This window comes from Candidatus Darwinibacter acetoxidans, from assembly GCF_041936445.1.
Taxonomy (GTDB): domain Bacteria; phylum Bacillota; class Limnochordia; order Darwinibacteriales; family Darwinibacteriaceae; genus DTU010.
Genome location: NZ_JBHGXH010000323.1, coordinates 1 through 55093 on the forward strand (window position 1 = coordinate 1; position 55093 = coordinate 55093).

At 59.8% G+C, this 55093-nt stretch carries 68 protein-coding genes (1 of these 68 cut by a window edge); 65 read left to right on the forward strand and 3 right to left on the reverse strand.

Annotation, left to right across the window (positions count from 1 at the left end):
- Positions 1–253 precede the first annotated feature (253 nt).
- Together acpP and rnc are read left to right on the forward strand one after the other, a co-directional pair.
- The gene (gene acpP / locus ACE4YL_RS13635) at positions 254–499 is read left to right on the forward strand and encodes an acyl carrier protein (protein WP_461358537.1); all 246 of its coding nucleotides are present in this window, start codon (positions 254–256) and stop codon (positions 497–499) included.
- A 57-nt stretch (positions 500–556) separates the two neighbouring features.
- Positions 557–1240, forward strand: coding sequence for a ribonuclease III (rnc, locus tag ACE4YL_RS13640; protein ID WP_461358538.1), 684 nt, complete (start codon positions 557–559; stop codon positions 1238–1240).
- Here the strand turns inward: rnc and ACE4YL_RS13645 are convergent.
- Positions 1234–1797 carry a hypothetical protein gene (locus ACE4YL_RS13645; protein ID WP_461358539.1) on the reverse strand — a complete coding sequence of 188 codons (564 nt, stop codon included), beginning with the start codon at positions 1795–1797 and terminating at the stop codon, positions 1234–1236. The two genes, rnc and ACE4YL_RS13645, sit on opposite strands and share 7 nt — an antisense overlap.
- A 228-nt stretch (positions 1798–2025) precedes the next feature.
- Between ACE4YL_RS13645 and ACE4YL_RS13650 the strand changes: the two genes are divergently transcribed.
- The 17 genes from ACE4YL_RS13650 to ACE4YL_RS13730 all read left to right on the forward strand — a co-directional run bounded on the left by ACE4YL_RS13650 (position 2026) and on the right by ACE4YL_RS13730 (position 15962).
- Positions 2026–2718: a sigma-70 family RNA polymerase sigma factor gene (locus tag ACE4YL_RS13650; RefSeq protein WP_461358540.1), complete on the forward strand. Its 693-nt coding sequence runs from the start codon at positions 2026–2028 to the stop codon at positions 2716–2718.
- Positions 2719–2791: 73 nt separating this feature from the next.
- Entirely contained in the window at positions 2792–6340 is a 3549-nt protein-coding gene (gene smc / locus ACE4YL_RS13655; protein ID WP_461359858.1) for a chromosome segregation protein SMC, read from the forward strand.
- An 18-nt stretch (positions 6341–6358) separates the two neighbouring features.
- Positions 6359–7336: a signal recognition particle-docking protein FtsY gene (gene ftsY / locus ACE4YL_RS13660; RefSeq protein WP_461357900.1), complete on the forward strand. Its 978-nt coding sequence runs from the start codon at positions 6359–6361 to the stop codon at positions 7334–7336.
- An 88-nt stretch (positions 7337–7424) separates the two neighbouring features.
- Complete coding sequence (ylxM, locus tag ACE4YL_RS13665) at positions 7425–7778, forward strand: YlxM family DNA-binding protein (protein WP_461357877.1); 354 nt, start codon at positions 7425–7427, stop codon at positions 7776–7778.
- 11 nt (positions 7779–7789) lie between these two features.
- Positions 7790–9121: a signal recognition particle protein gene (gene ffh / locus ACE4YL_RS13670; protein WP_461357878.1), complete on the forward strand. Its 1332-nt coding sequence runs from the start codon at positions 7790–7792 to the stop codon at positions 9119–9121.
- Between the two features lie 31 nt (positions 9122–9152).
- Positions 9153–9425, forward strand: a complete 273-nt coding sequence (gene rpsP, locus ACE4YL_RS13675) for a 30S ribosomal protein S16 (RefSeq protein ID WP_461357879.1) — start codon at positions 9153–9155, stop codon at positions 9423–9425.
- 9 nt (positions 9426–9434) lie between these two features.
- A complete protein-coding gene (locus ACE4YL_RS13680; protein ID WP_461357880.1) occupies positions 9435–9674 on the forward strand; it encodes a KH domain-containing protein in 240 nt (79 codons plus the stop codon).
- On the forward strand, positions 9646–10197 hold the full coding sequence (gene rimM / locus ACE4YL_RS13685) for a ribosome maturation factor RimM (RefSeq protein ID WP_461359859.1): 552 nt from the start codon (positions 9646–9648) through the stop codon (positions 10195–10197). The genes ACE4YL_RS13680 and rimM overlap by 29 nt, the downstream gene beginning before the upstream one ends.
- Before the next feature lie 15 nt (positions 10198–10212).
- A complete protein-coding gene (trmD, locus tag ACE4YL_RS13690) occupies positions 10213–10986 on the forward strand; it encodes a tRNA (guanosine(37)-N1)-methyltransferase TrmD (protein ID WP_461357882.1) in 774 nt (257 codons plus the stop codon).
- A complete protein-coding gene (gene rplS, locus ACE4YL_RS13695; RefSeq protein WP_461357883.1) occupies positions 10958–11308 on the forward strand; it encodes a 50S ribosomal protein L19 in 351 nt (116 codons plus the stop codon). The genes trmD and rplS overlap by 29 nt, the downstream gene beginning before the upstream one ends.
- Positions 11309–11392: 84 nt before the next feature.
- Positions 11393–11956: a signal peptidase I gene (gene lepB / locus ACE4YL_RS13700; protein ID WP_461357884.1), complete on the forward strand. Its 564-nt coding sequence runs from the start codon at positions 11393–11395 to the stop codon at positions 11954–11956.
- Positions 11956–12789 (forward strand): ribosome biogenesis GTPase YlqF, encoded by an 834-nt coding sequence (ylqF, locus tag ACE4YL_RS13705; RefSeq protein ID WP_461357885.1) that lies wholly within the window; start codon positions 11956–11958, stop codon positions 12787–12789. The genes lepB and ylqF overlap by 1 nt, the downstream gene beginning before the upstream one ends.
- The gene (locus ACE4YL_RS13710) at positions 12765–13355 is read left to right on the forward strand and encodes a ribonuclease HII (protein WP_461357886.1); all 591 of its coding nucleotides are present in this window, start codon (positions 12765–12767) and stop codon (positions 13353–13355) included. Before ylqF ends, ACE4YL_RS13710 begins: the two co-directional genes overlap by 25 nt.
- Positions 13352–13696 (forward strand): YraN family protein, encoded by a 345-nt coding sequence (locus tag ACE4YL_RS13715; protein WP_461357887.1) that lies wholly within the window; start codon positions 13352–13354, stop codon positions 13694–13696. The genes ACE4YL_RS13710 and ACE4YL_RS13715 overlap by 4 nt, the downstream gene beginning before the upstream one ends.
- On the forward strand, positions 13693–14856 hold the full coding sequence (locus tag ACE4YL_RS13720; RefSeq protein ID WP_461359860.1) for a D-alanyl-D-alanine carboxypeptidase family protein: 1164 nt from the start codon (positions 13693–13695) through the stop codon (positions 14854–14856). Before ACE4YL_RS13715 ends, ACE4YL_RS13720 begins: the two co-directional genes overlap by 4 nt.
- Positions 14857–15009: 153 nt before the next feature.
- The gene (locus tag ACE4YL_RS13725) at positions 15010–15510 is read left to right on the forward strand and encodes an Lrp/AsnC family transcriptional regulator (protein ID WP_461359861.1); all 501 of its coding nucleotides are present in this window, start codon (positions 15010–15012) and stop codon (positions 15508–15510) included.
- Positions 15507–15962, forward strand: a complete 456-nt coding sequence (locus tag ACE4YL_RS13730; protein WP_461359862.1) for an Lrp/AsnC family transcriptional regulator — start codon at positions 15507–15509, stop codon at positions 15960–15962. Before ACE4YL_RS13725 ends, ACE4YL_RS13730 begins: the two co-directional genes overlap by 4 nt.
- A 1-nt stretch (position 15963) precedes the next feature.
- Here the strand turns inward: ACE4YL_RS13730 and ACE4YL_RS13735 are convergent, their stop codons facing one another.
- Positions 15964–17397, reverse strand: a complete 1434-nt coding sequence (locus ACE4YL_RS13735) for a YifB family Mg chelatase-like AAA ATPase (RefSeq protein ID WP_461359863.1) — start codon at positions 17395–17397, stop codon at positions 15964–15966.
- A 127-nt stretch (positions 17398–17524) separates the two neighbouring features.
- Between ACE4YL_RS13735 and ACE4YL_RS13740 the strand changes: the two genes are divergently transcribed.
- The 17 genes from ACE4YL_RS13740 to ACE4YL_RS13820 all read left to right on the forward strand — a co-directional run bounded on the left by ACE4YL_RS13740 (position 17525) and on the right by ACE4YL_RS13820 (position 32509).
- On the forward strand, positions 17525–17758 hold the full coding sequence (locus ACE4YL_RS13740) for a hypothetical protein (RefSeq protein WP_461357892.1): 234 nt from the start codon (positions 17525–17527) through the stop codon (positions 17756–17758).
- A gap of 14 nt (positions 17759–17772) precedes the next feature.
- Positions 17773–18783, forward strand: coding sequence for a DNA-processing protein DprA (gene dprA, locus ACE4YL_RS13745; protein ID WP_461357893.1), 1011 nt, complete (start codon positions 17773–17775; stop codon positions 18781–18783).
- A 55-nt stretch (positions 18784–18838) separates the two neighbouring features.
- Positions 18839–19237, forward strand: coding sequence for a DUF494 family protein (locus ACE4YL_RS13750; protein WP_461357894.1), 399 nt, complete (start codon positions 18839–18841; stop codon positions 19235–19237).
- 27 nt (positions 19238–19264) lie between these two features.
- Positions 19265–21352, forward strand: a complete 2088-nt coding sequence (gene topA / locus ACE4YL_RS13755; protein ID WP_461357895.1) for a type I DNA topoisomerase — start codon at positions 19265–19267, stop codon at positions 21350–21352.
- Complete coding sequence (gene trmFO, locus ACE4YL_RS13760) at positions 21352–22686, forward strand: FADH(2)-oxidizing methylenetetrahydrofolate--tRNA-(uracil(54)-C(5))-methyltransferase TrmFO (protein WP_461357896.1); 1335 nt, start codon at positions 21352–21354, stop codon at positions 22684–22686. Before topA ends, trmFO begins: the two co-directional genes overlap by 1 nt.
- Positions 22674–23579, forward strand: a complete 906-nt coding sequence (xerC, locus tag ACE4YL_RS13765; protein ID WP_461357897.1) for a tyrosine recombinase XerC — start codon at positions 22674–22676, stop codon at positions 23577–23579. Before trmFO ends, xerC begins: the two co-directional genes overlap by 13 nt.
- A gap of 24 nt (positions 23580–23603) precedes the next feature.
- A complete protein-coding gene (gene hslV / locus ACE4YL_RS13770) occupies positions 23604–24149 on the forward strand; it encodes an ATP-dependent protease subunit HslV (RefSeq protein ID WP_461357898.1) in 546 nt (181 codons plus the stop codon).
- 20 nt (positions 24150–24169) lie between these two features.
- Positions 24170–25543: an ATP-dependent protease ATPase subunit HslU gene (gene hslU / locus ACE4YL_RS13775; protein WP_461359864.1), complete on the forward strand. Its 1374-nt coding sequence runs from the start codon at positions 24170–24172 to the stop codon at positions 25541–25543.
- A 209-nt stretch (positions 25544–25752) separates the two neighbouring features.
- Positions 25753–26151: a flagellar basal body rod protein FlgB gene (gene flgB / locus ACE4YL_RS13780; protein WP_461366934.1), complete on the forward strand. Its 399-nt coding sequence runs from the start codon at positions 25753–25755 to the stop codon at positions 26149–26151.
- Between the two features lie 3 nt (positions 26152–26154).
- Complete coding sequence (gene flgC, locus ACE4YL_RS13785; protein WP_461360135.1) at positions 26155–26589, forward strand: flagellar basal body rod protein FlgC; 435 nt, start codon at positions 26155–26157, stop codon at positions 26587–26589.
- Positions 26590–26603: 14 nt separating this feature from the next.
- On the forward strand, positions 26604–26891 hold the full coding sequence (fliE, locus tag ACE4YL_RS13790) for a flagellar hook-basal body complex protein FliE (RefSeq protein ID WP_461360136.1): 288 nt from the start codon (positions 26604–26606) through the stop codon (positions 26889–26891).
- A 16-nt stretch (positions 26892–26907) separates the two neighbouring features.
- On the forward strand, positions 26908–28425 hold the full coding sequence (gene fliF, locus ACE4YL_RS13795) for a flagellar basal-body MS-ring/collar protein FliF (protein ID WP_461360137.1): 1518 nt from the start codon (positions 26908–26910) through the stop codon (positions 28423–28425).
- Between the two features lie 11 nt (positions 28426–28436).
- A complete protein-coding gene (gene fliG / locus ACE4YL_RS13800) occupies positions 28437–29444 on the forward strand; it encodes a flagellar motor switch protein FliG (protein ID WP_461359150.1) in 1008 nt (335 codons plus the stop codon).
- Complete coding sequence (locus ACE4YL_RS13805) at positions 29437–30192, forward strand: FliH/SctL family protein (RefSeq protein WP_461359151.1); 756 nt, start codon at positions 29437–29439, stop codon at positions 30190–30192. Before fliG ends, ACE4YL_RS13805 begins: the two co-directional genes overlap by 8 nt.
- Positions 30176–31510, forward strand: a complete 1335-nt coding sequence (fliI, locus tag ACE4YL_RS13810) for a flagellar protein export ATPase FliI (protein WP_461359152.1) — start codon at positions 30176–30178, stop codon at positions 31508–31510. Before ACE4YL_RS13805 ends, fliI begins: the two co-directional genes overlap by 17 nt.
- 10 nt (positions 31511–31520) lie before the next feature.
- Positions 31521–31943: a flagellar export protein FliJ gene (locus tag ACE4YL_RS13815; RefSeq protein WP_461359153.1), complete on the forward strand. Its 423-nt coding sequence runs from the start codon at positions 31521–31523 to the stop codon at positions 31941–31943.
- A 14-nt stretch (positions 31944–31957) separates the two neighbouring features.
- Positions 31958–32509 carry a MotE family protein gene (locus ACE4YL_RS13820; RefSeq protein ID WP_461359154.1) on the forward strand — a complete coding sequence of 184 codons (552 nt, stop codon included), beginning with the start codon at positions 31958–31960 and terminating at the stop codon, positions 32507–32509.
- Positions 32510–32547: 38 nt separating this feature from the next.
- On the opposite strand, the gene ACE4YL_RS13825 is transcribed toward ACE4YL_RS13820, so the two are convergent.
- On the reverse strand, positions 32548–32889 hold the full coding sequence (locus tag ACE4YL_RS13825; protein WP_461359155.1) for a hypothetical protein: 342 nt from the start codon (positions 32887–32889) through the stop codon (positions 32548–32550).
- 333 nt (positions 32890–33222) lie between these two features.
- Here ACE4YL_RS13825 and ACE4YL_RS13830 point away from each other — a divergent pair, with 333 nt between their 5' ends.
- From ACE4YL_RS13830 to dxr, 29 genes are all read left to right on the forward strand, one after another.
- On the forward strand, positions 33223–34155 hold the full coding sequence (locus ACE4YL_RS13830; protein ID WP_461359156.1) for a flagellar hook-length control protein FliK: 933 nt from the start codon (positions 33223–33225) through the stop codon (positions 34153–34155).
- 19 nt (positions 34156–34174) lie between these two features.
- Positions 34175–34615 (forward strand): flagellar hook assembly protein FlgD, encoded by a 441-nt coding sequence (gene flgD, locus ACE4YL_RS13835; protein ID WP_461359159.1) that lies wholly within the window; start codon positions 34175–34177, stop codon positions 34613–34615.
- Positions 34599–34985: a TIGR02530 family flagellar biosynthesis protein gene (locus ACE4YL_RS13840; protein WP_461359157.1), complete on the forward strand. Its 387-nt coding sequence runs from the start codon at positions 34599–34601 to the stop codon at positions 34983–34985. Before flgD ends, ACE4YL_RS13840 begins: the two co-directional genes overlap by 17 nt.
- A gap of 87 nt (positions 34986–35072) precedes the next feature.
- On the forward strand, positions 35073–36596 hold the full coding sequence (locus ACE4YL_RS13845; RefSeq protein ID WP_461369722.1) for a flagellar hook protein FlgE: 1524 nt from the start codon (positions 35073–35075) through the stop codon (positions 36594–36596).
- Positions 36597–36656: 60 nt separating this feature from the next.
- Entirely contained in the window at positions 36657–37469 is an 813-nt protein-coding gene (locus ACE4YL_RS13850; RefSeq protein ID WP_461360296.1) for a motility protein A, read from the forward strand.
- Positions 37462–38172 carry an OmpA/MotB family protein gene (locus ACE4YL_RS13855; protein ID WP_461358227.1) on the forward strand — a complete coding sequence of 237 codons (711 nt, stop codon included), beginning with the start codon at positions 37462–37464 and terminating at the stop codon, positions 38170–38172. The genes ACE4YL_RS13850 and ACE4YL_RS13855 overlap by 8 nt, the downstream gene beginning before the upstream one ends.
- A gap of 14 nt (positions 38173–38186) precedes the next feature.
- Complete coding sequence (locus tag ACE4YL_RS13860; RefSeq protein ID WP_461358226.1) at positions 38187–38651, forward strand: flagellar basal body-associated FliL family protein; 465 nt, start codon at positions 38187–38189, stop codon at positions 38649–38651.
- An 18-nt stretch (positions 38652–38669) separates the two neighbouring features.
- Positions 38670–39557: a flagellar motor switch protein FliN gene (gene fliN, locus ACE4YL_RS13865; protein WP_461360297.1), complete on the forward strand. Its 888-nt coding sequence runs from the start codon at positions 38670–38672 to the stop codon at positions 39555–39557.
- Positions 39558–39564: 7 nt separating this feature from the next.
- Positions 39565–39840: a FliO/MopB family protein gene (locus tag ACE4YL_RS13870; protein ID WP_461358224.1), complete on the forward strand. Its 276-nt coding sequence runs from the start codon at positions 39565–39567 to the stop codon at positions 39838–39840.
- The gene (gene fliP, locus ACE4YL_RS13875; protein ID WP_461358223.1) at positions 39841–40539 is read left to right on the forward strand and encodes a flagellar type III secretion system pore protein FliP; all 699 of its coding nucleotides are present in this window, start codon (positions 39841–39843) and stop codon (positions 40537–40539) included. It begins immediately after the preceding gene.
- Positions 40540–40550: 11 nt separating this feature from the next.
- A complete protein-coding gene (gene fliQ / locus ACE4YL_RS13880) occupies positions 40551–40820 on the forward strand; it encodes a flagellar biosynthesis protein FliQ (RefSeq protein WP_461358222.1) in 270 nt (89 codons plus the stop codon).
- Between the two features lie 15 nt (positions 40821–40835).
- Positions 40836–41609, forward strand: a complete 774-nt coding sequence (fliR, locus tag ACE4YL_RS13885) for a flagellar biosynthetic protein FliR (protein ID WP_461358221.1) — start codon at positions 40836–40838, stop codon at positions 41607–41609.
- A complete protein-coding gene (flhB, locus tag ACE4YL_RS13890; RefSeq protein ID WP_461358220.1) occupies positions 41610–42695 on the forward strand; it encodes a flagellar biosynthesis protein FlhB in 1086 nt (361 codons plus the stop codon).
- A gap of 25 nt (positions 42696–42720) precedes the next feature.
- Positions 42721–44778: a flagellar biosynthesis protein FlhA gene (flhA, locus tag ACE4YL_RS13895; protein WP_461369723.1), complete on the forward strand. Its 2058-nt coding sequence runs from the start codon at positions 42721–42723 to the stop codon at positions 44776–44778.
- A 4-nt stretch (positions 44779–44782) separates the two neighbouring features.
- Positions 44783–45826: a flagellar biosynthesis protein FlhF gene (flhF, locus tag ACE4YL_RS13900; RefSeq protein ID WP_461359395.1), complete on the forward strand. Its 1044-nt coding sequence runs from the start codon at positions 44783–44785 to the stop codon at positions 45824–45826.
- 2 nt (positions 45827–45828) lie between these two features.
- Positions 45829–46683, forward strand: a complete 855-nt coding sequence (locus ACE4YL_RS13905) for a MinD/ParA family protein (protein ID WP_461359396.1) — start codon at positions 45829–45831, stop codon at positions 46681–46683.
- A gap of 12 nt (positions 46684–46695) precedes the next feature.
- The gene (locus ACE4YL_RS13910) at positions 46696–47346 is read left to right on the forward strand and encodes a flagellar brake protein (RefSeq protein WP_461359397.1); all 651 of its coding nucleotides are present in this window, start codon (positions 46696–46698) and stop codon (positions 47344–47346) included.
- Positions 47347–47370: 24 nt separating this feature from the next.
- Positions 47371–48132, forward strand: coding sequence for a FliA/WhiG family RNA polymerase sigma factor (locus tag ACE4YL_RS13915; RefSeq protein ID WP_461365204.1), 762 nt, complete (start codon positions 47371–47373; stop codon positions 48130–48132).
- Between the two features lie 17 nt (positions 48133–48149).
- Entirely contained in the window at positions 48150–48413 is a 264-nt protein-coding gene (locus tag ACE4YL_RS13920; RefSeq protein WP_461359399.1) for a hypothetical protein, read from the forward strand.
- A gap of 12 nt (positions 48414–48425) precedes the next feature.
- Positions 48426–48818: a DUF6115 domain-containing protein gene (locus ACE4YL_RS13925; protein WP_461359400.1), complete on the forward strand. Its 393-nt coding sequence runs from the start codon at positions 48426–48428 to the stop codon at positions 48816–48818.
- Between the two features lie 121 nt (positions 48819–48939).
- Positions 48940–49719, forward strand: coding sequence for a 30S ribosomal protein S2 (gene rpsB / locus ACE4YL_RS13930; RefSeq protein ID WP_461359401.1), 780 nt, complete (start codon positions 48940–48942; stop codon positions 49717–49719).
- A gap of 66 nt (positions 49720–49785) precedes the next feature.
- Entirely contained in the window at positions 49786–50445 is a 660-nt protein-coding gene (tsf, locus tag ACE4YL_RS13935) for a translation elongation factor Ts (protein ID WP_461359402.1), read from the forward strand.
- A 76-nt stretch (positions 50446–50521) separates the two neighbouring features.
- Positions 50522–51241: a UMP kinase gene (gene pyrH / locus ACE4YL_RS13940; RefSeq protein ID WP_461360299.1), complete on the forward strand. Its 720-nt coding sequence runs from the start codon at positions 50522–50524 to the stop codon at positions 51239–51241.
- A 1-nt stretch (position 51242) separates the two neighbouring features.
- Positions 51243–51800 carry a ribosome recycling factor gene (frr, locus tag ACE4YL_RS13945; RefSeq protein ID WP_461359404.1) on the forward strand — a complete coding sequence of 186 codons (558 nt, stop codon included), beginning with the start codon at positions 51243–51245 and terminating at the stop codon, positions 51798–51800.
- Positions 51797–52018: a hypothetical protein gene (locus tag ACE4YL_RS13950; protein WP_461360300.1), complete on the forward strand. Its 222-nt coding sequence runs from the start codon at positions 51797–51799 to the stop codon at positions 52016–52018. The genes frr and ACE4YL_RS13950 overlap by 4 nt, the downstream gene beginning before the upstream one ends.
- Positions 52019–52029: 11 nt before the next feature.
- Entirely contained in the window at positions 52030–52761 is a 732-nt protein-coding gene (locus tag ACE4YL_RS13955; RefSeq protein ID WP_461359406.1) for an isoprenyl transferase, read from the forward strand.
- Positions 52761–53528, forward strand: a complete 768-nt coding sequence (locus ACE4YL_RS13960; protein ID WP_461359407.1) for a phosphatidate cytidylyltransferase — start codon at positions 52761–52763, stop codon at positions 53526–53528. The genes ACE4YL_RS13955 and ACE4YL_RS13960 overlap by 1 nt, the downstream gene beginning before the upstream one ends.
- Before the next feature lie 30 nt (positions 53529–53558).
- Positions 53559–54527 carry an AI-2E family transporter gene (locus ACE4YL_RS13965; protein WP_461359408.1) on the forward strand — a complete coding sequence of 323 codons (969 nt, stop codon included), beginning with the start codon at positions 53559–53561 and terminating at the stop codon, positions 54525–54527.
- A gap of 20 nt (positions 54528–54547) precedes the next feature.
- Positions 54548–55093, forward strand: partial view of a 1-deoxy-D-xylulose-5-phosphate reductoisomerase gene (gene dxr, locus ACE4YL_RS13970; protein WP_461359409.1) — the beginning only. Its footprint extends 585 nt past the window's final position; only the first 546 of its 1131 coding nucleotides appear in the window; its start codon is at positions 54548–54550; its stop codon lies beyond the right edge, outside the window.

Sequence of the window (55093 nt, forward strand, 5' to 3'; positions counted from 1 at the left end):
GCGGCGAGATGTGGTATTCTTATGTTCAGGAACCATAGCTAAACCCTCCGTATCGTGTTAGTTTGGTTACCAACATCATACAGGGTTTCTGGCTGTGGTTCCATTCATTTCTTCGTGTTGCATTTCATTCTACAATGAGCCCCACCTAGGAATTGCAACTTAGTACTTGCCAGGGTTTGAGGTATGTAGTAGCATGAATATGCCGCTGTGCAGTAATATTAACTGGAGAACGTGGAGAAGGAGGTGACCTAACATGGGAGATTTTGACGAGAGGATTTTTGAAAAGGTCAAGACAATCATCGTGGAACAGTTGGGGATCAACGAGGCGGAGGTAACGCCAGATGCCTCCTTTGTGGAAGATCTGGGAGCTGACTCACTGGATGTGGTGGAACTGATTATGGCTCTCGAAGAGGAATTCGACCTGAAGATCACCGATGAGGAAGCCGAGAAAATCGCAACGGTGCGCGATGCGGTGATATATATTTCCGAGCAGTTGTAAGGTGTAAGGTCCCAAAGCCGCTTTGCTTTGGGACCCTTGAGATCAAAGGAGGGTACCATGAACCTGGAGAAGGAGTTGATCCAGGCTGTCCAGGAGAAACTGGGCTATCACTTCCAAGAGCCGCGCCTTTTGGAGCTGGCCCTCACGCACCGTTCGGTGGCCCATGAGCCCCAGAGCAACAACGAACGCCTGGAGTTGTTGGGCGATGCGGTGCTGCAGCTCACGGTGAGTACTTACCTGTACCGGCGCTTTCCCCAGATGCCCGAGGGTGAGCTGGCCAAGACCCGCTCCCTCTTGGTGCGGGAATCCACGTTGGCGGAGATCGCCCGGGAGCTGGAGCTGGATCGCTATCTGCAGGTGGGGGAAGGGGAACGGCGCAGCGGAGCGCAGCAGAGGGATTCGCTGCTCTGCGATGTGCTGGAGGCGGTGTACGGCGCCATCTACCTGGATGGCGGCTTTGCCCGGGCCCAGGAGGTGATCCTTCGCCATCTGCCGGCCTGGGATGCGGGGGAGCTGGCCCTGCTGGATGCCAAGTCGACCCTGCAGGAGTACTTCCAGCAGAGGGCCAAGAAACTCCCCGTGTACACCTTAGTGCAGGAGAGCGGGCCGGATCACGATAAGCGCTTTGTGGTGGAAGTGCACTTCGAGGGAGAGTTTCTAGGTGTCGGCAGCGGTACCACAAAAAAAGAAGCCGAGCAGGCAGCGGCTAGACAAGCCCTGGCCAGACTCGGTCTTCAGTAGCGGCGGTGTTGGGTGATAATCACACCCACCCTGGTTAGGGTAGCGGGATAGTGCTGCAGGGTGTTGGGCTCCAGCACATGCCCATCGATCACTTTGCCAATGAGGAAGCGCTGCTCGGTCTTGAACAGCATCCACTGCCCCTTTTCCGGGACGGCCGCTTCACAGATAATCAGGACATCATTCGCCAAAAACCAGGGACTGTATTCGTTGGTGCCCACGCTGATGGCGAACAAGCCCTGTGGTTGGGGATGGCTGTGCAGGTAAAACCATTCCCCCATGGGCTTTTTTTGTCTGGGATTCCAGCTGAAGAGGGGCAGGCAGACCAGATAATGGGCTTTCCCGCCGATCTCCACGGAAAAGGGGCTGGGCAGGGCGCTTTCTTCACCGAGCACCAGCCGTTTAAACTCGTTGATACCCCGGATGTTTCCCTTTTCCAACCAATAGTAAACCGATTTGCTGTCGGCGAATTTGAGCTGGGCTGCAATTTCTCGCACGGTGATGCTGGGATTCTGCTTGATCAGTGCTGCCATCTGGGCTAGGTAGTTCGAATACTGCAACTCAACCGCCTCTCCTCATTGGTTTTCATTAAGACATTCCCCGCCCAAAAACCAAAAACCTTTACATAAGCTCTGGTTGAAAGCGCCCCTAGGTGCGCCTTTGGTCCGGGAAATATCCATAGACTATGGAAGGAAAGGCGGCGGGAGATCCTCCCCGAGGAATGTTGGGCTGAGCCATGCATATACATGGACTAGGTAAGCCTGGACAGAGAAGGGGAGGTCGATGCCATGCAGCGCGACAACCAGGCGGTTGACTTGGAACTGATTCGGCGGGTGCGGGCTGGCGAGGAAGGCGCCCGGGAGAGCCTGGTGTTGAAATACATACCCATGGTGAAGTACATCATCCGCAACTACTACTCATCCTTCCTGGACTTTGAGGATCTGGTGCAGGAAGGGCTCATCGGCTTGCTCAGCGCCATTGAGGAATACAAACCGGAACGCTACGATGTGAAGTTCAGCTCCTTTGCTTATCTGTGCATCATCAGGCGGGTGTACAACGTCATCAAACAGTCCACCGGAAACAAGCACCGCCTCCTTAACGAAGCCGCCTCGCTGCAGACCCCCGTGGGCAGCGATGATGGCCGGACTATGCTGGATTTTGTGGCGGCTCCCCTCAACCAGTTCGACCCGGAGAAAGTGCTGGAGGAAAAATACGTGGACGAAGTGATCGGCCAGGTGCTGCGCAACCACCTCTCCCTTTTGGAGTACGCGGTGATCAGCCGCCTGCTCAAGGGTTACTCCGCCCGGGAGATCGAGGAGGAGATCGGTGTGGGGCTCAAAGTCATCGACAACGCAAGGACCCGGGTGCGCGCCAAGCTGCGCAGGCTCTTGGAGGAATACGGCTCGCTGCTCAGCCCCCAGGTGCCCACCGATGTGCGCCGGCGGGAGGATCTTTATCTGCAGCTTCCCTTGGGCAGGTAGCGGGAAGCAGTTCTTTTTTCTTCCAAGGTATGGTACAATGGGCAGGGATTAGTACTGGTCTTGGAGGAATTTTATGCGTCTTAAGCGCCTGGAAATCCAAGGGTTCAAATCGTTCGGGCAGCCGGTGACCCTGGAGTTCGGCCCGGGCATCACCGCCATTGTGGGCCCCAATGGAAGCGGTAAGAGCAATATCTCCGACGCCCTCCGCTGGGTGCTGGGGGAGCAGAGCGTGCGCAGCCTGCGGGGCAGCCGCCTGGAGGATATCATCTTCGCGGGTTCCGACGGCAAAAGGCCCGTGGGCATGGCGGAGGTGCGGGTCACCTTAGACAACTCCGACGGCTATCTGCCCCTGGATTACTCGGAAGTGACCATCACCAGGCGGGTCTACCGCTCTGGAGATAGCGAATTTTTCATCAACAAGCAGAGCTGCCGCCTGAAGGATATCCAAGATCTTTTCACCGATACCGGTTTAGGGCGGGAAAGCTATGCCGTGGTGGGCCAGGGCCAGATCGATCAGGTGCTCAGCGTGCGCTCGGAAGACCGCCGCATCCTCCTGGAGGAAACCGCGGGTATAGTCAAATACAGGCAGCGTAAGGAAGAGGCCCTGCGCAAACTGGAAGAAACCAGTGTGGACCTGCTCCGGGTGACCGATGTCCTCCACGAGCTGGAAAGCCAGCTGGGACCCTTGGAAGAGCAGGCTAAACAAGCGCGCCTTTATCTCTCCTTGGCTGACCAGCTGCGCGCAGCCGAGCTGGATTATTACCACCTGGTGTGGGAATCCCTCAGCCGGCGGGCGGTCAAGGTGGAAGAAGACCATCAGCGCCTGCAGGCGGAATACGCCGCGGGCAAGCTGCAGCAGGACAGCCTGGAGGATCGGGCCGCGGCCTTGGAAGCCCAGGAGAACCTCCTGCAGGAAGAGATCGAAGCCAAGCGGCAGGAACTTGCCGAGCTCATGGAGGCCTACCAAGAGACCCTCCACAGCATCGAGCTCCATAGGGAGCGGGTGAAAAACCAAAAAGTTCGCCGGGAGCAGCTGGATGCCTTAGTCGGTGCCAAGGAGGGAGAACTGGCCCTCCTTGCGCAGGAGGAGGACAAGCTCCGCGGCGAGCTGGAGGGTCTTTTGGAACAGCTGCGGGCCCAGGAGCAGGCGGTGGCCAGTGCGGCCAAAGCCGTTTCTGGCCTCCAGGAGCGGCAGAGGCAGGCCCGGGGCGCGGTGGATCGGCTCAAGGACGAGTTCTTTGAGTTCATGCGGGAGCTGGCCGATAAGCGCAACTTCCAGCGCAGCTTCCACCAGCGGCGGGAAGGCCTGGAGCAGCAGCTGAGCCGGGCGGACCAGGAGCTTGCTGAAGCGGAAGAACGCCTCGCTGCCCTGGAAGCTGAACTGCAGGCGCTCCAAAGGCGGGGAGAAGAAATACAGGAGCTGCTTCGCCGGCAGGCCGGGCAGGAGCGGGAGCTTAAGGCCCAGGCCGCCGCGCTGGAGGCGTCGCTCCAGGCCCTGGAGGGGCGCCGCCGGGAGCTGGAGGCCCAGCAGGCTCGCCTCACGGCGCGCCTGCGCACCCTGCAGGAGCTGGAGGAAGGCTACGAAGGTTACGCCGCGGGCGTGCGCCGCATCCTCCAGAGTTCAGAGATGTCCCCTTTGGTCCTGGGTACGGTGGCCGATGTGATCCAGGTGCCCGAGGGCCTGGAGACCGCTTTGGAAGTGGCCCTGGGCTCGGGCCTGCAGAACCTGATCACAGAAGGGGAAAAGGAAGCGAAAGCCCTCATCGCCTGGCTGCAGAAGGTGCAGGGGGGTAGGGTTACCATCCTGCCGCTGGAGACGGTGCAGGGCTCCGAGTTTTCGCCGCAGGCCAGAGCCCTTTTAAGCCAGCCCGGGGTTTTAGGACCCGCCCTGGAGCTCATTGGCTGCGAAGCCCGCTTCCGGCCGGCCCTGGCCTCCCTCTTGGGGCGGGTGGTGATCACCGAGGATCTGGATACCGCCCTGCGCCTTAGGCGGACGCTCAAGCAGTTTGCCCGCATCGTGACCAGGGACGGCTCGGTGGTCTTTCCCACCGGCGCCATGACCGGCGGCAGCTGGAATGCCCGCACCGCGGGGCTGCTGGCCCGCAAGGGCGAGCTCACCAGGCTGGAAAGGGAGCTGGAAGCCCTAGCCGGCAAGCTGGCTGCGGTCCGGCAGGAGCAGGGCCAGCTCTCAGGGCAGCTGGCCCAAAACGAAGCCTCTTTGAACCAGCTCCAAGGGGAGATCGTCGAGGCTAAGCTCGCCCTCCAGGGAGCAGCCCAAAAAAAAGAGCAGGTGGGCAGGGAGCGGGAAAGGCTGGCCTTAAGCTCCCGGGAGCTTAAGGCCAGGCTGGCGGATCTGCAGGGGGCCCTGGACGCCTTAAGTGCCGAGTATGAGCAGGCCGCCGCGGAGGTTAGCCAACTGGAGCTGGAAGAGCAGCTCCTCAGGGAGCACATCCACAAGGAGGAAGAGGGCTTGGCGGAGCTGGCCGCTTCCCTGGAACAGCTCAGTCAAGAACATACCGGCCAGCAGCTGCACCTAGTGGAGCTGAAGGGCCTTTTGGAAAACAAACGCACGCAGCTGAGCAACCTGGTGCGGAGAAAAGAGGAAGCCCTGGCCGCGGTGGACCAGGCCCAGGGGGAAATGACGGAGCTCGCCGCGCAGCAGCGGGAAAATGAAGCCTACATAGAACAAGCCGCCGCGGGCAATGCCCAGCGCCAAGTGGATCAGCAGGAACTCCGCCGGGAGCTGGAGGAGAAGCTTGCGGCCCGCCAAGGGCTGCAGCAAGAAAAGGCGGAGCTCGGGGCAGAATTAAAGGAGGTGCAGCGGGAGCAGCTGCGCCGGGAAAGGGCCCTCTACAGGCTGGAAGTGGAACTGGGTCAGCTGGAGAGCCAGGAGGAGCAGGTAAGAGAAACCCTGGCTGAACGGGGGCTTTCCCTGGCGGCCATTCTCAACCGGGAGGTACAGGCCAAAGAGCCGGAGCTGAAGGCCAGAATCGAAGAACTGCGGCAGCAGATCCGGGACCTGGGCCTGGTCAACCCCACGGCCCATGAGGAATACGAGCGGGTCCTGGAGCGCTGTTCCTTCCTGGAGAACCAACTGGCGGATCTCAATGAGGCCCGGGCCGGCCTTTTGGATGTGATCAGCGAAATGGATAAGCTCTGCCGCACCAGGCTGCAGGAAGTGTTTGACCAGGTGCGCCTGGAGTTCCAGAAGCTGTTCAGCTGGCTGTTCCAGGGCGGCAGTGCCGATCTGGTCATGACCGACCCGCAGTCCATTCTGACCACGGGCATTGATGTCTTGGCCCGACCCCCCGGGAAGAAGCTCCAGAACCTGCTGCTGCTTTCCGGTGGAGAGCGGGCCCTGACCGCCATCGCCCTGCTCTTTGCCATCAGGCGGGTCAAACCGGTACCCTTTTGGGTGCTGGATGAGATCGATGCCACCCTGGATGAGAGCAACCTCCACCGCTTCAACCAGCTCATGCAGGAGTTTGCCCAGGATACGCAGTTTTTGGTGGTCACGCACCGCCAGACGACCATGGAAAGTGCCCATACCCTCTACGGGGTAACCATGGGAGAGGAAGGGGTCTCCCAGATCATCTCAGTGGCATTGAAACAGGAGGAGTAACAAGTGTTTTGGAAGCGTATGTTCGGTGACAAGTCCGCCTCCGAAAAGGCCCAGGAAGCCAGCGGGGAACAGGAGAGCGGTTTTTTTCGCAAACTAGTCAGCGGTCTGGAAAAGACCAAACAGAATTTGGTGGCCAAGGTGGAACAGATCACCAGCGGCCGCAAGGTGGATGAGGCCCTCTTTGAGGAGCTGGAGGAGGTGCTCATCCAGGCGGACTGCGGGGTGGCCACGGCCATGTTCCTCGTGGACCAGCTCAGGGAAAGGGCCCGCACGGAAAGGATTACCGAGGCCGAGGAGCTGAAAACCATCCTCCAGGATGAGATGGTGGCCCTGTTGGAGAAAAACGCGGCGCCCCTGAAAACGCCCGGGGAAAAGCCCTATGTGATCATGGTGGTGGGGGTAAACGGCGCGGGCAAGACCACCACCATAGCTAAGCTGGCCCACCGTTTCAAGCAGGAAAACGCCAAGGTGCTCCTGGCCGCGGCGGATACCTTCCGGGCAGCGGCCATCGACCAGCTGGGCGTGTGGGCTAACCGCCTGGGTGTGGAGCTCATCGCCCATCAGGAAGGATCTGACCCGGCCGCGGTGGCCTTCGATGCCGTGAGCGCCGCCAAAGCCCGGGGCAGTGATGTTTTGATCATCGACACCGCGGGCCGCCTGCAAACCAAGGTGAACCTCATGGCGGAGCTGGGCAAGATTCACCGGGTCGTCCAGCGGGAACTGGGCCGGGACCTGGATGAAGTGCTGTTGGTGGTGGATGCCACCACCGGGCAGAACGCGCTCTCCCAGGGGAAGATCTTTCAGGAAGCGGTGCCCCTCACCGGCATTGCCCTCACCAAACTGGATGGCACCGCCAAGGGCGGCATCGTCCTGGCCCTCGCCAGCGAGCTGGAGCTCGCGGTGAAGCTGGTGGGAGTGGGGGAACAGTACGAGGACCTACAGGATTTCGATGCCCGGGCCTTTGTGGCTGCCCTCTTCGGCGGAGGGGAGAGTTAAGTTTTTGGGGTGTCAAGAGATAGTGCTTGACAAGACCCCCGGGGCTGGCTATACTTAGGTAGTGTAAAGTGATTATGCTTAACAGGAGATGGCCATGGAAAAGACGCTCCGCATGAGCCTGCTGTTTGACTTTTACGGCGCCCTGTTGACAGAGCGTCAGCAGGATGTGTTCCAGCTCTATTTCGGCGACGATCTCTCCCTGGGGGAGATCGCCGAGGAGCTGCGCATCTCGCGCCAGGCCGTGTACGATACCTTGCGGCGGGTGGGCCTGATTCTCGAGGAGTTCGAAGCTAAGCTGGGCCTGGTGCAGAAGCACCAAGAGCGGCAGCGCATTTATGAAGAGCTGCTCACGCTTTTGGCCCAGGTGCGCAGCCGCTGCGGAGATCTGCCTGAACTAGCAGCCATGGAAGAGCAAATCCAAAAAGCGCGCGCCGCGAGTTAGGAGAGACTGGCATGGCTTTTCAAAACCTATCATCCCGCCTGCAGGAGACCATGCGCAAACTGCGGGGCAAGGGCCGCCTCAGTGAAAAAGATGTGGACCAGGCCCTGCGGGAGATCCGCTTAGCCCTCTTGGAGGCGGATGTTAACTACAAAGTGGTGCGGGATTTCATCGCCCATGTCAAAGAGCGGGCCACGGGCCAGGAGGTGCTGGGCAGCCTCACCCCGGGCCAGCAGGTGATCCGCATCGTCAACGAAGAACTCACCCAGCTCATGGGGGGTACCCAGGCCAAGCTGACCCTGGCCAGCCAGCCCCCCAGCGTGATTATGCTGGTGGGCCTGCAGGGCTCCGGCAAAACCACAACCAGCGGCAAGCTGGCCCGGCTGCTCAAAAGCCAGGGACACCGGCCCCTTTTGGTGGCCTGTGACGTCTACCGCCCCGCGGCGATCAAGCAGCTCCAGGTCCTGGGTGAACAGCTGGAAATCCCGGTGTTCAGCATGGGCGAGCAAAACCCGGTGGATATCGCCAAGGCCGCCTGCAGCCACGCCCGCCGCTTCGGCAATGATGTGGTTCTTTTGGATACCGCGGGCCGCCTGCACGTGGATGAAGAGCTCATGGACGAGCTGGTGGAGATCAAGTCCGCGGTCAATCCCGTGGAAATCCTGCTGGTGGTTGATGCCATGACCGGCCAGGATGCGGTGAATGTGGCCGAGGCCTTCAATGAGCGCTTGGAACTGGGCGGAGTGATCCTCACCAAGCTCGACGGCGATGCCCGGGGCGGCGCGGCCCTGTCGGTGAAGGCGGTGACGGGTAAGCCCATTAAGTTCGTGGGGGTCAGCGAGAAAATGGACGGCTTGGAGCCCTTCCATCCCGACCGCATGGCTTCCCGGATTTTGGGCATGGGTGATCTCCTCACCTTGATCGAAAAGGCCGCCCAGGCCGTGGACCAGGAAAAAGCGGAGAAGATGGCGGCCAAACTCAAAGAGGCCGAGTTCACCCTGGAGGATTTCCTGGAGCAGATCGGCCAGATGAAGGAGATGGGCCCCATCGACCAGCTCATGGGGATGATCCCGGGCCTGGGGGCTAAGCAGCTCAGGGGTTTGGAAGTGGATGACAGCCACTTGAAGAAAATCGAGGCCATCATCAACTCCATGACACCGGAAGAGCGCCGCAGACCGGAGATCATCGGCGGTTCCAGGCGCAAGAGGATCGCCTTGGGATCGGGCACCAAGGTGCAGGATGTGAACCGCCTGCTCAAGCAGTTTGCCCAGACCAAGCAGATGCTGAAGCAGTTTGCCAGCCCCAAAGGGCGCAAGAAAAGGGGAATGTTTTCCCTGTTCCAATAGATGCAGCTTGCTAAGTGGGAGGTGAGGGACAATGGCAGTGAAAATCCGTCTGAAGAGAATGGGCGCGAAGAAGAGGCCGTTTTACCGCTTGGTTGTGGCCGATTCGCGAGCCGCTCGGGATGGCGCGTTCATCGAGAGCATAGGCTACTACAACCCCATCGCCGAACCTGCGGAGATTGAAATCGACGAGGAGAAGGCGTTGGATTGGTTGCGAAAGGGTGCCCAGCCCTCGGAGACAGCAAAGTCGCTGTTGAAGCGTACGGGAATTCTGGAGAAGTTTGCCGCATCCCGTAAGGAAGGGTAGGAGGTCAGTGTGAAGAACTTAGTTGAATTTATCGGCAAGTCTCTGGCCAGCCATCCAGAAGAGGTCGTGGTGGACGTCCGGGAGAAAGGTCGCGAACTGGTCTATACCCTGTATGCGGCGCCTGATGATATGGGGCGCCTGATCGGCAAGGGTGGGCGTATTGCCAACGCCATCCGCACCGTGGTGAAAGCCTCCGCCATCAAATCAGGGGTTCAGGTCCATGTGGAAATCGAAGAAAGACAAGCCTAAGTGGATTGTCGTGGGGGAAGTGGTCGCCAGCTGGGGCAACCGCGGCGAGGTGAAGATCATTGCCCACACGGAGTTCCCCGAGCGCTTTCAGCAGATGGAGGCGGTGCGGTTGTTTCCCCGGGACAGCGACGAACCGGTGGGTTCGTTTCCCCTGGAGTCCTGCCGGGGACACAAAGACGGCCTGCTTCTCAAGCTCAAGGATGTGGACAGCATTGACCAGGCGGAAAAGCTGCGGGGCATGCTGATCAAGGTCAGCGTAGATGAGCTGATGCCGCTCCCACCGGGCCGCTATTACATCTTCCAGATCATCGGCCTGGAGTGCCGGACTGAGTCCGGAACGCCTTTGGGAGTGGTCACCGATGTCCTGCAGACGGGGGCCAACGATGTTTACGTGGTCAAACCCTATAAAGGGGTGACCAGGCAGAAGGAGATCCTCATCCCGGTCATTCCCCAAGTTGTGAAGGATATCCGTCCGGAAGAGGGCGTGCTTGTCATCGAGCCCATGGACGGTATGCTGGAATGAAGTGGGGGTGAGCACATGCACTTCGACATCCTCACCCTGTTTCCCGAAATGTTTGCTGGGCCCTTGGGCACAAGCATGATCGGGAAAGCCAGGGAGCGGGGCCTGCTGTCAGTGGAGGTTTGGAATATTCGTGATTATGCCCTGGATAAGCACAGGACGGTTGATGACACTCCCTATGGGGGAGGCGCAGGCATGGTCCTGCGGCCGGATGTTTTGGTCCGGGCCATTGAGGCCGTGCGGGGCAGCTCCAGCGCCCCGGTGATCTACCTATCCCCCCAGGGGCGGGTGTTCAACCAAGAACTGGCGGCAGAACTGGCCAGGCTGCCCCGGGTGATTCTCCTCGCGGGGCACTATGAGGAAATAGATGAGCGTGTGCGCCAGCACTGGGTGGATTGGGAACTATCCATTGGGGACTATGTCCTAACCGGCGGAGAACTACCTGCCATGGTGGTTGTGGATGCGGTGGCTCGGCTGCTCCCGGGGGTGTTAGGCGATGCCAGCTCCCTGGAGGAGGAGTCCTTCCAAGATGGTCTGCTGGATTATCCCCAGTACACCAGACCAGCCGTTTTCCGTGACCTGGCGGTGCCGGAGGTGCTGCTCAGCGGGCACCATGAACAGATCCGCCGTTTTCGCTTGAAAGAAGCCCTGCGGCGCACGCTCCTGCGGCGCCCAGATCTCCTGCGGCAGCGGGAGCTGTCGGCAGAAGAACGTGAAATTCTAGAAGAACTGATTCAGGAGCATTCCTGTGAAGGGAGGGTAAATGGCAGTGGATGTAATCAGAACGATTGAGCAAGAACAGCTGCGCACCGATCGTCCTGAGTTCGGCCCCGGCGATACCGTGCGGGTACACGTGAAAGTCGTGGAGGGCAACAATGAGAGGATTCAGGTGTTCGAAGGCGTAGTGATCAGAAAAAGTGGCGGCGGCCTCAGGGAGATGTTCACCGTAAGGAAGGTTTCCCAAGGGGTCGGTGTGGAAAGGACATTCCCGCTCCACTCGCCTCGTGTTGACAAAATTGAAGTGGTTCGCCGCGGTAGAGTCCGCCGGGCTAGGCTGTACTATCTCAGGGAGCGCTCCGGCAAGGCGGCCCGCATCAAGGAGCTCCGCCGGTAGCCGGGGGAGAACCTTTCCCAAGGGGAGTGGGGATGACACTCCTCTTTTTCTAATCTGCCAACAGGGAAGGTGGGAGGCACGGATATGGCCAAGTCGCAGTTAAGGGAATATGCCGAGGCTCTGCTGGTTTCGGTGGTGCTGGCGGCCCTGATCATCTTGTTTATCGCCCAATCCTTTTTGGTGGAGGGCAGTTCCATGGAGCCATCCTTCCATGATGGCCAGCGCCTCATGGTGGAAAAGGTCAGCTACCGCTTCAGCGAACCTAAACGGGGGGATGTGGTGGTGTTTAGGTACCCCGGCGATCCCCGCCGCAAGTTCATCAAACGCGTGATCGGCCTGCCCGGCGATGAAATCGTGATCAAAAACGGCTTTCTCCACATCAACGGACAGCGCATCGAAGAAGACTATATCAACGGGCCCACCTACGGAACGTACAGTGCTCCCACGTTCGGACCGGTCTTGGTTCCAGAAGGCCATTACTTCGTGCTCGGGGATAACCGGCGCAACAGCGATGACAGCCGCTATCCCGATGTGGGCTTTGTGCCCCGGAAAAACATCGTGGGCCGGGCACTCTTTGTCTACTGGCCCCTGAGCCAGGTCAGCTGGATCAGCATACCCCCGGCCCTGGAAAGGATCGGCACCAGATAATGACCATCCAGTGGTACCCCGGGCACATGACCAAGGCCAAGCGCCAGATCCAAGAGGCGCTGAAACTGGTGGACGGCCTTCTGGAAGTGGTGGATGCGCGGGTTCCCTCAAGCAGCCGCAACCCGGATCTGCTGGAGCTCACGGCCAAACCCCGCATCATTGTCCTGACCAAAACCGACTTGGCTGATCCGGCCAAGACCAAAGAGTGGCTGGATTTCTGGCAGTCCCAAGGTGAAAGGGCGGTGGGGGTGAACCTGCTCCAGGGCCGGGGGGTGGGTCAGCTGAGAAATGTGGTGGCCCGCACCTTTGCCGGCTCTAGGCGCCAGCCCCGGCTTTTGGTTGTGGGCATTCCCAACGTGGGCAAGTCCGCGCTGATCAATGCCTTAACCCGCAAAAAAGGAGCACAGGTGGGGGCCAGGCCCGGCGTGACCAGGGGTAAGCAGTGGCTTTCCGGCGGCGGGATGCTGCTTTTGGACAGCCCGGGGATTCTCTGGCCCAGGTTTGAAGATCAGGAAACGGCAAGGCGCCTGGCTGCGGTGGCCGCGATCCGCGATGAGGTCTTGGATCAAGCCGGCTTGGCCTCCTGGCTTTTAAACTGGCTCCGGGAGCACTATCCCCAAGGGCTGCAGGAGCGCTACGGCAGGCTGGAGGCCCCCAGCGCTTTGGAGGAGATCGGCCGCAAGCGGGGCTGTCTTTTGCCCGGCGGTGAGGTGGATCTGCACCAAGCGGCCGCTTTCGTGCTGAAGGATTTCCGCACCGGGAAACTGGGGGCAGTGACCCTTGACCAGAGTCCGAGCGAGGTGCAGGGATGCAAAAACTGGAAAAACACTTAAGGCAGCAGGGTTTTCGCCGAATAGTGGGAATAGATGAAGCGGGGAGGGGTCCCCTCGCGGGGCCCGTGGTCGCGGCTGCGGTGCAGATCCTCCCGGCAAGCTTCGGGGTGGAGATCCGCGATTCCAAGGCTCTGTCCCCTAGAAAACGGGAGCTGGCCTACGAAGAAATATTGCGCACCTGTTTGGTGGGTGTGGGCAGGGCCAGCGTTGAGGAAATCGATGAACTGAATATCCTGGAGGCCACGTTTCTGGCCATGCGGCGCGCCCTGGAGGCGCTGCCGGTGGAGCCGGATCTCTGCCTGGTGGATGGTAATCTAACCATCCCTGGTCTGCGCTGGCCCCAGAAGGCCGTGGTCAAAGGCGATCAGCTCTCGCTTTCCATAGCCGCGGCCAGCATTGTGGCCAAGGTGGAGCGGGATCGGATCATGGAACATTACCACGAGCTTTATCCCATCTACAATTTCCGGAAAAACAAGGGCTACCCCACGAAAGAACACCGCGCGGCCATCGCCAAAGCCGGGCGCTCCCCTGTGCACCGCCGCTCCTTTCGATGTGCCGGCCTATGACCAGGGGGCGGCGCTTTGAGAGGCTGGCCCGGGATTTCCTGGTCAGCCAGGGGCTGCGCTTTGTGGAGGCCAACTTCGCCACACGTTTTGGGGAAATCGATCTGATCATGCTGGATGGCCGGGTTTTGGTGTTTGTGGAGGTGAAATACCGCAGCTCCGAACGGTTTGGCACCAGCTTGGAGCAGGTGACGCAGGGGAAAATCCGCAGGATCAAACTCGCGGCCCAGGCTTATCTCCAGGCCTACCCCGCACAGGTGGAGGCGGTGCGCTTTGACGTGGTGGGCATCAGTCCAGAGGGGAAAGGTTACAGATTTAATTGGGTGAAGGGAGCTGTTCAATGAAACACTGGTTTAAAGCACTCATTCTCTGCCTCATTCTGCTTTTGGTCTTGCCAAGTACCATCCTTGCTCAGCAGGAACCCGCCCCGGAGATCAGCGCGCGGGCGGCGGTTCTCATGGACTACCAGTCCGGACAGATTCTCTTCGCCAAAAACGGTGATCAGCCCCATGTGCCCGCGAGTTTGGTGAAGATCATGACCATGTATGTGGCCCTGGACCAGATCAAGGCCGGCCGGGCCAGCCTGAGCGATACCGCGGTGGTTAGCGAGCGGGCCTGGCGCATGATCGGTTCCCGCATGTTTCTTGAGCCCGAAGAAGTGGTCACAATTGAGCAGCTGCTCACGGGTATCGCCGTGGTCTCGGGGAACGATGCCTGCGTGGTTTTGGCCGAAGCCCTGGCGGGGAGCGAGGCGGCCTTCGTGCAGATGATGAACGAAAAGGCCGAGGCCTTAGGCCTTCCCCTAAGTTTTGTGGATCCCCACGGCCTCTCGGCGGATAACGTGGTCACCGCGGAGGGCGTGGCCCGTTTGGTGCGGGCGTACCTAACGGATCATCCCGATGCCATCCGCTTCCACCAGCAGCTTTCCTTCAGCTATCAGCCCCGTTCAGCCAAGACACCCATCGTCCAGAACAACCGCAACGGCCTTTTGCGCACCTTTGAAGGGGCCGACGGGCTGAAGACGGGTCACCTGGAGGCGGCGGGCTACAACCTGGTGGCCACCGCGGTGCAGAACAACCGCCGGTTGATCGCGGTGGTGCTGGGGTCCAGCAGTGAAGCCAAGCGGGAGGAAGAAGCGGCGGCCCTGCTCACCTACGGTTACCGCAACTTCGACCTGGTGAATATTGCTCCCCTGCTCAATGACAAAACCACCCGGGTGTACAAGGGCAGTAAGTCCCAGGTGGGTTTGATGGTGGCAGAACCAATCATCGCCGTGCCCAAGGGAGTGGGCGCCACAGTGAGTGTTGGCCTCCAGACCAAAGAGGTGGAGGCACCTGTGGCCAAGGGCACCCCGGTTGGGGTGCTCAGTATCTATCTCCAGGAGGAACTGGTGAAGCAGGTTCCCCTCCTGGCCGCGGAAGAAGTGGAAAGGGGCAGCTGGTTGAAGATCATGTGGGATAACGCCACCCGGTTTTTTCGGGACCTAATTCGCAAACCCAGGTGAGGCCAGCTCCCGGCTGTTTCCAGAAAGCAGTAGAGACTCTCGCCAGTGGGGTCTCTTTTTCTGTGGCAATAATTATTTTACTTTCACAAGGAGAAGTCGCTTTTTCGTAGAAAATGAGATACGAAATGATGAAATAAGTAGGGGACAGAAAGGGTGAGGACAGTGCAGCCGCTTACTCTCGATGACCTGGATAAGAAGATCTTGGGCTACCTGCAGCAGGATGGCCGCATGACCTTTGTCACGTTAGCGGCCCATCTAGGCGTTTCCGAGGGTACCATCCGCAAGCGCGTCAAGCGGTTGGAGGACGCCGGAGTGCTGAAGACCATGGGGGTGACCGATCCCTTGAAAATGGGCCTGGACACCGTGGCCTTCATCTGGTTTAAGGTAGACCGCCTCCATCTAGAAACGGTGATCGCCGCCTTAACGCAGCTCAGCGAAGTCCGCTATCTGGTGGTCACCACCGGCGGCTATGATCTGGTGGCCATGGTGGTTCTGCCCAACCGCACACAGCTGGTGCAGCTCCTCAATGACAAGCTCTCGCAGATCGAGGGTATCATCAGCACAGAAACATCTATTGTCCTGCAGATCCACAAGCAGATCCACGAATGGGCACCCTTCAAGGAGTATGTAGACAAGGAGGTCTCCCACGGATGAACGGATTTGTGCTTGATGAATTTGATCGGGAAATAATCCGCTTGCTGCAGCAGGACGGCCGCATGCCCTTTTTGACCATCGCCAACAGGCTGGGCTTGGCGGAGGGCACAGTGCGCCGCCGGGTAGCCAAACTGCGCAGTGAGGGCCTTTTGAAAATCGTGGGCATTGCCGATCCGTTTAAGGTGGGGCTGCAGACCGTGGCCATCGTGGGCCTCAAGGTGGAAAGGGGCAGGATCGAGGCCATCGCCGAGCAGCTGAGCTCCTTGAAAGAGGTGCGCTATGTGGCCCTGTCCACCGGCAACTACGACCTGGTCATTGAGGTTGTGGTGTCCAACAACGATGAGCTGCTCACCTTTTTAGTGGATAAACTCAGTGAGATTTCCGGGATCAACAACACCGGTACCTCCGTGGTCTTGAAAGTGGCCAAAGAGGATCTGGCCTGGGATATGTAGGCTAGGCCAAGAGGTGTTCATGGGTTTCCCAGCGGTACTGCAGCGCCTCGGCCACCTGCTCTTCGCCAACTTGGCAGGCCCCATCCAGCTGGGCGATGGTCCTGGCGGTGCGCAGCGTGCTATCCACAGCCCGCACTGAAAGCCCCAGGCTCCTTTGGGCCTGGTAGAGAAAGTTCAGGGCCTTTTGGTCTACGGGTGCAGCGTCCCGGCGAAGGAACTCCCCGGGGCTGGGGGGCCAGGGGCGGGGCGCCTCCTCCAGTTCCTTAGGGGAAAGGGGAGCGAGGTAGCAAAAGAGGTCAAAGCGGTCCAGGAGCGGGCCCCGCAGTTTCCTGCGGTATCTGGCTAGATCGTGGCTGGTGCAGGTGCACAGGCGCACAGAACTGCCGAAATATCCGCAGGGGCAGGGATTGGCTGTGGCAATGAGCCAGAAGTCCGCGGGGTAGGTGAGGCTGTGCTCCGCCCGGGCCAGGTGTACCTCTCGATGATCCAGAGGTTCCCGCAGGCTCTGCAGGGCGCTTTGGGAAAACTCGGGGAACTCATCGAGGAGAAGAATGCCCAGATGGGCCAGGGTGATTTCCCCAGGACGGCCGCTTCTGGAGCCGATGAGACCCGCCTGGGACACGCTGTGGTGGGGAGCCCTAAGGGGCCGCTGCACAGGGGGCGGCGAGTCTGCGCTGGTCAGGCCCGCCGCTTCGTAGATCTTGCTTAAGGTGAGCATCTCTTCCCGGCTCAAAGGCGGCAGGAGCCGCCGGGCCTGGGTGGCCAGGAGGGTTTTGCCCACACCGGGTGGACCTAAGAGCAGGATGTGGTGCCGGCCCCGGGCCGCAATCTCCAGGGCCCGCTTGGCCTGGGCCTGGCCCTTGACCAGCGGCTGCTCGGTGGAGGCAGGAGCCTGGGGCAGAGTTAACTGCGGCAGCCCGGGGGCAGCCGCCCGGCCAGCCAGAAACTGCACCAGGTGGGAGAGGGAAGGAGTAAGCACCATGTTTTCGCCCCCGGACAAAGCCGCTTCCCGGCCGTTGGCCTCGGGTAGGATGAGCTGCAAATCGTGGGCCTTAGCCAGTTCCGCCAAACTCAAGGCGCCGCTGATGCGCTTGAGGGTGCCGCTTAAGGAAAGCTCCCCCGCGAAGACCCTCCCCTTAAGGGCCTGGGGCTTGATACTGCCTTGGTGGGCCAGGATGCCCAAGGCGATGGGCAGATCGAAATAGGAGCCGTCCTTGGGATAGTGGGCCGGCGCCAGATTGACCACTACCTTTTGGGCGGGGAACTTGAACCCGGAATTGCGCAGGGCGGAGCGGACCCGCTCCCGGCTTTCCCGCACCGTTTTGCTGGGCAGCCCCACTATCTCAAAACCGGGGAGGCCGGGGCGCACATCCACCTCCACTTCGATGAGAAAGCCTTCGATCCCCGCCGCCACACCGCTGTACACCAAAATCATGGAGACCCCCCTTGACTTTATAGTCAGAATATTGGTATATTTGACATAACTAAGACAAATCCTGCCGATCATAGAAGCAGCCCTTCCTCGGCATGCTACTAGGGAGCAAACAGTGAGGAGGGCTAACTTGCAGTTTGATCTAGGCGCGACCCGCATTTTCCACTGCCCGGTCTGTGAAGTGGATACGCCGCATACCGTCAAGGCCAAAAAAGGCGATATGTACGGCATTATCTGCACCAACTGCTTGGGTGGGGCGGTGGTGAGCGGGCTCGATTTACGAATCTATCAGCTAAAATGGGAAGAGGAGCTGCAGGCGATCCTAAACAGCTTAGTGGAGCATCCGCTCAGGGAGGACGATTGACAGGGAGGAAGAGGATGCGGTGGAGCCCAAGGCAGTATCTCATCGCCTTCAACATGGTCCCAGGGATTGGCGGTAGAAGGCTTTTGGCCCTGGAGGGCCACTTCGGCAGCCTGGCCGCGGCCTGGCAGGCGCCCCTGGAGGCGTTAGCCGCGGTCCCGGGATTGGGCCCCAAAACGGCGGATCAGCTGTACGCCGCCCGCAGGGGCACCTGCCCCCGAAGGGAAGAGGAGTGGGCGGCCGCGCTCGGCGCCAGGATTATCACCCTCTACGATGAAGAATACCCCGGCTACCTACGGAGGCTCGCGGTGCCTCCCCCCGTTTTGTATGTGTGGGGCATCCTGCCCAGGGAACCCGGTTTGGCCGTTGTGGGTACCCGCAGGCCTTCCGCTAGCGGCATCGCCCAGGCGAAATCCTTTACCGCGGAGCTGGTCAGGCGGGGAGAAACGGTGATCTCGGGCCTAGCCCGGGGTATAGATCGCTTCGCCCATCAAACCGCCCTGGATCTGGGCGGGCGCACGGTGGCGGTTCTAGGCTCCAACCTGAAGAACATCTACCCTGGTGAACACCGCGCCCTGGCCCGGCGCATCGCGGAGCAGGGGGCGGTTGTCAGCGAGTTTTCCAGCCGCCATCCCACCGTTCCAGGGAATTTCCCCCGGCGCAACCGGATTATCGCGGGAAGCTCCCGGGGAGTTTTGGTGGTGCAGGCTGGAGCCAGATCGGGGGCCCTGCGCACCGCGGACTGGGCGCTGGATTTAGGGCTGGACATCTGGTCCATTCCCGGTGAAATCAGCGATCCCTTGCGGGCAGGCAATCATCTTTTGATCAAACAGGGCGCCCACCTGGTGACGGATCCCAGCGAGCTATTTGGGGACAAACCTGCGGGCAAAGGGCCAGGCAAGAGCCTAGAGGAGCTCCATGCCGCCGGACGAAATGCCAGCGAAATCGCGGCCCTCTTGAAAAGGCCGGTTCAGGAAGTGCTCATCGAACTTTCCCGGCTGCAGGTAAAACAGGGCCCGCTTGCATAATATTTCTAAAGCTACTATAATGAGGGTAATTCTAACCTGGAAATGAGAGATGAACTTGAGTAAAGATAGAACGCGACGTCCAGTTAGGGCGCTGCTCGCCTCTGGCGAAGTGGAGGAGGGCCTGGATGTGGGACTCTCTGAGCTTTTAGGCAGGCTCGCCCAGGAACTGCAGTTCTCGGTTTTGACCTTAAGCGGCTTGAGACCCGGCGGCAGCCGGGTGTTCAGCCCGTGGGAGCAAGTTTGCCTCAGCAGTGAGACGAGGGATTTCCTCCTGGCCGCCGTCCATGGGGGCATGGTCACTGCGGAGGAGCTGGAGCATGCCCTGGCCCTGCTTTTCGCGCAAACGCAGGGATTTGCTGAACTTGAGGACATCAGGGTCCTCCTGGAAAGCGTCGTGGAGGATCCGGAACGCCAGAGTATGCTGGCGTTATTTGATGCCGATAACTATCACTGAACTAGGGAAGAGCACGGAGGTGGCTGATTGGCTACGTTAATCATTGTGGAATCGCCGGCCAAAGCCAAAACGATCAAAGGCTTTCTAGGCAGGAACTATACAGTTAAAGCATCCCTGGGCCATGTGCGGGATCTGCCCCGCAGCAAGCTGGGCATCGATCTGGAGAACAACTTCGAACCCCGCTACATCACCATCAGGGGTAAAGGCGCGGTGCTGCAGGAACTGCGGGACGCGGCCAAAAAGGCAGACCGCATCCTCCTGGCCACCGACCCCGACCGGGAAGGGGAAGCCATCGCCTGGCATCTGGCGGAGGCCCTGAAGATCAAGGAGCGGGACTGCCGCATTGATTTCCGCGAGATCACCAAGAGCCAGGTGGAGCAGTCGGTCAAAAAGCCCCGACCCATCTCCCAACCCTTGGTAGATGCTCAGCAGGCCCGCCGGGTTTTGGATCGCCTGGTGGGCTACAAGCTTTCACCGCTCCTGTGGTCCAAGGTGAAACCGGGCCTGAGCGCGGGACGGGTCCAGTCGGTCGCGGTTAAGCTCATCGTGGACCGGGAGAGGGAAATCGCGGCCTTTGAGCCTGAAGAATACTGGAACATCACCGCCCTGCTGGAGACGGAAAAGGGAGAGCAGCTGGAAGCTAAGCTCCTGCAGAAGGCGGGGAAGAAAATCGAAATCCCCAATGGGGAAGCGGCAAAGCAAGTTGAGCGGGACGTTTCCGGCGCCAAGTGGGTGGTGGCTGAAGTTAAGACCACAACCCGCAGACGCAACCCCGCGGCTCCCTTTACCACCAGCACCATGCAGCAGGAAGCCGCCCGTAAGCTGGGCTTTACCGCCAGGAGAACCATGCGCGTGGCCCAACAGCTCTACGAAGGCCTCTCCTTGGGGGAGCTGGGCACCCACGGCCTGATCACCTACATGCGCACCGACGCCACCCGGGTTTCACCGGAGGCGGTGGCGGAAGCCCGTGCCTATATCAAACAAACCCACGGCCCGGAGTATCTGCCCAAGGCCCCCCGGCAGTATGCCGCCAAGCAGGGGGCGCAGCAGGCCCATGAAGCTATCCGGCCCACCGCGGTGTCCCGCACGCCGGACGCGATTAAGCAGTACCTCACCAGAGATCAGTACCGCTTGTACAAGCTGATCTGGGAGCGCTTTGTGGCCAGCCAGATGGCCTCGGCCAGCTTCGATGCCACCACGGTGAACATCGAGGTTGGGGACTACCTCTTCCGGGCCACAGGTTCACAGCTGAAGTTCCCCGGCTTTCTGCAGCTTTATGTGGAAGGCAGCGATGATAACGGTGTCGAAAGCGAGCTGGGGGATCGGCTGCTGCCGCCGCTCACCGCGGGTGAGGCTTTGGAGCTGCGCAAATTGAACCTGGAGCAGCGCTTCACCCAGCCGCCGCCCCGCTACAGCGAGGCCACCTTGGTTAAGACCCTGGAAGAGGAGGGCATCGGCCGGCCCAGCACTTATGCCCCCATTATCGAAACCATCGTGGACCGGGGCTACGTCTACCTTGAGGAAAAGCGCTTCCGCCCCACGGAACTGGGGATTGTGGTTGTGGACCTCCTCGCGGAGAGCTTCCCCAACCTGCTAGATGTGGGCTTTACGGCAGCCATGGAGCTGCAGCTGGACAAGATCGAAGAAGGGGAGCTGAGCTGGCAGAGCGTAATCCGGGAGTTTTACGGACCCTTTGCCCAGGACCTGGAAAAGGCCCATGCCGAGCTGGAGCGGATCACGCTACAGGATGAAGTCAGCGATGAGATCTGCGACAAGTGCGGGCGCAACATGGTGTACAAAACCGGTCGGTTCGGCCGCTTTTTGGCCTGCCCCGGCTATCCCGAGTGCAAAAACACCAAACCCATCCTGGATGAGATCGGCGTGGACTGCGCCCTCTGCCAGCGGGAAAACCGCCCAGATGGGCGGCTGGTGCGCCGCAGAACGCGCAATGGCCGCTTTTTCTACGGGTGCAGCAACTATCCCCAGTGCACCTTCACAGCCTGGCAGCAGCCGGTGGCCCAGGTTTGTCCCCACTGCGGGCAGAATCTCGTAGTGCGGAAAAAGGGCGCCAAGCCCACCTGCGCCAACAAGGACTGTCCCGGAGGTGGCAGCTGATGGCAGCGGTAACCGTCATCGGCGGCGGTCTAGCCGGTAGCGAAGCCGCCTGGCAGATTGCCCGGCGGGGTGTTCCGGTGCGCCTGTATGAGATGCGTCCGGTGGTGATGACCCCCGCCCATGAGACAGGGGACCTGGCGGAGCTGGTCTGCTCCAATTCCCTGGGCTCGTCTTTGGACAGCACCGCGGGGGGACTGCTCAAGCGGGAGCTGGAGCTGATGGGCTCCCTGATCATCAAGGTCGCGGAGCAAACCAAGGTGCCCGCGGGCAGCGCTTTAGCCGTAGACCGAAAGCTCTTTGCCCAGGAGGTCACCAGGCGCCTCGAGGAGCATCCTTTGATCGAAATTATCCGGGAAGAATGCCAAGCTATTCCCCCTGGGATCGTGGTCATCGCCACAGGTCCCCTTACCAGCCCTTCCATGAGCTGCGCCCTGCAGAAGCTGACCAAGGCGGAAAACCTCTATTTCTACGATGCCGCGGCCCCCATCGTCCTGGGGGAGAGCATCCGCTACGATCTGGGCTTTTGGGGAGCCCGCTACGGCAAGGGCAGCGCCGATTATTTCAACTGCCCCATGACCAAGGAAGAATATCTGACCTTTTGGCAGGCCCTCACAACCGCGGAAGTGGCACCCCTGCACGGGCATGAGCTGGATGCAGAGGGCTTTCCCGTCTTCGAGGGCTGCCTGCCCGTGGAGGTGATCGCCCGGCGGGGGGAAGATGCCCTGCGCTACGGCCCCTTCCGCCCGGTGGGCCTGGTGGATGTGGCGGGAAAGAGACCGTATGCGGTGCTGCAGCTGCGCCGGGAAAACACGGAAGCAACCCTGTTTAACCTGGTGGGCTGCCAAACCCGCCTGAAGTGGGGGGAGCAGAAACGGGTTTTCCGCCTGATCCCCGCGCTGCAGGAAGCGGAGTTTGTACGCTACGGAGTGATGCACCGCAATACCTTTATCAACTCCCCAACCGTCCTGGAGCCCAGCTTCCAGTTTAGGCAGGAGCCCCGGCTCTTTCTGGCGGGGCAGATTACGGGGGTGGAAGGCTATGTGGAAAGCACCGCCTCCGGGCTTTTGGCCGGTCTCAATGCCGCCCGGCTGTTCCTGGGGCAAGAGCCTTTAACCCTCCCCAGGGAAACCATGTTGGGGAGCCTGGCCCACTACATCGCCACCGCCAGTCCGGAAAACTTCCAGCCCATGAACGCCAACTTCGGCATCCTGCCGCCTTTGGAACCGCCGGTAAGGGGCAAGAAGGAGCGCAAGCTCGCCTACACCCAGCGGGCCCTGGAGGCTTTAACCGGGTTTTGGCGGACAGTCCAGGAGGGATCTCCATGGAGGAGCTAAAAGAGTACCTGGACTATCTCAGGGTCCAGCGCAATCTATCCCCGGCTACCTTGGCTGCTTACGAAAGGGACTTAACCCACTTTCTGGACTTCGCCTGGGAGCAGCTGGAGCTTTTGGACAGACCCCAGAGGCTGCAGGAAGTGGACAAGTACCTGCTGCGGGACTACTTGGCTTACCTGGCTAGAGAAGGCTATGCCCGCTCCAGTATGGCCAGGCGCCTGGCCTCCATCCGGGGCTTTTCCCGTTTCCTCTTTGCCAAGGGCCTGGTTGACCGGGACTTTGCCCTGGCGGTGAACACACCGAAACAGCCCAAGACGGTTCCCGAAACCATGAATATGGCGGAGATCAAAGCGTTTCTGGAGGGCAGCATGCCCGGCCGCACCGAAGCTCTGCGGGCCCGCAACCGGGCCATTTTCGAACTGCTCTATGCCACAGGGATCCGCCTGTCGGAGTTGGTGGGCTTGGATGTGGATGATCTGGACCCGGCCCACCACTATGTGCGGGTGTTGGGCAAGGGGCGCAAGGAGCGCATCGTTCCCGTGGGTGAATATGCCATGGCCAGCCTGCATAACTATTGCCAAAACTACCGCGGGCAGCTGCTTGGGGGAAAGGAATCCTCTGCCCTCTTCTTGAATGCCCAAGGGGAGCGGATTACCCCCAGGGGTGTCCAGTACCTGATCGAAAAGTGCTGCCGCCTCCTGGAGCTGCACAAGAGAATTACGCCCCACACCTTCCGCCACACCTTTGCCACCCACCTGCTGGATCGGGGCGCCGATCTCCGCTCCATCCAGGAGCTTTTGGGCCATGCCAGCTTGTCCACCACCCAGGTGTACACCAAGGTGACCCGCAGTCACCTCAAATCCGTCTATAACCGCGCTCATCCCCGGGCTTAGCCCGGTTGACTGGAGGGACCAGCGATGAAGATCAGCTCCACCACCATCATCGCGGTGCGCAGAGATGACCAGGTGGTGCTGGCCGGTGACGGCCAGGTCACTTTAGGCGAGCGCACCGTGATCAAACACGGCACCACCAAGGTGCGCACGCTGTCCGGCGGCCAGGTCTTAGTGGGTTTTGCCGGCTCCGCCGCGGACGCCATCACCCTTTTTGAGAAACTGGAGCAGAAGCTCAAAGATCATTCCAACCAGCTTTTGCGGGCGGCGGTGGAAATGGGGAAAGAGTGGCGTTCCGACCGCTACCTCCGCCGCCTAGAGGCCCAGCTGGTGGTGGCCGACCGCGAGCTCACTTTGCTCATTGCCGGCAGCGGCGACATTATCGAACCCGATGACGGGGTGATAGCCATCGGTTCAGGGGGTCCCTATGCCATGGCGGCGGGGCTGGCCCTGCTAAAACATACGGACCTTAGCGCCAAGGAGATCGCCGTGGAAGCTCTGCGCATCGCGGCGGATCTCTGCGTCTTTACCAACGACAACATCTCCCTTGTGGAGTTAACCGGTCAAGCCTAGAAAGGGGTGGGAGCGTGGATCTGACGCCGCAGGAAATAGTTGCTGAACTGGACCGTTATATCATCGGTCAAGATGAAGCCAAACGGGCAGTGGCCATCGCCCTGCGCAACCGCTACCGGCGCCGGCAGCTGGCCCCGGATGTGCGGGAGGACATCCTGCCCAAAAACATCTTGATGATCGGCCCCACGGGTGTGGGGAAAACAGAAATCGCGCGGCGGCTGGCCCGCCTGGCGGGCGCTCCCTTTGTGAAAGTGGAGGCCACCAAGTTCACCGAAGTGGGCTATGTGGGCCGCGACGTGGAATCCATTATCCGGGAACTGGTGGATGTGGCCATCCGCATGGTCAAGGAAAAAAGAATGGCCGAGGTGCAGGACCGGGCGGAGGCTCTGGTTGAGGACCGCTTAGTGGAGCTGCTTGTGCCCAGCCCCGCGCCCGCCGCCAAGCTCAATCCCATGGACATCTTCTGGGGCCTTGCCGGCCAGACCCAAGCCCCTAAGCAGTCTCCGGAAGAGGAGGAGAAAATCCAAAAGGAGCGCAAGCGGGTGCGGCAGCTGCTCCGCATGGGGGAACTGGAAGACCGCCTGGTGGAGGTGGTGGTGGAAAAATCGCCCAACTTCTTCTGGGAGATGCCCGGTTCCGGCCTGGATGACCTGGGGGCCGGGGTTAAGGAGATGCTGGGCGATCTGCTCCCCAAAAAGCGGCAGAAGCGCACCATGACCGTGCGGGAAGCCCGGGGAGTGCTCCTCCAGGAAGAAGCAACCAAGCTTTTGGACATGGATGCGGTCATGGCTGAAGCGGTGGCCCTGGCGGAAGAATCGGGGATCGTCTTCATCGACGAGATCGATAAGATCGCAGGAGCCAACGAGAAGAGCGGGCCCGACGTGTCCCGGGAGGGCGTGCAGCGGGATATCCTGCCCATCATCGAAGGCAGCACCGTGATCACCAAGGCGGGTCCGGTGCGCACCGATTACATCCTGTTTATCGCCGCGGGGGCTTTCCATATCTCCCAGCCGGCGGACTTGATCCCGGAACTGCAGGGCCGGTTCCCCATCAGGGTGAACCTCTCCAGCCTGCGGGCGGAGGACTTTGCCCGCATCCTCACAGAACCCAAAAACTCCCTGACCAAGCAGTATGCGGCGCTCCTGGGCACAGAGGGAGTCATTTTGGAGTTCACCAGTGACGGTGTCCTGGCCATCGCCCAGATTGCCGAAGAGGTGAACCGCACCACGGAGAACATCGGGGCCCGGCGCTTGCACACCATCTTGGAACGCCTGCTTGAAGATGTGAGCTTCGCACCGCCTAGGGGCGAGAAAGTGGTGATCGATGCCGACTATGTCCGCCACAAGCTCAGCGGCCTGGTGCAGGATCGGGATCTGACCCGCTACATTCTCTAGTCGCTTTTTGTCAGATATTCTCAAGATAGGCAGGATTTTGCCGGACAATGGCGAAGGAAATAAGAAGTTTGGGGGGGGAGGTTAGGATCTCCCCCTTTTCTGTCCAAGGAATTATGAGTGCAGGACTTCCAATTTGTGTGGCGAAAACGAAGAAACAAGGAAAGATTGTGACATCCATCAGCAAGGGATTTTGGCGAGGAGGTGCCCTGGTGTTCAGACTTGTGGACAGGCTGAGTGTGGGGTTGAGCAAGGCCAGTTTGCGCCAGACTGTGCTGAGCAACAACTTGGCCAACTTCAATACCCCCGGTTTTAAGCGTTCCGACGTGGTGGACAACCCGTCGTTTGCCCGGGAGCTGGCCCGGGCCCAGACCTCTGGCCTGCGCCGGACCCACGCCAAGCACCTGCCGGGGCTGGCGGGCCGGGGTGTTCAGGGTTTTTCGGTGGTGCAGGACCCCACAACCACCATGCGCACCGACGGCAACAACGTGGACGTGGACCGGGAGCGGGTTCTCCTTTTGGAGAATCAGCTGTACTACGAATCCCTAATCGATGCAGTCAGCCGCAAGCTCGGCCAGCTCAGATCAGTGATCGGGGAGGGGAGGAGGTAGCAGATGAGCGTCTTTAGAATCTTCCGTATTGCAGCCTCAGGGCTGACGGCAGAGCGCTTGCGCATGGACACCATCGCCAACAATTTGGCCAATGCCAACACCACGCGCACCCCGGAAGGTGGGCCCTACCGCCGGCAGGTACCGGTGTTCGCCCCCATCTTGGACAGGGTGATGCGCCGCGGCGGATCCCCCAGTGGAAGCTTTAGCGGCGGAGGAGTCCAGGTGGTGGGGGTACTCAGCGATCCGTCGCCGCCACGGCTGGTTTACGATCCCCAGCATCCCGATGCCAATGCCGATGGCTATGTGGAAATGCCCAATGTGCACGTGGTGAAGGAAATGGTGGATCTGATCACCGCCACCCGGGCTTACGAAGCAAACATTGCGGCTTTGAACTCCGCCAAATCCATGGCGCAGCGCGCCCTGGAGATCGGCCGCTAGGGAGGGGGCTTTAGATGAAAGTTCAGTTTCCAGGCACGCCCACAAGTGTGAACCTCTCTAGACTGCAGCCGCGTCCCGAGCCCACGAAAAGCTTCCAGGAGCATCTCCGGGAAGCGCTGCGGGAAGTGGACCAGCTGCAGCACCAGAGCGATGTGGCCTTAAGTAAACTACTCACCGGCGAGATTGAGTTCCACGATGCCATGATTACGGTAGAGAAAGCTAATCTCGCCCTTCAGCTAACCATGGCTATCCGCACTAAACTGATTGAAGCCTATCAAGACATCATGCGCATGCAAGTCTAGCTAGGGTGGGTGTCGTATGAACAACATTGTGGAAACGATCAAGCAGACCTGGGGCAGGTTGTCGCGCCCGATGCAAATCGGCGTAGGCGTATTTGTCCTGGGTGTTTTTCTATCCTTGGTTCTGCTTGCCCTCTTGGGGCGCCCCCAATACCAGGTGCTCTTTTCCGGACTCAGCCCGGATGATGCCGGTGCAGTGGTGGCGGCCCTGCAGGAGCGGGGAGTACCCTATCAGCTGGCTGAGGGTGGAACGGCGGTCTTAGTTCCCGAGGATCAAGTGTTCGAAACCCGTATCGCCCTAGCCACCTCCGGCGTACCCACGGGGGGAGTGGTGGGTTTTGAGATTTTCAACACCACCCGCTTAGGCGAAACGGAAGCGGATCGCCAGCTCCGCTACCAGTGGGCGCTCCAGGGGGAACTGACCCGCACGATCCGCCAGATCGGTGAGATAGCCGATGCCCGTGTACATATTGTGTTACCCAGACGATCCCTCTTTGTGCAGGAAAGCCAGCCAGCCAGCGCCTCGGTGCTCCTGCAGCTGAAGCCCGGGCGCCAGCTCACCAGGGACCAAGTGCGGGCCATCGCCAATTTAGTGGCCAGCAGTGTGGAGGGGCTGACCCCCGATAACGTGACCATCGTGGACGCTAAAGGTACGGTGCTCAACTCCCCTGACTTCGGCGAGCTAGGTCGCGTGGCGGATCGCTTCGAGATGAAGTGGCGCTATGAACAGCAGCTGGAAAACAGCATCGTGGCCATGCTGGAGCGCATTTTTGGTTTCGGCAACGTGATCAGCAGGGTCAACGCCGTGCTGGATTTTTCCCAGATGGAGCAGTACAGCGAAACCTACTCCCCTGTGCAGCGGGGTGAAGGTTTGGTGCGCAGCGTCCAGACCTTTGAGGAATCTTACCGGGGCGAAACGACTGGTGCCGGCGGGGTACCAGGGGTGGATTCTAATATCCCCGGCTATGTGTTCACCGATTTGGGTGAAGGAACGACGGAATGGGAGCGCAGTGAAGCGCTGACCAACTACGAACTGAACCGCACGGAAACCTGGCTGACCACCCTGCCCGGGGAAGTGAAGAGCTTAGCGGTTTCTGTCTGGATCAACGGCGATTTGGAGCCCAACCAGCTCGCCGCGGTGGAAGAATCGGTCATCCGCGCCACCGGGCTGGATCTCAGCCGGGGCGACAGCATCTATGTGGCCAGCGTCCCCTTTGAGGTGATGCCCTTTGGGGATGGCTTTGATCTGCCCGAGTCTCCCAGGGCCATACCCGTCCCTTACTTGGTGGCGGGGGGCCTAGGGCTTGTCTTGCTGCTTGTGCTCATCTGGGTTTTGACCAGAAGAAAAGAGCCGGTGGCAGAAGTGCCCCTCGCGGCCGCCCTCGATGTGGTGGTGGGCGAAGAAGAGCTGCCCGAGCGGGAGCTCACCCCTGAAGAGCAGGAGAGGCTCCACATCCGCAAGCGCATTCAAAAACTAGCCCAGGAGAAGCCTGAAGAGGTAGCCATGATCATGCGCAGCTGGTTGGTGGAGGACTAGGAGGGTCAAGCATGAGAGCTCAGAGACTGAGCGGTAAAGAGAAAGCGGCGGTGCTGATGGTCAGCCTAGGCCCCGAACTCTCCGCATCTATCTTCAAACACCTCAAGGAAAACGAAATCGAAGACTTAACCTTGGCCATCGCGGGCTTGAAGCGGGTTCAACCGGAGCTCAGGGATGAGGTGATGGAGGAGTTCCACGAGCTGATTCAGGCCCGGGAGTACCTGGAGCAGGGCGGTATCGAGTACGCCCGGGAGCTTCTGGAGAAAGCGCTGGGCCCGGAGCGGGCAGAGGACATCATCAAGAGGCTCACCGCCTCTTTGGCCATCCGCCCCTTTGATTTTGCCCGCAAAACCGACCCGGGCCAACTTTTGAACTTTATCCAAAACGAGCATCCCCAGACCATCGCCCTGATTTTGGCCTACCTCCATCCTGAGCAGGCGGGCTTGATCCTCTCCTCCTTAAGCCCTGAACTGCAGGTGGATGTGGCCCGGCGCGTGGCCAAGTTGGATCGGACCAATCCCGAGGTGCTGCAGGAGATCGAAAGTACCCTGGAGCAGCGCTTATCTGCCTTTGTCATGGATGATTACACCGTGGCCGGCGGGATCGAGTCCATCGTAGATATTCTCAACATGGTGGATCGCACCACCGAGAAAACCATCTTAGACTCTTTGGAAGAAGAGGAGCCGGAGCTGGCGGAAGAGATCCGCAAGCGCATGTTCGTCTTCGAAGATATCATCCTCCTCGACGATCGCTCCATTCAGAAGGTGCTGCGTGAGGTGGATTCCAAGGATCTGGCCATGGCCCTGAAGACGGCCAGCGAAGAGGTCTCGGCCCGGATCTACAAGAACATGTCCAAGCGGGCCGCGGAGATGCTCAGGGAAGACATTGAGTACATGGGCCCTGTGCGCCTGCGGGATATTGAGGAAACGCAGCAGAAAATTGTGGCCATCATCCGCCGCCTGGAGGATATGGGCGAGATCATCATTGCCCGGGGAGGGGAGGATGAGGTGATTGTCTAAAATCATCAAGGCCGCGGAGCTGAAGGTCCTGCTTACCGAAGATGCCCAGGCCGTGATCCCCTTTATACCCACGGAAAGGGCTGATACCGCGGCTTTCGTCAAGGGCGAGACCATCCTGGAAGGTGCCAATCTGCTCCAGGATGCCCGGGCCAAGGCCCAGGAGCTCTTGGAAGAGGCGGAACGGGAAGCCCAAGCCCGCCTGGAGCAGGTGCAGCAGGAAGTGGACAGCATCCGCCTGCAGGCCAAGGAAGCGGGTTTTGCCCAGGGCTACCAGGAAGGGTTGGAGGAGGGCCGCCAAAAGGCCCTGGAGAAGGCGGCCGATCTCTTGAAGCTCCTCCAGTCCACAGTGGAAGAAGCGGTCCGCCTGAGGGCCGCCAGTCTCCAGGCCCTGGAGGACGACTTCCTAAAGCTCAGTATCTTCCTTGCCGATAAGATGATCAGAAAAGAGGTAGAAACTGATATTTCCTGGCTGAAGCCCATGGTGAAAGAAGCGCTGGAAGTCTTGGGTTCGGTGGAGCAGGTGGTTGTGCTCCTCAACCCTGTGGATTATGCCCTCCTGCAGAACTACAGGCAGGATCTGGAGCTCTCCAGCCGGGCCGAACTGGTTTTCCAGCAGGATGCTTCCATCACCCCAGGCGGCTGCTTGATTGAAACGGAAACGGGCCTGATCGACGCCCGTCTCGAGAGGCGCTTAGGCAAACTAGCCCATCACTTACTGGAAGTGCTGTACGATGAGGAACATCGCTGAGCTTTCCCCGCGGGTGGCCCATTACCTGCGCCACCTGGAAGGGGTCAACGACACCATCCACAGCGGCCGCGTCAGTCAGATCGTGGGCCTGACCATTGAGTCCATCGGGCCCACCACCAATATTGGAGATATCTGTTTGATCAAGCCCCGCAGCGGCGGGGGCGTTCCCGCGGAAGTGGTGGGCTTTCGCGATCAAAAGGTGCTGCTCATGCCCCTGTCTGACCTCACCGGCATAGGGCCGGGGAGTCTGGTCACCGCCACGGGAGCACCCCTCATGGTGCCCGTGGGCGAAGGGCTGCTGGGCCGCATTTTAGATGGACTGGGCCAGCCCATGGACGGCAGGGGTGCGGTTGCCGCCACCAAGTATCTCTCGGTGCAGGGGAACATCCCCTCGCCGCTGGAGCGGCAGCGGATCAAAACCCATCTGTCCGTGGGGGTGCGGGCCATTGATGGCGTCCTCACCTGCGGCCGGGGGCAGCGCATTGGCGTGTTCGCCGGCAGCGGCGTGGGCAAGAGCACCCTTCTGGGCACGATGGCCCGCAACACGGAAGCGGATGTGAACGTGATCGCCCTCATCGGCGAGCGGGGTAGAGAAGTCCGGGAGTTCATTGAACGGGACCTGGGCCCGGAGGGGCTGGCCCGTTCAGTGGTGGTGGTAGCCACTTCGGATCAGCCTGCGCTGGTGCGCATCAAGGGTGCCATGGTGGCCACAACCATTGCCGAGTTTTTCCGGGATTTGGGCCTGGATGTGCTTTTTGTCATGGATTCGGTGACCCGCCTGGCCCTGGCCCAGCGGGAGGTGGGCCTGGCCATCGGCGAGCCCCCGGCCACCAGGGGCTATACCCCCTCGGTGTTCGCCCTCCTGCCCAAGCTTTTAGAGCGCACCGGGCCCGGCCGCAACGGCACAATCACCGCCTTTTACACCGTGCTGGTGGAAGGTGATGACATGAACGAACCCATTGCCGATGCGGTGCGGGGTATCCTGGATGGGCATATCGTCTTGAACCGGGCTCTAGCTGAGAAGAACCACTACCCGGCCATCGACGTTTTGGCCAGTATCAGCCGTTTGATGGTGGAAGTGACCAGCATGGAGCACCAGGAACTCGCCGCCAAACTCCGGTCGGCCCTGGCCGCCTACACAGAAGCGGAAGATCTGATCAACATCGGGGCTTACGCCCACGGTTCCAATCCGGAAATCGATGAAGCAATCAAACTGCATCCCAGGATCACTGCCTTCCTGCAGCAGGGTGTCAATGAACGTTCGGACTTCTCCGAGACCTTGGCGCAGCTGGAAGCGGTGTTCAGTGGGAATGGTTAGGGGTTGAGGCATGGCTCGCTTTAAGTTTCGCCTGGAAAAGGTGCTGAAAGTCAGGGAAATCCAGGAAGAACAGTCCAAGTTCAAGTGGGCCCGGGAAGAGCGTATGGCCCATGAAGAACGTGCCAAATTGGCGCGCCTAAAGGAACACGAACAGGAGATCAGGGAATTCGGCTACGGGCAGGGTGAGGTGCTGCTGCGCCAGGCCATGTATGAGTACCTGGAAAACCTGGACCGCAAGGTGCAAAGGCAGACGGAGCGGGTGGCCAAGCAGGAAGAGGCGGCCAGCCACGCCAAGAAGCAGTGGCTCAAGGCCCGGCAGGAAAGGAAAAAGGTTTCCATCCTGCGGACAAAAGTCTACGCCTCCTTTGTGAAAGAGGAACTGAACAAAGACCAGAAAGTGCTGGATGACATGCGCTCGCGTGTCTTGTCCTAGGGAGGTACTCTGTTGTGGGCAGATGGGTTTTGGCCTTCACTTTTCTCTTGATCGCTGTGCTCGCTGCCTTCGTCGTCCTCTCCGTCACCGGAGTGATCGACGGGCCGGCTCTCCTCTGGAGCTGGGCTGGACGGATCGATTGGCTCCAGCCCCACCTGGCGACCTACAGCCGGGGACAGGAAGCGGAAACCTGGATCGCGGCACAGGAGGCCGAGCTTATGGCCATGCTGGCCGATTTGGAAAACCGCTATGAGGAGCTGCGGGCCAGCCAGAACCGGCTGGAGCAGCGCTCGCAGCAGCTGGACAAGCGGGAGAGCGAACTGGCGGCCTGGGAGGCCAGGCTCCAGGCGGAAGCGGAGCACAGGCGCAGTGTACAGAATCTCGCGGAAATCTACAGCGGCATGCAGCCCCAGGACGCAGCCCGCATCCTGCAGGAGCTGGATAGGGAGCTGGTCCTCCAGGTTCTTTTGGAGATGGACACCTTCACCGCCGCTGACATCCTTACTCTTCTGCCAACTAACCTGGCCGCGGCCTTGAGTAAAGAACTGGGCCGGGCCGGTGAATAGGTTGGAAAACAGCTGGGAAAGGAGGTGAGAGCATCGAGTTAGTAGCCATTATTGATTTGCTGCCGAGCGCGCAGGCGGAGCAGGGACAGGCCGTCCGCCGCCAAGGTGAGGGGGAAGCAAGCTTTGCCGACCTCTTGAGCAAAGCCCTCACCCCTGGGCAGGCCGCAGCGGAACCGCAGGAAGAGGTCCCCAAAGAGCGTGAGGACGAAAAGCAGGAGGAACAGAACGATCTTCCTTGGGGCTCCATCCTCCTCGACCTGCGGGGACAGCCAAGCGCCGAAGTCCCCGAAGGCACCGAGCAGCCTTCCGCCCTTGGGGCAGCGGAACTGCCGCAGCGACAATTCCCGCTGCAGCCAAGCGCAGCAGAGCTGCCAAGGCAAGGCTTGACCACTTCTGCCAGTGAATCCGCGGCAGTGCCCACAGGCGATCCGAGCGAGGCTGAACCGCCCGCTTGGCCCGTTCCAGCAGCGGAGCAAGAGGCGGGGGAAGTACTCCAGCCACCAAGTGGGCAGAAGCACAAAGCTGAAAGCCCTGCTCCAGAAGGGGCCGGAAACCAAGAAGCAGCTCCACTAGAGCAGATGCCCCGGCGTAGGCTGAGCCCATTGCCTCGACCGCGCGGGGAGGCTCCCCGGAGCGCTGAACCCCGGTCCGCTCTAGTGGGCAAGGCGGGGCAGGGGCCGCTGGCCGAGGTACCCACCGAGGGTGCCAGAAACGTGCGGGTGAGGAGAGCGGTTACTATCCGGGAGGGAGCTCCGCTGCCGCAGGAGCTGCAAGGTGGAGAGGGAAGCCCCAAGGAGGTCGTTCTGCCCAGCCTAGCAGCGGAAAACGGTCCTGAGCCCCAAGCTCAAGAGCGGGAATTTGCATTTGCCGCCCAAGGGGAGGAGCAGCCTAAGGAAAGCGGCGACTTCCCTCAGGCCAAACCCAGCCCCACACGGGGATCTGCCGCCCCGGAGACTCGGGCGGAAGCGCCAGTGAAACCCGAGGCAGGGCCGGCGGAGGGAGAGCAGCAGGTGGTGGAAGGGGAAGCCGTTCCAACGGCTTTTGAAACGGCTGAACCGGAAAAGGAGCTGAAGCCGCCCGCAGCCCAGCGGAGCCAGCCAGAGGAAAGGATTGATCCCGAAGTCCCCAAGGCGCATCCGGAACCGGCGGTACAACCACCCCCAGTCAAGCTGGAGCAAGTGCAGGAAGAGCTGGAGATGCCCGCACCTTTGCGGACCGTGCTGGACCTTAGGCAGCCGCAGCAGGTTTTGCCTAAGCTGGTGCGCTTCATGGAAACGCTGGTCACCGAAGAGCGCAGCGAAGTGCGCATCGAGCTCAAGCCAGGGCACCTAGGTGAGATGCGCATCAAACTCGCCGTGGAGCGGGGGGTCATGGTGGCCCAGTTCCTGGTGGAGAACAGCAGGGTGCAGGAGCTGATCTCCGCACAGCTTCCCCAGCTTTACGCAGCCTTACAGGACCAGGGAACGGTGCTGGGCGACGTGATGATTGATATCGGCTTGGGCCAGGACAAGCTGGGCCGGGAAAACCAGTCCCAAGGTCGGGCACCTGGGCGCTCCGGCCAGGCTAAAGCCGGAGCAAAAGAAACAGCCACGGCGGCGCGCTATCTAGCAGGCAGCAGCTGGCACAGGGTCGATGTACGTGTCTAAGGAGGTGAGGTATTTGTATGTGAACACGGTGGGTACCGTGGACGAACTGCTCCGCCAGCGGGAAGGGGCCAAAAGGGACCCAAGCGCCTTGGGCAAAGATGACTTTCTCCGTCTGCTGATCACGCAGCTGAAATACCAGGACCCCATCAGTCCAGTAGACGATAAAGAGTTCATTGCCCAAATGGCCCAGTTCAGCAGTTTGGAGCAGATGCAGAATCTCAACACCAACCTCAGTGAAATGATGCTGGCCCAGCAGAAGCTCTCAGCCTTGGGACAAGCCATGCAGATGATCGGCAAGGAAGTGGAGCTGTTCACCAAGGAAGGCGAAAGCCTCTTTGGCAAGGTGACGGGGGTGCAGTTCCGCAGCGGCTGGCCTGAGATTATTGTAGGCGGCAAGCTGTACGATTTCACTGAAGTGGTGGCCATCAGGGAGGGAGTGCCCAGTGACCCAGCAGTTTAAGATCCCCAGGGGATTACCTGTCCAGCCGGCGCAGCCGAAAACCACGCCGCGCAGCAAACCCGCGGCCAAACAGCAGGACTCCTTTGCTCAGATCCTCGAGAGCAAGCTGCAGCAGCCTGCCCTGAAGTTTTCGGCCCATGCCGCCAGGAGGCTGGAGGCGCGGGGCATTCGCTTCACCGATGAGCAGCTGCACACTCTGGAAGAAGCTGTGGAGAAGGCCAGAAAAAAGGGAGGCAGAGAGACCTTGATCCTCATGGGCGATGTTGCCCTGGTGGTGAGCGTGGTTAACCGCACCGTGATCACCGCCATCGATGGGGAGAGTCTCAAGGAAAACGTGTTTACCCAGATTGACAGTGCGGTTATCACCTAAAAGCAAAAACTACAGGGCTGGACCCTTCGGGGAGCCCTCCCCCCACTGAACGATTGAGGTGGGGTTTGAAAGGAGGATGCAGAGCGTATGTTGCGTTCAATGTTTGTCGGCGTCTCCGGTCTGAAAGCGCACCAGATGCGGATGGACGTCATCGGCAACAACATTGCCAATGTGAATACCGCGGGGTATAAAGCTTCGCGGGTTACCTTCCAGGAAATGCTCAGCCAGACCACCCGCGGCGCCACGGCGCCCACCGCGAACCGCGGTGGTTCTAACCCGCAGCAGGTGGGCCTGGGCGTGCAGCTGGGTTCCATCGATGTCAAGCACACCCAAGGCAACACCCAAAGCACCGGTTACATCACAGACCTGGCCATTGAAGGAGACGGCTTCTTTATCCTAGCAGAAGGAGAAGATGGCTTAAACCGCCTCTACACCCGGGCGGGGATTTTCGGCCTGGACAGCGGAGGCACGGAAGGCAACCTGGTCTCCTTGGTGAACGGCATGCGGGTGATGGGCTACAGGGCGGAGAACGGGATTATCGACTACACGTCCCTCAAACCCCTGTACATCTCCGGTTCGCAAACCATCGAAGCGAGGGCCACAGATCAGGTGGTGTTCGGCGGAAACCTGGACAGCCGCTACACGGAAGGGACCGGGGTCCGCAGGACTGTACAGGTCTACGACTCCCTGGGCACAGAACACACAATTGTAGTGGATTTAACCAAAACAAAGGAGGATAACACATGGGATTGGAAGGCCTACTGGCTCGTGCCCAGTAGCGCTATCCCCGTCGACCAGGCAGGTGAAATCACCCCCAACGCCAGGTATGTGGTGGACGACAACGACCAGCTGTGGAGAGTAGCTTCCGACTATGAATACGATGGGAACCCAGGCGCTAGCCCTGACGCGGTATTAGTGGCCACCTTTGATAGTGGCACCTGGACGGTCGCGGGCACAACGGACTCTACCTTTACCTTTGGGACCGAGCTCGATGAAGGCACGTTTCTCACGGCCGCATCCGATGGGAGCTCTCTGGTGCTCACAGCCGAACTCGCGGTGGGCCAGGCCGACAGCGACACAAGGATCGAGTTCGGTACCAACGGCAGTTTCCTGGGACCGAAACCAGAGAAGGCAGTGATCAGCTTTGACCCGGCGGGGGCAGAATCCATCCGTATTAAGCTGGACTTTACGCAGTTCACGCAGTATGCGGATACCTTCACCGGGAAGTTCCTCAGCCAGAACGGCCACACCAGTGGTGCTTTGGAAAGCTTCACCATCGACCAGAACGGGGTCATCGTGGGCAGCTTCTCCAACGGCTTAACCCAGGCCCTGGGTCAGGTGGCTCTGGCCAAGTTTGCCAACCCCGGCGGGCTCATGCGGTCAGGCTCCACCATGTTTATGGAGTCCACCAACTCCGGGAGTGCGCAGGTGGAACCGGCTGGGGCGCCTGGTTTCGGGCAGATCATCCCCAGTGCCTTGGAGATGTCCAATGTGGATCTCAGTGAAGAGTTCACTGACATGATCATCACACAGAGGGGCTTCCAGGCCAACTCCCGCATCATCACCACATCTGATGAAATGCTCCAAGAGCTGGTGAACTTGAAACGATAGATTGGGCTGACTAGGGGGCTGCATCTGCAGCCCCACTAGTCCATGAAGGAGTGCGGATAGATGGATCTGGCAACCATATTGGGTATTTTCATCGGTCTTGGGCTGATGATCCTGGCCATTGTGATGGAAGGGGATGTCACGCTCTTTCTGAGCCTGCCGAGCCTGCTGATTGTCTTTGGTGGCACCTTCGCCTCCATCATGGTCAACTTCTCCATGAAGGAAGTCCTCAGCGTATTTCCCCTGCTCAGGGTGGCCTTCTCCCGGCAGACCAACGACAGTGCAGGCGTCATCGAGACCCTGGTGGAGTTTGCTGAAATCTCCCGCCGTGAGGGGCTGCTGGCCCTGGAGGAGCGGGCCCAGGCCACCAATGAGCCCTTTTTGCAGAAGGGGATTCAGCTGATCGTGGACGGCACCGATGCCGAACTGGTGCGCAACATCCTGGAAATCGAACTCTTTTTCCTGGAGGAGCGTCACCGCATCGGCCAGCGCATCTTCGAGCAGATGGGTGCCCTCTCGCCGGCTTACGGCATGATCGGTACTCTAATTGGACTCATCGCCATGCTGGGGCAGCTGGACAAACCTGAGCAGGTGGGTATGGGCATGGCCGTGGCTTTGATCACCACCCTCTACGGTGCGGTGGCCTCCAACCTCTTGTTCCTGCCCATCGCCGGGAAGCTGCGGCTGAAGAGCGATGAGGAAGTGCTCATCAAGCAGGTGATGATCGAGGGAATTTTGTCCATCCAGGCAGGGGAGAATCCGCGGATTGTAGAAGAGAAGCTGAAGTCGTTCCTCTCGCCGGACGAAAGGGAGGCGGCTGTTCGGGATCGGGTCAGGGCGCGCTCCACTTCCGAAGGAGTGACGGTCAATGCGTAAAAGGCACAGGGATGACTCTGGACCGGTCGCTTCTTGGCTCACCACCTATTCCGACATGATGTCGCTCCTTCTGGCCTTTTTTGTGCTGCTGTTTTCCTTTTCGGTCATAGACGAGCACAGGTTCGCCACGTTCATCACCGCCTTCCAGAACTACATGGGTATCATCGGCGAAGGAACCGGTCCTTTAGAACAGCCTGGCCCCCTGCCCATGGATTATTCTGACCTGGGGAGGCGCCAGCTCTACGAACTGTTCCAGGAGCTCAGTGAACTGGTGGAAGAAGAGGGCATGACAGGTGTCCAGCTGGAGCTAGAGGAGCGGGGATTAATTGTGCGCTTCGCCGAGCAGGTCTTTTTTGACCTGGGTGAGGCCACCCTCAAGCCCGAGGCCATCCAGGCCTTGAGGACGATCGCCCCAACGCTGCGAGAGCTGCCCAATCCCCTGCGGGTGGAGGGGCATACCGATAACTGGCCCATCAGCACCGCCCGGTTTCCCTCCAACTGGGAGCTGAGCGTGCATCGGGCCACTAACGTGGTGCGTTTTCTCGTTGAGGAAGAGGGCTTTGATCCCCAGAAGCTCTCCGCGGCAGGTTATTCGGAATACAGGCCGATCCGGTCCAACGACACCGCGGAAGATCGCGCCATGAACCGCCGGGTTGATATTGTGATCCTCAATATCGACCTCTGGGACTATGAACCCAATTAAGAGGAGGCTTCGTAATGGCCAGGAAAGTGGAAGTAGACCTGAAATTACTGATCGTTGCCGTCGCCTTCGTGATCATCGCCACCGTGGGCAGCGCCTTCACCACCTACTTGATTTTCCGCGGCAGCGCTGCGCAGACTCCTCAAGGGCAGGAAACGACCACCACCCGCAAAGAACTGGGCCCAACCCATCCCCTGGGTGAGTTCACCCTGAACCTCCTATCTTCACCAAACCAGCGCCGCTATATCCGCACCGAAATTGTTCTGGAGACCAGCAACAAGAAGGTGGTAGGTGAGCTGGAAAAGAGGATGCCCCAGGTACGTGATGAGGTGATCACTATTATCCGGGCTAGAACCGCGGAGGACCTGAGCACCCAGGCTGGCATGGAGTCCCTGCGCCTTGATATTCTCAAGGCCATGAACGCCCTGGTTTCCACAGGCGAGGTCACCGATGTGTTCTTCATCGATCTGATTATCCAGTAGCCGAAGAAGGGGGTACATATGCCGCGCTCTATTCTCTCCCAAGGTTTACTTGAGGAAGATGCCCTGCTTCACGCCTTGACTAAGGCCTTTTGGCGTGCCTTGGGGGCACTGAACGAAGCTTTAGAGCGGACCCAGGTAGAAGGTCCCCACCTGGAGCGCCTGGAAGACGATTTAGCCCGTGCGGTTTCCCCCGAGGCCTTCGCCGTCGCCGCGGAGCTGGGGGGCTGTGAGCTGCTTCTGGCCATGCCCGCAGGGGATGCCCAGGAACTGGGGGAAAAGTTCGGTGAAGCTCCCTTGGGGGTAGTGGAAAAACTGAGCCAGATGTGGACAGGGCAGCTGGCAGAGGAACTGGGCACCGCCTACACCGTCTATCGAGGCCAGAGGGTAGACCTGGGTGCCCTGAACCCACCGGGAAGCTCCCGGGCCCATCTCGCCCGCTATTTCTTCCGGCTTGAGGGGAAGCAGCTGGGGTTTTACGCAGTGTTCCAATGTTTTGCGGAGCTTCAGGCCCTGGCGGCACGACCCGGCGGGGCACAGATTAAGGGACAGGGAGGGACAAGAGCCATTAAGAGCCAGATGGTTAAGGGAACTGAAGTTGAGGTGAGCAAGGCTGTCTTTACGCCCATTGGGGAGCTGGACCATGTGGAACAGGAACAGGAGCTGCGCCTTTTGGAGGATATTGACCTGACCATCACCGTGGAACTGGGCCGCACCACCCTGACCCTCAAGGAAATCCTGGAGCTGAAGCCCCAGTCCGTAATTAGACTGGAGAAGCTGGCGGGGGAACCTGTGGACGTTTTCGTGAACAACAACAAGGTGGCCCGGGGTGAGGTTGTGGTCCTAGAAGACAACTTCGGTGTGCGCATCCTGGAGATCGTGCCCAAGTCCAAGCGGGTTCAGGAGTGAATGTACGATGGACGCGGAGCTCATCTGGGGTCTAGTCCGGGTCGTCTTGGCTTTAGCCATAGTTGTGCCCCTCACCATTTTCGCCACGCGCTGGTACGGCCGCAGGCAGGGGCAGGGGCAGAATCTGCGCATTAAAGAGGTACTATCCTTGGGCACCAACCGCGCTTTATATGTCGTAATCTGGGAGGATAGGGAGCTGCTTTTGGGTGTTACTGCCCAAAGCATCACCGTTTTGGATCAAAAACCGCTGCCGCACTTAGCTGAGGAGGAGGCTTTGGAGTAGATGGGCTTTCTGCAGACAACGATCCCCTTTCCCAGCGTGGATATTGGCATCGGCATTGCCGAAGGCCCTGGCGATGTGGCCATCACTTTGCAGATTCTCCTGCTGCTGACCATCCTCACTCTGGCCCCGGCCATCCTCGTCCTCCTTACCTCCTTTACCCGGACGGTGATCGTCCTTTCTTTGATCCGCAATGCCCTGGGAACAAACCAGGTTCCTCCCAACCAAGTTTTGATCGGTCTGGCCCTTTTTTTGACTGCCTTCATCATGGCGCCCACCTTCGGGGCGGTCTACACCGACGCCCTGCTCCCGTACTTCAACGGCGAGCTGTCGCTGGAAGAGATGTGGGAGGTGGGGCTGGAGCCCATCCGGGAGTTTATGCTGCGCAACACCAGGGAGAAGGACTTGGAGATGTTCGTGGCCTTGAGGGGACAGGAGCGGCCCCAGACACCGGCGGATCTTGATACCCTGACCCTGATCCCCGCTTTTGTCATCTCTGAATTGAAGACCGCCTTCCAGCTGGGCTTTGTCATCTTCGTGCCCTTCTTGGTCATCGACATGGTGGTGGCTTCCACACTCATGGGCATGGGCATGATGATGCTGCCGCCCATCATGATTTCGCTGCCCTTTAAGCTGTTGCTGTTTGTGCTGGTGGATGGCTGGCATTTGATCGTGCGCTCGCTGCTGGCGAGCTTCACATAAGGGGTGATGGCATGACCGATCAAATGGTGGTCAGTATTGCCCGGGATGCTGTCCTCACCATTTTGCTGGTGGCAGGACCCGCCCTGGGCATCGGTATGCTGGTGGGGCTGTTGGTCAGCATTTTCCAAGCCACCACCCAGATCCAGGAGCAGACCCTGACCTTTATTCCCAAAATCATTGCCGTACTGGTTTCCATCGTCATTTTCGGTCCTTGGATGATCCGGCGTTTGGTGGACTTCGCCGAACGCTTACTGAGCGAACTGCCAGCGTTCATCAGGTAGGGGGAGGCCGCGAAGTTGATTTCCGTAGTTGATTTCGTCCGCTTCTCCCTAAGTTTTATCCGCCTGGCCACATTTTTCGCCGCCGCGCCCTTGTTTGGCATGCGCAATGTGCCCGTCATGGTCAAGGTGGGCCTCTCTGCCCTGTGCGCCCTGGTGGCGCTGCCGCCCCTTGATCCCCTGTGGGATCTGGGTTCCTGGCCTGTTTTGGCCGTCCTGGCCCTGCAGGAGGTGGTGGTGGGGCTGGTTTTGGCTTTGGCGGTGGTTTTGGTTTTTGCCGTCGTGAGCTTTGCCGGCCATTTTGTCGATGTGCCCCTGGGCTTTGGTATGGCTTCGGTTTTTGATCCGGCCCTGGGTGGACAAATCCCTGTTTTTTCCCAGTTCTACCATGTGGTGGCCGTCCTGATCTTTTTCGCCCTAGACGCCCACCTGTGGCTGATCCGGGCGGTCCAGCATTCCTTCGCGGCGGTGCCCTTGGGATCGGCTTTCCGCCTGGAGCCCAGTTTTGCGCTGTTTATGCAGCTAGCGGCGGAGATCTTCATCATCGGCCTGAAGATCGCCCTGCCGGTGATGGCCACGCTCCTGCTCACCGACATTGGCTTGGGCATTGTCATCCGGGCGGTGCCCCAGATCAACGTGTTTGTTCTGGGCTTTCCCATCAAGATCATGGTGGGCATGGCGGTGGTGCTTCTGGCCCTGCCCGCGGCTGTGCACCTGATCACTCAGCTGTTCAGCAGCGAGGGAGTTCTCCTTCGCTATCTGCAGGAGCTGCTTACTCTAGGAGGGAGTTAAGTGGCAGAATACCGGTTCAATCTGCAGCTCTTCGCCGGCGAAAAAACCGAACCGGCAACGCCCCGGCGCCGGGAAGAAGCGCGCAAAAAAGGCCAAGTGGCCAAAAGCGCGGAAGTATCCACCGCGTTTTTGGTCTTAACCGGCTTTCTCCTCCTTCGGGGGGTGGGGCCCTTTGTGGCGCGCCATCTGCGGGAGACGGTCCAGTTCTTCCTGGCCAATTTGCACCAGTGGCAGGGGGATCTGCCGGGACTGGGGAGTCTGCTCTTGGTGGGCGCCGCCAAGTTCGGCCTGGTGGTGGCTCCAATCTTCTTGGCCTTTTTCGCCATCTCCCTGCTCAGCCAGGTGATCCAGGTGGGCTTTGTGGTCTCCAGCGAAGTTCTCCAGCCCAAGTTTTCCCGCATCAACCCCCTGGAAGGCCTGCGGCGGATCTTTTCCAAACGGGCCTTGGTGGAGTTTCTCAAGTCAGCAGCGAAGGTGGCCCTGGTGGGCTATTTAGTTTACAAACAGGTCGCGGGGAACATCACCTGGCTGCGCCATGCGGGACTGTTCGAGTTGGAGCAGGGTATCGCCCTGGTGGTGGATGGAATCTACCGTTTGGGGCTGCAGGTTGGGCTGCTGCTTATGGTTGTGGCGGCCGCGGACTATTGGTGGCAGCGCCGGGAGTTTGAGACCAGCATCCGCATGTCTAAAGAGGAGATCAAAGAGGAGTTCAAGCAGATGGAAGGCGACCCCCTGGTCCGCTCCAGGATCCGCCAGCGCCAGCGGCAGATCGCCGCCCAAAGGATGATGCAGGCGGTACCCACCGCCGATGTGGTGGTGACCAACCCCACCCACTACGCGGTGGCTATCAAGTACACTCCGGGGCAGATGGACGCTCCCCAGGTGGTGGCCAAGGGCCGGGGCTTAATTGCCCAGCGGATCAAGGAAGAAGCGCAGAAACATCGTATTACTACAATACAGAACCCGGAGTTAGCCAGGGCACTGTACGCGACCACCGAAGTGGGGCAGGAGATTCCAGCGCACCTCTATCCTGCCGTCGCCGAGGTTCTGGCCTTTGTTTATCGTTTGCGTAAGAAGTCGGTTTAGCTGCTGAAGATAAAGGGTGGTGGACATGGCCAAATCAGGGCTTTCACTAAACCAGAGCGTGGGACGGATCAGCGACCTTTTTGTGGTCATGGCGGTGGTGCTAATCGTGATCATGATGGTCCTGCCGCTGCCCCCTGTCCTGCTGGACCTGCTTTTGGCTGTGAACATCAGCCTATCCCTGCTCATTTTGCTCATCTCCATGAACATCCGGGAAGCGCTGGAGATATCCGTGTTTCCTTCGCTGCTCTTGATTACCACCCTGTTCCGCTTGGCTTTGAGCGTTTCTTCCACACGCTTGATTCTCCTTACCGCCAACCCCGGCCGCATCATCTTGGCCTTTGGCGAGTTTGTGGTGGGCGGCAACTACGTGGTGGGTTTCGTCATCTTCTTCATTTTGGTCGTTGTCCAGTTCATCGTGATTACTAAAGGTGCCGAGCGGGTTGCTGAGGTGGCCGCCCGCTTCACCTTGGATGCCATGCCCGGCAAGCAGATGAGCATCGACGCGGACTTGAACGCCGGGCTGATTACCGAAGGCGAAGCCCGGCAGCGCCGCCAGCAGATCGCCCGGGAAGCGGATTTTTTCGGGGCCATGGATGGTGCCGCCAAGTTCATCAAGGGAGATGCCATTGCCGGTATTGTCATCCTGGTCATCGATCTTCTGGGCGGTTTGGCCGTGGGTATGCTGCAAAAGGGCATGGACTTTTCCGGTGCCCTCAGCCGCTACGCTCTGCTAACGGTGGGGGACGGACTGGTGACCCAGATCCCCGCGCTGCTCATCTCCACAGCCACGGGCATTGTGGTCACCAGGGGCGCCTCCGAAAACAACCTGGGCTCGGACCTGACCTCCCAGCTCTTTGCCCACTACCGAGTTCTGACCACGGCAGCAGTGGTGGTGGCCCTCTTCGGCCTTGTGGGCGGCCTGCCTAAAGTGCCCTTCCTGTTCCTGGCCGCTTCCTTTGGCGCCCTGGCCGCGGTGGTGCGAAGGGCGGAAAAAGGGCAGGAGCAGGAAGAAGAAACGGTCTTGGAACAGCAGCGCCTGGAGGAAGCCCGCAAGCCGGAAAGCGTAGTCTCCCTGCTCCAGGTGGATCCCATTGAAATGGAGATCGGCTACAGCTTGATTCCCCTGGTGGATGAGGGCCAGGGCGGGGACCTCTTGGATCGGATCAGCATGATCCGCCGGCAGTGCGCGATCGAGCTGGGTGTTCTAGTGCCGGTGATCCGGATTCGGGATAATCTCCAGCTCAGCCCCGATGAGTATGTGGTGAAGATTAAAGGGATCCAGGTTGGCCGCGGAGAACTAATGGTTAACCACTATCTGGCCATGGATGCGGGAGGCGTCACGGAGCAGGTGAGCGGCATCCCCACCACGGAGCCGGCCTTTGGGCTGAAAGCCCTCTGGGTGGATGCTGCTACCCGGGAGCGTGCGGAGTATGCTGGGTACACCGTGGTGGATCCCCCTGCGGTTTTGGCCACCCACCTCACGGAGATCATCCGCACCCACGCCCATGAACTTTTGGGCCGCCAGGAGGTGAAGTCGCTTCTGGATGGTGCCCGGGAAAACTACTCCGCGGTTGTGGATGAGCTGGTGCCGGATCTGCTCACCGTGGGCGAGGTGCAGAAAGTGCTGCAGAACCTCCTGCGGGAGGGGGTACCCATCCGCAATTTGGTCACCATTTTGGAAACCCTGGCGGATATGGCGCCGGTCACCCGGGATGTGGACTACTTAACTGAATTCGTGCGGGAGGCTCTCGGACGGCAGATCTGCCAGATGTACCAGGAAGATGGCGTACTGACCGTGCTCACTTTGAGCTCCCGCTGGGAGGAGGCTATCGCCGAGTCCATAGAGCATACAGACCGCGGACTTGCGGTGGCCCTCGACCCCCGGCTCCTGCAGGAGCTGTACGGGGCACTGGGACAAGCCTTGGAACAGCACCTGATGCCCTACCCGCTGATCTTGGTTTCTCCCCAGATCAGGATGGCGCTGAAGCGGCTCACGGAACGGGCTATTCCGCGCCTTATTGTCCTGTCCTATAACGAGATCAGCCCGGATGTCCAGGTGAATGCGGTGGGGACGGTGAATTGATACCATGAGGGTTAAGAAATTCACAGGAAAGACGATACAAGAAGCAGTAGAGAATCTGCGCCAGGAATTCGGGCGCGATGCGGTGATCCTGCATACCGCCCAAAAAAGGGCCTGGTTGTGGGGGCGCATGGGGCCGAAACGCTATGAAGTGCTGGGGGCCTTTGACCCCAACTACCGGGCGGAGGGCAAGAACAAGAACAACTCGGCTGAACGCAGCCGGGCGGCCCAGGCCCCGGGCGGAGAAGACTCCCGGCCGGACCCGGCCTGGTCCCAAGCGGTGCAGAGCCTCTGCAACCGCCTGATCGGGGCGGATATGCCCAAGGACTTGGCTGTGCAGCTGCTGAAGGAAGTGCTCAAGGGACTGCCCAAGGAGGACTGGAATGAACAGGCCAAGCTGTGGCAGCGCCTGCAGGAAGTGACGGCCCAGCGCATTCAAACGGCGGAGCCGTGGGAGTTTGGGGGAGAGCAGAAGGTTGTGGCTTTGATCGGACCCACCGGCGTGGGCAAGACCACCACCATCGCCAAGCTGGCCGCTAACTTCTCACTGATTGCCCAGCGCAAGGTGGGTCTGATCACGGTGGATACCTACCGCATCGCCGCGGTTGAGCAGCTGAAAACCTACGCGGAGATCATGGGCCTGCCCCTGCATGTGGCCTACAGCCCCAGGGAGCTGCAGGAGGGTTTGGCTAAGCTCAAGGACAGGGACCTAGTTCTCATCGATACCGCGGGGCGCAGCCAGAACAACCAGCTGCACATGGGCGAACTGAAGCACTTTTTTAAGGATCTGGAGGCGGAAATCCACCTGGTGATCAGTGCCACCACCAAGGCCCGCGACGTGGACGAGATCATATCGGTTTTTGGCCAATTGCCGATTGATCGCCTGATCATCACCAAACTGGATGAGACCAGTGCCTATGGAGTCCTGCTCCACACCTGCCAGCGGGCCCAGGTGCCCATCGCCTTCGTCACCACAGGGCAGGGGGTTCCAGAAGATATCGAGGTGGCGGATGGCGCGCGAATTGCCCAACTTATTTTGGGGGACACGTAAAAATGAGAGATCAAGCGGCGAACCTGAGGAGACTGGTTGCGAACAAGGAACCCAGCTCTCGAATCATCGCTGTGACCAGTGGCAAAGGCGGGGTTGGGAAAACGAATATTGCTGTGAATTTGGCACTGGCCCTGTGTCAGATGAACTACAGGGTCGCGCTCATCGACGTAGATTTGGGCCTAGCCAACGTGGATATCGTCCTGGGTATTACCCCCAGGTTTAACTTGGGACATGTCATGTACGGGCAGAAAACCCTGGGGGAGATCATCATGGAAGGCCCCTTGGGCCTGAAGATCATCTCCGGGGGTTCCGGCATCACTGAGCTGGCCAACCTCAACGGATGGCGTCTGGAGGCTTTCATCGCCTCCTTTGAAGAGCTCAACCAGAACTTCGATTTCGTGATCCTGGACACGGGCGCTGGCGTGCACCGGACGGTGACCAGCTTTGTTCTGGCCGCCACCGATATTCTGGTGGTGACCACCCCGGAACCAACCGCGATCACGGATGCCTACGGACTCTTGAAGATTATTCACCAGCGGGCACCCCAAGCCAGCGTGCGCTTGGTGGTCAATATGGCGAAAAGCCCCGGCGAGGCGGACATGGTGGCGGACAGGCTCAACTCCGTCCTGCGGGAGTTTGTGCAGTGGGAAGTGGATTACGTGGGGCATATCCTCACCGAGGCCCAGGTGGCCCGGGCCGTGGCGGAGCAGCATCCTTTTTTGCTTGCCTATCCCAACTGCCGGGCCAGCCGCTCCATCAAGAGGATCGCCGGGGTTTTGGCCGGTGGGAACGCCCCCAGCGAGCCTTTGGGCATTCGCGGTTTCTTTGCACGCGTATCGGGGCTTTTACAGATCTAGTGAGGGAGTGCTATGCAGGTCGTACCAAATCAGCTGGTAGAACTACATGTGGATAGCCCGGCGGGGATGCGGATTTACCGCACCAGGGTGGAAGATGCCTACGACGATTTGGTGATTGTGGGCGCCCCCCTGGAGAAGGGGGCCGTTGTCCCCATCCGCCTGGGTACCGAACTGAAGATCGAGTTCAAGCTGACAGGCCCGGACAAAGAGGGACGCTTCAGCACAACGGCCATCGTGGAAAAGCGCTTCCGGACAAGCATCCCCCTGCTGCAGCTGCGCCTTTTAGGCGAGTGGCAGAAAACACAGGAGCGCATGTTCGTGCGGGTGCCCGTGCATCTCGACGCCGTGGTTGTTCCCCTCCAGGAAGGCGGTGAGGAGCTTCCACCCCAGACTGCGCTCATCCTCAATTTAAGCGGGGGTGGCTTTCTGCTCCGCAGCGACCATCCCTTCCAGATCGATGATGAGGTGCGCATCTCCTTCCGGATCGGGTCAGAGCAGATTGTGTCCACGGCCTATGTGGTGCGTTTTGTCCCCGGGGAAACGGGCCAGGATTACGGCTTTGCCTTTTTGGATATCCCAGAAGCCATGCGTAAGGCTATTATCCAGTTTGTGTTCAAACGCCAGATCGAGCTGGCGGAACTTACCCGGGAGGATCTCAGTTAATTCCGTCCCCATGGGGTGAAGAATGTGTCTTGGGAGAAGGAGCACAGGCGCAGGGAAGAGCTGTGGCGCAGGTACAAAACGGGCAACGATCCCGCGGCGCGGGAACAGCTCATTGAAGAATACATACCCTTGGTGAAATATGTGGCTGGCCGTTTGGCCATGAACCTGCCCAGCAACGTGGATCTGGGCGATTTGGAGAGCTTTGGTTTTTTCGGCCTGCTGGATGCTTTGGAAAAATACGATGCGGAGCGCAACACCAAGTTCGAAACCTACGCCACCACCCGCATCCGGGGCGCGATCATCGATGGACTGCGCTCCTTGGATTGGGTGCCCCGCAGCACCCGCTCCAAGGCCCGCCTGGTGGAAAGCCAGATCTACGAGCTCACCAATGATCTGGGGCGCACCCCCACCGATGACGAAGTGGCGGCTGCCCTGGGGTTGAGTCTGGACGAATACTACGGGCTCCTCTCGGAGCTGAAGGGGGCCAATCTCTTTTCCCTGGATGAGACCGCGGCCGGCGATGAAAACCGGGATAATCTGCGCATTCTAGACTTAGTGGTGGACCAAGGACTGCTCCCCGATGAACTCCTGGTGGAACGGGAAAGCGTCAAAGAGCTGGCCGCGGCCGTAGCGGAGCTCTCCGAACGGGAGCAGCTGGTCTTGGCCCTTTACTACCAAGAAGATCTGACCTTAAAGGAGATCGGCCACGTTTTGCAGGTGTCCGAATCCAGGGTATCCCAGATCCACACCAAGGCCATTATGACACTGCGCAGTCGGCTCAGTTAGGAGCGGAGGGAACAACCATGTCCATTAGGTTTCCTGATTTCCAAATCCTAGTTTCCCGCTCAGATCAAGTGCCCAAGGTCCACCGGGAGGGGGACCCCACAGGTGCCGCGGGCCGGGTGGCACCCCAGGTCAGCCAGGAGTTTGCCGCCCGGGAGCGGCGGGTGGAGCGAAACAAGGAAAAAGACCGCATCCGCGATCGCAAGGAGCGCAGGCGCAGGCAAGGGCAAGAGGAACCTGGCCAGCGGCCCAAAACCAGAAGGCGCATCGATGTGCGGGCCTAGGGGGTTGGTGCTGTGGAGTTCTTCCTCGTCTTTGCGCTGGGCATGATCGTGGCGGTCTTGGCCCTTTTCCTGATCCGCCCGGGGCTTTTTGCCCGCCCCAATCTAGATTACTCCGTGATGGAGATGATGGTGGAGGAAGCCATCAACCAGCTGGAGGAAAGGCAGCAGGCGATCTTGGCAGAAATCGAAGAGCAGCAACGCATCCTGCTCCAGCTCCAGGATCAGATTGTCAAGAGCTTCCTGCCCGAGTCCCACAAATCCCCCAAGGTGCTGGCGGTGCTGGAACTGGCTGCCCAAGGTAAAGATGTGGCGGAAGTTGCCAAAAAACTGGGCTTGGGGCTGGGGGAGGTGGAGCTCATTTTAGAGCTGAATAAAGGCGAGAAGCCCCTTGCTGAAAGCAGTTAAGTGTGCTATATTAGCAAGTGGTGTGCAAATACACACGCCTTGGGATGGGCGGTAAGGGTGCCGTTTGGTCTTACCCCCAGATGAAAAGGGCGGAGGAAAAACAAGGAAGGAGGTGGACGAATTGGCCGTAGTAACCATGAAGCAACTGCTGGAGGCCGGCGTTCACTTTGGGCATCAGACCCGCAGATGGAATCCGAAGATGGCTCAGTACATCTTCACTGAACGCAACGGGATCTACATCATTGACCTGCAGAAGACAGTCAAGAAAGTGGAAGAGGCTTACAACTTCATTCGGGAGACGGTGGCCGCGGGCAAGTCGGTGCTCTTCGTAGGCACGAAGAAGCAGGCCCAGGAAACCATCCGGGAAGAGGCAGAGCGCTGCGGCATGTTCTATGTCAATCAGCGCTGGTTGGGCGGCATGCTGACCAACTTCAAGACCATTTCCTCGCGCATTGGACGCCTGGAAGAGATCGAGAAGATGGAAGAAGACGGCGTGTTTGACGTCCTGCCGAAGAAGGAAGTTACCCAGCTGCGTAAAGAAAAGGAACGCCTGACCCGCTTTCTAGGGGGCATCCGCAGCATGAGGACCCTGCCCGGTGCAGTGTTTGTGGTCGATCCCCGCAAGGAACGCATCGCCGTAGCGGAAGCTCGCAAGCTGGGTATTCCCATCGTGGCTATTGTAGATACTAACTGCGATCCCGATGAGATTGACTATGTGATTCCCGGCAACGACGACGCCATCCGGGCTGTGAAGCTTTTGACCTCCATTATCGCCAGCGCGGTGGTGGAAGCAAAAGAAGGCATCAGTTTCGCTGAGTCCCCAGCTGAAGGGCAGGCTGACAAGACTTCTGCACCAGCTGCCGAGGACGACAATGTGGATACGCTTGACGAGGAAGAGTAAAAGCGGTGAAGAGGGTGGGAGGAATACTCTCACCCCTCTTTTCAATCGATCAGAAGGAGGGTTAATATGGCGGAAATCACAGCAGCAATGGTCAAGGAGCTGCGGGAAAAGACTGGGGCCGGCATGATGGACTGCAAAAAGGCGCTCCTGGAGACTAAGGGAGATATGGACGCCGCAGTGGACTACCTGCGGGAAAAAGGTTTAGCTGCAGCGGCCAAGAAAGCCGGGCGCATCGCCGCCGAAGGTCTCGTCACCTCTTACATACACATGGGCGGGCGCATCGGGGTTTTGGTGGAAGTGAACTGCGAGACGGACTTCGTGGCCAAGACCGAGGAATTTGCGCAGCTGGCCAAGGACATCGCCATGCACATTGCCGCATCCAAGCCCGAGTATGTTTCCCGAGATGAGATCCCCGAGTCGGTACTGGAGCATGAGCGTTCCATTTACAGAGCGATCGCGAGAAACGAAGGCAAGCCCGAACACATCATCGACAAGATCGTGGAAGGGCGCCTGGAGAAGTTCATCCAAGAGGTTTGCCTCCTGGAACAGCCCTTTGTGAAGGACCCGGATCTGACCGTGGGTGACCTTCTCAAAGAAAAGATCGCCAAGATCGGTGAAAACATCGCGGTCAGGCGTTTCGTGCGCTATGAACGCGGCGAGGGTTTGGAGAAACGTCAGGATGATTTCGCCGCAGAAGTTATGGCCCAGGCTCAAATGGGGCAGTAGGAGGACACCGCTGGTGTTCTCCTTTTTTGCTGGAGGGATCTTCCGCTTTGAGCAGAATTATTAAGGGGTGGTGTCCGTGATGAAGCCGAAGTACAGGCGAGTGGTGTTGAAATTAAGTGGAGAGGCCTTAGGCGGCGGGGGGTTTGGCATTAACCCCGAGGTGGTGAATTACATTGCCCAGGAGATCAGCGGCGTCATGAACCTGGGCGTGCAGATGGCCATCGTGGTGGGAGGCGGGAACATCTGGCGGGGTGCCACAGGCAGCGCCAAGGGGATGGACCGCAGTACCGCCGATTACATGGGCATGCTGGCCACCGTGATCAACGCCCTGGCCCTCCAGGATGCCCTGGAGCAGTTGGGGGTGCAGACCAGGGTGCAGACGGCCATTGAAATGCGCCAAGTGGCCGAACCGTATATTCGACGCCGGGCCATCCGCCATCTGGAAAAGGGCCGCATCGTCATCTTCGCCTCAGGCACGGGCAATCCCTATTTTTCCACCGATACCACCGCGGCCCTGCGGGCGCTGGAGATCGAGGCCGAGGTGATCCTCATGGCCAAAAGGGGAGTGGATGGCGTCTACAGCGCCGATCCCCGAACCGACCCAGCCGCGGTGCGCTATGATACCATCAGCTACTTAGAAGTGATCAACCAAGGCCTGGGCGTCATGGATACCACAGCCACTTCCCTCTGTATGGACAACAACATCCCCCTGATCGTGTTCAACTTCGCTGAACCTGGCAGCATTGCTAAGGCTGTCTGCGGATCAAGAATAGGTACTTACGTAGGAGGCGAATGAGATGATTGGTGAGATTTTGGATCAAGGAAAAGCCAGGATGGAAGAGGTCATTGTCCGCACCAAGAAGGCTTTTGCCAGTGTGCGCACTGGTCGCGCCAATCCAGCCCTTCTCGACCGCATCGTGGTGAACTACTACGGCACGCCCACACCGCTGAACCAGATGGCCAGCGTCACCGTGCCCGAACCGAGAATGCTGGTGATCACCCCGTGGGATAAAAGCGCCATGAAAGACATCGAGAAGGCTATCCTCACCTCTGATCTGGGGCTGGTTCCCAACAACGATGGTTCCGTGATCCGTCTGGCCATTCCGCCGCTCACCGAAGAGCGCCGTAAGGAACTGGTTCGCCTGGTGCGCAAGGATGCGGAGGATCACCGGGTCGCGGTGCGCAACATCCGGCGGGACCTCAATGAGGCCGCCAAGAAGCTGGAAAAGGACGGCGACATTTCCGAAGACGAACTGCGGCGGGCCCAAGAGGAGATTCAAAAACTCACCGACCGCTTCATTGAGCAGATCGATGAGCTTCTCAAGGCGAAAGAGAAGGAGATTATGGAGGTTTGAGCAAGCAGCAGGAATTCGCAGAGTGGGAATTTCTGATCGGTTATCCCCTGGAACAGGCGGAAGAGCTCCTCAAGGAAGAAAACGTGGCCTTTGAGGTGATCTGGACCAAGGCACCCAAGCGCGCCTCTTCCGTCCAGGAGGATGCCTATGTGATCGCGGTGCGCAGCGGTTCGCCTTTGACCCTGGTCTGCGCGGCCCCAGATTGGATTGTGGATTAGGAGGCATGCACTTGAGCGGAAGGACCAAGGGTTTGCCAGAGCATGTGGGCATAATCATGGACGGCAATGGGCGCTGGGCCAGACGCAGGGCCCTGCCCCGCACTTTCGGCCATCAAGAGGGGGTCAAGGCTCTCAAACGGGCGGTGCGCTACGCCGCCCAGCGGGGTATTTCCATCCTCACCGTCTACGCTTTCAGTACGGAAAACTGGAACAGGCCCCGGGAAGAGGTGGAGTTCCTCTTGGGTCTGATCCACAGGACCTTTCTGCAGGAGATCGAAGAGCTGCGGGAGGAAGGGGTGCGGGTGGTGCTGGTGGGGGACAGGACCAACCTTTCGCCTGACATCCAAGGGATCTGGAGGCGCGCCGAGGAGCTCACCGCCGCCAACCGCCGCCTGATTCTCAACGTGGCCTTTAACTACGGCGGCCGGGCGGAACTCACCCAGGCCGCGCGGGAACTGGCCAGGCAGGTGGCCCGGGGCGAGATCACCCCCGATGAGATCACCGAAGAGCGTTTGGCTAGCCAGCTGTACACCTGGCCCAGCCCCGATCCGGATCTGATCATCCGCACAGGGGGCGAAAGGCGGCTGAGCAATTTCCTGCTCTGGCAGGCTGCCTACAGCGAGCTGTATGTTACCGATGTGCTGTGGCCCGATTTTGGCGAACGGGAGTTTGAACAGGCCCTCCAGGACTACCTTAGGCGGGAGCGCCGCTTCGGGCGAGTATCCACGAAGGAGCAGAAGTAATGTTGCGACAGCGAGTCCTCACGGCAGTTGTGGGCCTCCCTATACTGCTGGCGGCCCTCTTTTGGGGAGGTGCCGCCTGGCGTTTGTTGGTGGCCCTGATCGTAGCAATGGGCCTGTGGGAATTTGCCGCCATGGGCGGACCAGGGCTTTACCTCGATTATCTGGCGGCCGCTGGACTATCGTTTCTGGCGGTGACATATAGTGGTGTAGATGGAACGAAGCTGCTCCTATGGTTGGTCCTGCAGCTCCTTTATTACCTCCTCCGTGCTTCCTTCAGCGGCATGCACAGCTTTGCTTCCGCCCGCAATCTGCTGGGTGTGTTTTACGTTGCTGTGCTGTATAGCTTCTTGGTGCTGGTGCGGGAGCACTTCGGCCTAAGCTGGGCGCTATTTGGGTTTCTGGCCACCTGGGCCACCGACACCGGAGCTTACTTCGGAGGGTTGAGGTACGGGCGGCGCAAACTCTGCCCGCAGATCAGCCCCAATAAGTCGGTGGAAGGTGCCCTCTTCGGTCTGGTGGGGGGAGCGGTCGCGGGAATCATTTTCGCTCTGGCCACCGGACGCCCCATCCTCAGGCTCACCGCCTTTGCCCTGGTGCTGTCCTGCTGCGGGCAGCTGGGGGACTTGGTGGAATCAGCTATGAAAAGGGAGAAGGGGGTAAAGGACAGCGGTTCCATACTGCCTGGTCACGGAGGCATCCTCGACCGCTTCGACTCCCTAAGCTTCGTGTTTCCGGTGCTCTACGCCCTGCTCAGTCTCTTTGCCTAGCGCTTCGTGACCCCAAAGCGGGGTGCTGTTTTGCTGCCGCCTGCTGTGGTTACGGCCGCGGCCTTCTGCGGGGGTCTGCTCCTTTTGAAAATGGTTTTTCCCTATGCGGCCCCGTTTCTCTTGGGACTGGCCCTGGCGCTGATCTTGGACGTGCCCATAAGCTTTCTGGAAACCCGGGGCTGGCCCCGGCCGGTTTTGTCGTTTGGCCTGGTGGCCCTGTCCTTTTTGGCCCTGCCGGCCCTTTTAGGTCTCTTTCTAGTGAAACTCTGGCAGGAGCTGCAGGGGCTGGTGGCCCTGGGTCTGGTGGGCCAGCTCACCCAGGAGTTTTCCCAGCACGTGCTGGCCGTCCTGGAGAAGATACCCTTTGCCGGGCAGTGGGATCTCAGCGGCCTTTTTTCCTTGCCCCAGGTTCTTTTGAGCTGGGCACTGGCCATTCCCGATCTTTTTTTGATCTGGACCCTGACCGCGCTCAGCGCCTATTTCTTCCTCCGGGACAAGCGCCACCTGGTTGAGCTGGCCGCGGGTCAGCTGCCGGCCAAGTCCCGGGTGAGGGTGCGGGCGCTCTATCACCACACCTGGGGTGCTTTGTGGCACCTGGTGCGGGTGCAGCTTCTTTTGGTCTTTTTGTCCACCACCGTGAGCATGGTCTTTTTTTCCCTGCTGCAGCTGCCTTTTCCACTGCTCTCCGGTTTCCTGGTGGGCTTTTTTGACCTTGTTCCCGTGCTGGGACCGGGGCTTGTCTATCTTCTTCTAGCACTCATACAACTTTTCTTGGGAAATACCCAAACAGCCCTGGCCTTGGGCCTCGGTTATCTGGTAGTATTACTCTTAAGACAGTGGGGTGAGCCCCATCTGGTGGGTGAACGCCTGGGGCTGCATCCCCTAGCTGCCCTGCTTGGTGTGTACGTTGGTTTTCGCATCTGGGGCCCCCTGGGGGCCGTGGTGGGACCGCTCCTTTTGGTCCTGCTCCAAGCCTATTTACACCAAGCATTTACCTAGTCGCAAGGAAGGATTTGCCTATGCCTAATGTCGTGATCCTCGGTTCCACCGGTTCCATCGGCACGCAGACACTGGATGTCCTGCGCAGCCTGCCTGATTTTCAAGTGCTGGGCCTGGCCGCTGGAACCAACATTGAACTTCTGCGGGAGCAGATTGCCGAGTTCAGGCCCAAGTTCGCGGCGATCCTCCGGCCGGAGCAGGCCAAAGCCCTGGCCCAGGAGTTTGCCATTCCCGTGTACAGCGGCCCCCAGGCCCTGGAGGAGCTGGCCACCCATCCCCTCTGCGATCTGGTGGTGGTAGCTGTGGTGGGGGCGGCGGGCCTCAGGCCCACCCTGGCCGCCTTGCGGGCGGGCAAGCGGGTGGCCTTGGCCAACAAGGAGGCCTTGGTCATCGGCGGGCATTTGGTGATGGAGTATCGGGAGCAGATCGTGCCCCTGGATTCAGAGCACAGCGCCCTCTGGCAGCTCTTTACCGGCCGCAACCCCGAGGATGTGGCCCAAATCATCCTCACCGCCTCAGGAGGGCCCTTTAGGGATTACCCAGGTGATCTGGCCAAGGTCACGGCG

Coding starts and splice junctions, on each gene's coding strand:
- acpP (WP_461358537.1), top strand. CDS start 254: ATGGGAGATTTTGACGAGAGGATTTTTGAAAAGGTCAAGACAATCATC.
- rnc (WP_461358538.1), top strand. CDS start 557: ATGAACCTGGAGAAGGAGTTGATCCAGGCTGTCCAGGAGAAACTGGGC.
- ACE4YL_RS13650 (WP_461358540.1), top strand. CDS start 2,026: ATGCAGCGCGACAACCAGGCGGTTGACTTGGAACTGATTCGGCGGGTG.
- smc (WP_461359858.1), top strand. CDS start 2,792: ATGCGTCTTAAGCGCCTGGAAATCCAAGGGTTCAAATCGTTCGGGCAG.
- ftsY (WP_461357900.1), top strand. CDS start 6,359: ATGTTCGGTGACAAGTCCGCCTCCGAAAAGGCCCAGGAAGCCAGCGGG.
- ylxM (WP_461357877.1), top strand. CDS start 7,425: ATGGCCATGGAAAAGACGCTCCGCATGAGCCTGCTGTTTGACTTTTAC.
- ffh (WP_461357878.1), top strand. CDS start 7,790: ATGGCTTTTCAAAACCTATCATCCCGCCTGCAGGAGACCATGCGCAAA.
- rpsP (WP_461357879.1), top strand. CDS start 9,153: ATGGCAGTGAAAATCCGTCTGAAGAGAATGGGCGCGAAGAAGAGGCCG.
- rimM (WP_461359859.1), top strand. CDS start 9,646: ATGTGGAAATCGAAGAAAGACAAGCCTAAGTGGATTGTCGTGGGGGAA.
- trmD (WP_461357882.1), top strand. CDS start 10,213: ATGCACTTCGACATCCTCACCCTGTTTCCCGAAATGTTTGCTGGGCCC.
- rplS (WP_461357883.1), top strand. CDS start 10,958: ATGGCAGTGGATGTAATCAGAACGATTGAGCAAGAACAGCTGCGCACC.
- lepB (WP_461357884.1), top strand. CDS start 11,393: ATGGCCAAGTCGCAGTTAAGGGAATATGCCGAGGCTCTGCTGGTTTCG.
- ylqF (WP_461357885.1), top strand. CDS start 11,956: ATGACCATCCAGTGGTACCCCGGGCACATGACCAAGGCCAAGCGCCAG.
- ACE4YL_RS13710 (WP_461357886.1), top strand. CDS start 12,765: ATGCAAAAACTGGAAAAACACTTAAGGCAGCAGGGTTTTCGCCGAATA.
- ACE4YL_RS13715 (WP_461357887.1), top strand. CDS start 13,352: ATGACCAGGGGGCGGCGCTTTGAGAGGCTGGCCCGGGATTTCCTGGTC.
- ACE4YL_RS13720 (WP_461359860.1), top strand. CDS start 13,693: ATGAAACACTGGTTTAAAGCACTCATTCTCTGCCTCATTCTGCTTTTG.
- ACE4YL_RS13730 (WP_461359862.1), top strand. CDS start 15,507: ATGAACGGATTTGTGCTTGATGAATTTGATCGGGAAATAATCCGCTTG.
- ACE4YL_RS13735 (WP_461359863.1), bottom strand. CDS start 17,397: ATGATTTTGGTGTACAGCGGTGTGGCGGCGGGGATCGAAGGCTTTCTC.
- dprA (WP_461357893.1), top strand. CDS start 17,773: ATGCGGTGGAGCCCAAGGCAGTATCTCATCGCCTTCAACATGGTCCCA.
- trmFO (WP_461357896.1), top strand. CDS start 21,352: ATGGCAGCGGTAACCGTCATCGGCGGCGGTCTAGCCGGTAGCGAAGCC.
- xerC (WP_461357897.1), top strand. CDS start 22,674: ATGGAGGAGCTAAAAGAGTACCTGGACTATCTCAGGGTCCAGCGCAAT.
- hslV (WP_461357898.1), top strand. CDS start 23,604: ATGAAGATCAGCTCCACCACCATCATCGCGGTGCGCAGAGATGACCAG.
- flgC (WP_461360135.1), top strand. CDS start 26,155: ATGAGCGTCTTTAGAATCTTCCGTATTGCAGCCTCAGGGCTGACGGCA.
- fliE (WP_461360136.1), top strand. CDS start 26,604: ATGAAAGTTCAGTTTCCAGGCACGCCCACAAGTGTGAACCTCTCTAGA.
- fliF (WP_461360137.1), top strand. CDS start 26,908: ATGAACAACATTGTGGAAACGATCAAGCAGACCTGGGGCAGGTTGTCG.
- fliG (WP_461359150.1), top strand. CDS start 28,437: ATGAGAGCTCAGAGACTGAGCGGTAAAGAGAAAGCGGCGGTGCTGATG.
- fliI (WP_461359152.1), top strand. CDS start 30,176: ATGAGGAACATCGCTGAGCTTTCCCCGCGGGTGGCCCATTACCTGCGC.
- ACE4YL_RS13815 (WP_461359153.1), top strand. CDS start 31,521: ATGGCTCGCTTTAAGTTTCGCCTGGAAAAGGTGCTGAAAGTCAGGGAA.
- ACE4YL_RS13845 (WP_461369722.1), top strand. CDS start 35,073: ATGTTGCGTTCAATGTTTGTCGGCGTCTCCGGTCTGAAAGCGCACCAG.
- ACE4YL_RS13850 (WP_461360296.1), top strand. CDS start 36,657: ATGGATCTGGCAACCATATTGGGTATTTTCATCGGTCTTGGGCTGATG.
- ACE4YL_RS13855 (WP_461358227.1), top strand. CDS start 37,462: ATGCGTAAAAGGCACAGGGATGACTCTGGACCGGTCGCTTCTTGGCTC.
- ACE4YL_RS13860 (WP_461358226.1), top strand. CDS start 38,187: ATGGCCAGGAAAGTGGAAGTAGACCTGAAATTACTGATCGTTGCCGTC.
- fliN (WP_461360297.1), top strand. CDS start 38,670: ATGCCGCGCTCTATTCTCTCCCAAGGTTTACTTGAGGAAGATGCCCTG.
- ACE4YL_RS13870 (WP_461358224.1), top strand. CDS start 39,565: ATGGACGCGGAGCTCATCTGGGGTCTAGTCCGGGTCGTCTTGGCTTTA.
- fliP (WP_461358223.1), top strand. CDS start 39,841: ATGGGCTTTCTGCAGACAACGATCCCCTTTCCCAGCGTGGATATTGGC.
- fliQ (WP_461358222.1), top strand. CDS start 40,551: ATGACCGATCAAATGGTGGTCAGTATTGCCCGGGATGCTGTCCTCACC.
- flhA (WP_461369723.1), top strand. CDS start 42,721: ATGGCCAAATCAGGGCTTTCACTAAACCAGAGCGTGGGACGGATCAGC.
- flhF (WP_461359395.1), top strand. CDS start 44,783: ATGAGGGTTAAGAAATTCACAGGAAAGACGATACAAGAAGCAGTAGAG.
- ACE4YL_RS13905 (WP_461359396.1), top strand. CDS start 45,829: ATGAGAGATCAAGCGGCGAACCTGAGGAGACTGGTTGCGAACAAGGAA.
- ACE4YL_RS13910 (WP_461359397.1), top strand. CDS start 46,696: ATGCAGGTCGTACCAAATCAGCTGGTAGAACTACATGTGGATAGCCCG.
- ACE4YL_RS13920 (WP_461359399.1), top strand. CDS start 48,150: ATGTCCATTAGGTTTCCTGATTTCCAAATCCTAGTTTCCCGCTCAGAT.
- tsf (WP_461359402.1), top strand. CDS start 49,786: ATGGCGGAAATCACAGCAGCAATGGTCAAGGAGCTGCGGGAAAAGACT.
- frr (WP_461359404.1), top strand. CDS start 51,243: ATGATTGGTGAGATTTTGGATCAAGGAAAAGCCAGGATGGAAGAGGTC.
- ACE4YL_RS13960 (WP_461359407.1), top strand. CDS start 52,761: ATGTTGCGACAGCGAGTCCTCACGGCAGTTGTGGGCCTCCCTATACTG.